This is a genomic window from Bacteroidales bacterium (genome assembly GCA_035299085.1).
Lineage (GTDB): Bacteria > Bacteroidota > Bacteroidia > Bacteroidales > UBA10428 > UBA5072.
Map to the genome: position 1 here is coordinate 1 of DATGXG010000050.1, position 52,413 is coordinate 52,413.

51 protein-coding genes and 1 tRNA gene are annotated in these 52,413 nt (G+C 41.8%); 28 read left to right on the forward strand and 24 right to left on the reverse strand.

The window, feature by feature from the left end:
* The 11 genes from VK179_16990 to VK179_17040 all read right to left on the reverse strand — a co-directional run.
* Nucleotides 1-358 (reverse strand): hypothetical protein (locus VK179_16990; protein ID HLO60451.1); only part of this gene is annotated, 358 nt, incomplete at its 3' end.
* Between the two features lie 202 nt (nt 359-560).
* The gene (locus tag VK179_16995; GenBank protein HLO60452.1) at nt 561-2,015 is read right to left on the reverse strand and encodes a subtype B tannase; all 1,455 of its coding nucleotides are present in this window, start codon (nt 2,013-2,015) and stop codon (nt 561-563) included.
* Nucleotides 2,016-2,034: 19 nt separating this feature from the next.
* The gene (locus VK179_17000; GenBank protein ID HLO60453.1) at nt 2,035-2,796 is read right to left on the reverse strand and encodes a LytTR family DNA-binding domain-containing protein; all 762 of its coding nucleotides are present in this window, start codon (nt 2,794-2,796) and stop codon (nt 2,035-2,037) included.
* Entirely contained in the window at nt 2,777-3,853 is a 1,077-nt protein-coding gene (locus VK179_17005; protein HLO60454.1) for a histidine kinase, read from the reverse strand. The genes VK179_17000 and VK179_17005 overlap by 20 nt, the downstream gene beginning before the upstream one ends.
* A 124-nt stretch (nt 3,854-3,977) precedes the next feature.
* Nucleotides 3,978-5,009 (reverse strand): alpha/beta hydrolase, encoded by a 1,032-nt coding sequence (locus tag VK179_17010; GenBank protein HLO60455.1) that lies wholly within the window; start codon nt 5,007-5,009, stop codon nt 3,978-3,980.
* Between the two features lie 8 nt (nt 5,010-5,017).
* Nucleotides 5,018-5,908, reverse strand: a complete 891-nt coding sequence (locus VK179_17015; GenBank protein ID HLO60456.1) for a hypothetical protein — start codon at nt 5,906-5,908, stop codon at nt 5,018-5,020.
* 145 nt (nt 5,909-6,053) lie between these two features.
* Nucleotides 6,054-7,082 carry a helix-turn-helix transcriptional regulator gene (locus VK179_17020; protein ID HLO60457.1) on the reverse strand — a complete coding sequence of 343 codons (1,029 nt, stop codon included), beginning with the start codon at nt 7,080-7,082 and terminating at the stop codon, nt 6,054-6,056.
* Between the two features lie 152 nt (nt 7,083-7,234).
* A complete protein-coding gene (locus VK179_17025; protein HLO60458.1) occupies nt 7,235-7,591 on the reverse strand; it encodes an RNA-binding protein in 357 nt (118 codons plus the stop codon).
* 23 nt (nt 7,592-7,614) lie between these two features.
* The gene (locus VK179_17030) at nt 7,615-8,070 is read right to left on the reverse strand and encodes a cold shock domain-containing protein (GenBank protein HLO60459.1); all 456 of its coding nucleotides are present in this window, start codon (nt 8,068-8,070) and stop codon (nt 7,615-7,617) included.
* 318 nt (nt 8,071-8,388) lie between these two features.
* Nucleotides 8,389-10,047 (reverse strand): AMP-binding protein, encoded by a 1,659-nt coding sequence (locus VK179_17035; GenBank protein HLO60460.1) that lies wholly within the window; start codon nt 10,045-10,047, stop codon nt 8,389-8,391.
* Nucleotides 10,048-10,092: 45 nt separating this feature from the next.
* Nucleotides 10,093-10,647, reverse strand: coding sequence for an XRE family transcriptional regulator (locus VK179_17040; protein ID HLO60461.1), 555 nt, complete (start codon nt 10,645-10,647; stop codon nt 10,093-10,095).
* 73 nt (nt 10,648-10,720) lie between these two features.
* On the opposite strand from VK179_17040, the gene VK179_17045 reads away from it, so the two are divergent.
* From VK179_17045 to VK179_17055, 3 genes are all read left to right on the forward strand, one after another.
* Nucleotides 10,721-12,106: a Mur ligase family protein gene (locus VK179_17045; GenBank protein ID HLO60462.1), complete on the forward strand. Its 1,386-nt coding sequence runs from the start codon at nt 10,721-10,723 to the stop codon at nt 12,104-12,106.
* 109 nt (nt 12,107-12,215) lie between these two features.
* Nucleotides 12,216-12,887: an isoprenylcysteine carboxylmethyltransferase family protein gene (locus tag VK179_17050; protein HLO60463.1), complete on the forward strand. Its 672-nt coding sequence runs from the start codon at nt 12,216-12,218 to the stop codon at nt 12,885-12,887.
* Between the two features lie 81 nt (nt 12,888-12,968).
* Nucleotides 12,969-13,057, forward strand: a tRNA-Ser gene (locus VK179_17055).
* A gap of 476 nt (nt 13,058-13,533) precedes the next feature.
* Here the strand turns inward: VK179_17055 and VK179_17060 are convergent.
* Together VK179_17060 and VK179_17065 are read right to left on the reverse strand one after the other, a co-directional pair.
* The gene (locus VK179_17060; GenBank protein ID HLO60464.1) at nt 13,534-14,352 is read right to left on the reverse strand and encodes a hypothetical protein; all 819 of its coding nucleotides are present in this window, start codon (nt 14,350-14,352) and stop codon (nt 13,534-13,536) included.
* A 206-nt stretch (nt 14,353-14,558) separates the two neighbouring features.
* Nucleotides 14,559-15,995 (reverse strand): T9SS type A sorting domain-containing protein, encoded by a 1,437-nt coding sequence (locus VK179_17065; GenBank protein ID HLO60465.1) that lies wholly within the window; start codon nt 15,993-15,995, stop codon nt 14,559-14,561.
* Nucleotides 15,996-16,986: 991 nt separating this feature from the next.
* Between VK179_17065 and VK179_17070 the strand changes: the two genes are divergently transcribed.
* Nucleotides 16,987-17,559: a hypothetical protein gene (locus VK179_17070; GenBank protein HLO60466.1), complete on the forward strand. Its 573-nt coding sequence runs from the start codon at nt 16,987-16,989 to the stop codon at nt 17,557-17,559.
* Here the strand turns inward: VK179_17070 and VK179_17075 are convergent.
* The gene (locus VK179_17075) at nt 17,529-19,364 is read right to left on the reverse strand and encodes an ATP-binding protein (protein HLO60467.1); all 1,836 of its coding nucleotides are present in this window, start codon (nt 19,362-19,364) and stop codon (nt 17,529-17,531) included. The two genes, VK179_17070 and VK179_17075, sit on opposite strands and share 31 nt — an antisense overlap.
* A 775-nt stretch (nt 19,365-20,139) precedes the next feature.
* Between VK179_17075 and VK179_17080 the strand changes: the two genes are divergently transcribed.
* The 4 genes from VK179_17080 to VK179_17095 all read left to right on the forward strand — a co-directional run bounded on the left by VK179_17080 (nt 20,140) and on the right by VK179_17095 (nt 21,741).
* Nucleotides 20,140-20,475 carry a hypothetical protein gene (locus VK179_17080; GenBank protein HLO60468.1) on the forward strand — a complete coding sequence of 112 codons (336 nt, stop codon included), beginning with the start codon at nt 20,140-20,142 and terminating at the stop codon, nt 20,473-20,475.
* Between the two features lie 262 nt (nt 20,476-20,737).
* A complete protein-coding gene (locus VK179_17085) occupies nt 20,738-20,983 on the forward strand; it encodes a helix-turn-helix domain-containing protein (protein ID HLO60469.1) in 246 nt (81 codons plus the stop codon).
* 31 nt (nt 20,984-21,014) lie between these two features.
* Nucleotides 21,015-21,446, forward strand: coding sequence for a hypothetical protein (locus VK179_17090; protein ID HLO60470.1), 432 nt, complete (start codon nt 21,015-21,017; stop codon nt 21,444-21,446).
* Nucleotides 21,447-21,537: 91 nt separating this feature from the next.
* The gene (locus VK179_17095; GenBank protein ID HLO60471.1) at nt 21,538-21,741 is read left to right on the forward strand and encodes a PLDc N-terminal domain-containing protein; all 204 of its coding nucleotides are present in this window, start codon (nt 21,538-21,540) and stop codon (nt 21,739-21,741) included.
* A 39-nt stretch (nt 21,742-21,780) separates the two neighbouring features.
* Here the strand turns inward: VK179_17095 and VK179_17100 are convergent, their stop codons facing one another.
* Complete coding sequence (locus tag VK179_17100) at nt 21,781-22,335, reverse strand: hypothetical protein (protein ID HLO60472.1); 555 nt, start codon at nt 22,333-22,335, stop codon at nt 21,781-21,783.
* A gap of 180 nt (nt 22,336-22,515) precedes the next feature.
* On the opposite strand from VK179_17100, the gene VK179_17105 reads away from it, so the two are divergent.
* On the forward strand, nt 22,516-23,742 hold the full coding sequence (locus VK179_17105; protein ID HLO60473.1) for a glycoside hydrolase family 172 protein: 1,227 nt from the start codon (nt 22,516-22,518) through the stop codon (nt 23,740-23,742).
* Between the two features lie 16 nt (nt 23,743-23,758).
* Here the strand turns inward: VK179_17105 and VK179_17110 are convergent, their stop codons facing one another.
* Together VK179_17110 and VK179_17115 are read right to left on the reverse strand one after the other, a co-directional pair.
* Nucleotides 23,759-25,525, reverse strand: coding sequence for a T9SS type A sorting domain-containing protein (locus VK179_17110; GenBank protein ID HLO60474.1), 1,767 nt, complete (start codon nt 25,523-25,525; stop codon nt 23,759-23,761).
* Between the two features lie 145 nt (nt 25,526-25,670).
* Nucleotides 25,671-26,381, reverse strand: a complete 711-nt coding sequence (locus tag VK179_17115; protein ID HLO60475.1) for a TMEM165/GDT1 family protein — start codon at nt 26,379-26,381, stop codon at nt 25,671-25,673.
* A 127-nt stretch (nt 26,382-26,508) separates the two neighbouring features.
* Between VK179_17115 and VK179_17120 the strand changes: the two genes are divergently transcribed.
* Together VK179_17120 and VK179_17125 are read left to right on the forward strand one after the other, a co-directional pair.
* On the forward strand, nt 26,509-27,429 hold the full coding sequence (locus tag VK179_17120) for a cation diffusion facilitator family transporter (protein HLO60476.1): 921 nt from the start codon (nt 26,509-26,511) through the stop codon (nt 27,427-27,429).
* A gap of 106 nt (nt 27,430-27,535) precedes the next feature.
* The gene (locus VK179_17125; protein HLO60477.1) at nt 27,536-28,864 is read left to right on the forward strand and encodes an OmpA family protein; all 1,329 of its coding nucleotides are present in this window, start codon (nt 27,536-27,538) and stop codon (nt 28,862-28,864) included.
* Nucleotides 28,865-29,001: 137 nt separating this feature from the next.
* Here the strand turns inward: VK179_17125 and VK179_17130 are convergent, their stop codons facing one another.
* Together VK179_17130 and VK179_17135 are read right to left on the reverse strand one after the other, a co-directional pair.
* The gene (locus tag VK179_17130; protein ID HLO60478.1) at nt 29,002-29,673 is read right to left on the reverse strand and encodes a DUF4142 domain-containing protein; all 672 of its coding nucleotides are present in this window, start codon (nt 29,671-29,673) and stop codon (nt 29,002-29,004) included.
* 264 nt (nt 29,674-29,937) lie between these two features.
* Nucleotides 29,938-30,438, reverse strand: coding sequence for a DUF4142 domain-containing protein (locus tag VK179_17135; protein ID HLO60479.1), 501 nt, complete (start codon nt 30,436-30,438; stop codon nt 29,938-29,940).
* 210 nt (nt 30,439-30,648) lie between these two features.
* On the opposite strand from VK179_17135, the gene VK179_17140 reads away from it, so the two are divergent.
* Nucleotides 30,649-31,251 (forward strand): class I SAM-dependent methyltransferase, encoded by a 603-nt coding sequence (locus VK179_17140; protein ID HLO60480.1) that lies wholly within the window; start codon nt 30,649-30,651, stop codon nt 31,249-31,251.
* A gap of 53 nt (nt 31,252-31,304) precedes the next feature.
* Nucleotides 31,305-31,898 carry a histidine phosphatase family protein gene (locus tag VK179_17145; protein HLO60481.1) on the forward strand — a complete coding sequence of 198 codons (594 nt, stop codon included), beginning with the start codon at nt 31,305-31,307 and terminating at the stop codon, nt 31,896-31,898.
* A 387-nt stretch (nt 31,899-32,285) separates the two neighbouring features.
* On the opposite strand, the gene VK179_17150 is transcribed toward VK179_17145, so the two are convergent.
* Entirely contained in the window at nt 32,286-33,176 is an 891-nt protein-coding gene (locus VK179_17150; protein ID HLO60482.1) for a hypothetical protein, read from the reverse strand.
* A 176-nt stretch (nt 33,177-33,352) separates the two neighbouring features.
* On the opposite strand from VK179_17150, the gene VK179_17155 reads away from it, so the two are divergent.
* Nucleotides 33,353-33,739, forward strand: coding sequence for a DUF302 domain-containing protein (locus VK179_17155; GenBank protein ID HLO60483.1), 387 nt, complete (start codon nt 33,353-33,355; stop codon nt 33,737-33,739).
* 4 nt (nt 33,740-33,743) lie between these two features.
* On the forward strand, nt 33,744-35,012 hold the full coding sequence (locus VK179_17160; GenBank protein ID HLO60484.1) for a metallophosphoesterase: 1,269 nt from the start codon (nt 33,744-33,746) through the stop codon (nt 35,010-35,012).
* Here the strand turns inward: VK179_17160 and VK179_17165 are convergent.
* Nucleotides 35,009-36,199: a Xaa-Pro peptidase family protein gene (locus VK179_17165; protein ID HLO60485.1), complete on the reverse strand. Its 1,191-nt coding sequence runs from the start codon at nt 36,197-36,199 to the stop codon at nt 35,009-35,011. The two genes, VK179_17160 and VK179_17165, sit on opposite strands and share 4 nt — an antisense overlap.
* A 93-nt stretch (nt 36,200-36,292) precedes the next feature.
* Between VK179_17165 and VK179_17170 the strand changes: the two genes are divergently transcribed.
* Nucleotides 36,293-37,948 (forward strand): alkaline phosphatase family protein, encoded by a 1,656-nt coding sequence (locus VK179_17170; GenBank protein ID HLO60486.1) that lies wholly within the window; start codon nt 36,293-36,295, stop codon nt 37,946-37,948.
* A gap of 183 nt (nt 37,949-38,131) precedes the next feature.
* Here the strand turns inward: VK179_17170 and VK179_17175 are convergent, their stop codons facing one another.
* Together VK179_17175 and VK179_17180 are read right to left on the reverse strand one after the other, a co-directional pair.
* On the reverse strand, nt 38,132-40,591 hold the full coding sequence (locus VK179_17175; GenBank protein HLO60487.1) for a DUF5686 family protein: 2,460 nt from the start codon (nt 40,589-40,591) through the stop codon (nt 38,132-38,134).
* Nucleotides 40,592-40,654: 63 nt separating this feature from the next.
* Nucleotides 40,655-41,365, reverse strand: coding sequence for a DUF5020 family protein (locus VK179_17180; protein HLO60488.1), 711 nt, complete (start codon nt 41,363-41,365; stop codon nt 40,655-40,657).
* Between the two features lie 54 nt (nt 41,366-41,419).
* Here VK179_17180 and VK179_17185 point away from each other — a divergent pair, with 54 nt between their 5' ends.
* Both VK179_17185 and rsmI read left to right on the forward strand, forming a co-directional pair.
* Nucleotides 41,420-42,160, forward strand: coding sequence for a hypothetical protein (locus VK179_17185; GenBank protein ID HLO60489.1), 741 nt, complete (start codon nt 41,420-41,422; stop codon nt 42,158-42,160).
* Nucleotides 42,153-42,824: a 16S rRNA (cytidine(1402)-2'-O)-methyltransferase gene (gene rsmI, locus VK179_17190; GenBank protein HLO60490.1), complete on the forward strand. Its 672-nt coding sequence runs from the start codon at nt 42,153-42,155 to the stop codon at nt 42,822-42,824. Before VK179_17185 ends, rsmI begins: the two co-directional genes overlap by 8 nt.
* A gap of 21 nt (nt 42,825-42,845) precedes the next feature.
* Here the strand turns inward: rsmI and VK179_17195 are convergent, their stop codons facing one another.
* The gene (locus VK179_17195) at nt 42,846-44,249 is read right to left on the reverse strand and encodes an alginate export family protein (protein HLO60491.1); all 1,404 of its coding nucleotides are present in this window, start codon (nt 44,247-44,249) and stop codon (nt 42,846-42,848) included.
* A 54-nt stretch (nt 44,250-44,303) separates the two neighbouring features.
* Between VK179_17195 and VK179_17200 the strand changes: the two genes are divergently transcribed.
* The 10 genes from VK179_17200 (at nt 44,304) to fabF (ending at nt 52,211) form a co-directional block, all read left to right on the forward strand.
* On the forward strand, nt 44,304-44,750 hold the full coding sequence (locus VK179_17200) for a DUF1284 domain-containing protein (protein ID HLO60492.1): 447 nt from the start codon (nt 44,304-44,306) through the stop codon (nt 44,748-44,750).
* Between the two features lie 61 nt (nt 44,751-44,811).
* The gene (locus VK179_17205) at nt 44,812-45,504 is read left to right on the forward strand and encodes a class I SAM-dependent methyltransferase (GenBank protein HLO60493.1); all 693 of its coding nucleotides are present in this window, start codon (nt 44,812-44,814) and stop codon (nt 45,502-45,504) included.
* Nucleotide 45,505: 1 nt separating this feature from the next.
* Nucleotides 45,506-45,976: a CoA-binding protein gene (locus VK179_17210; GenBank protein HLO60494.1), complete on the forward strand. Its 471-nt coding sequence runs from the start codon at nt 45,506-45,508 to the stop codon at nt 45,974-45,976.
* Between the two features lie 5 nt (nt 45,977-45,981).
* Nucleotides 45,982-46,908 carry an ABC transporter ATP-binding protein gene (locus tag VK179_17215; protein HLO60495.1) on the forward strand — a complete coding sequence of 309 codons (927 nt, stop codon included), beginning with the start codon at nt 45,982-45,984 and terminating at the stop codon, nt 46,906-46,908.
* Nucleotides 46,905-48,071 (forward strand): ABC transporter permease, encoded by a 1,167-nt coding sequence (locus VK179_17220; GenBank protein HLO60496.1) that lies wholly within the window; start codon nt 46,905-46,907, stop codon nt 48,069-48,071. The genes VK179_17215 and VK179_17220 overlap by 4 nt, the downstream gene beginning before the upstream one ends.
* A gap of 101 nt (nt 48,072-48,172) precedes the next feature.
* The gene (locus tag VK179_17225) at nt 48,173-48,514 is read left to right on the forward strand and encodes a DUF3795 domain-containing protein (GenBank protein ID HLO60497.1); all 342 of its coding nucleotides are present in this window, start codon (nt 48,173-48,175) and stop codon (nt 48,512-48,514) included.
* Nucleotides 48,515-48,517: 3 nt separating this feature from the next.
* Complete coding sequence (locus VK179_17230) at nt 48,518-49,000, forward strand: hydrolase (GenBank protein HLO60498.1); 483 nt, start codon at nt 48,518-48,520, stop codon at nt 48,998-49,000.
* Between the two features lie 58 nt (nt 49,001-49,058).
* A complete protein-coding gene (locus VK179_17235) occupies nt 49,059-50,258 on the forward strand; it encodes a pyridoxal phosphate-dependent aminotransferase (GenBank protein ID HLO60499.1) in 1,200 nt (399 codons plus the stop codon).
* A gap of 110 nt (nt 50,259-50,368) precedes the next feature.
* A complete protein-coding gene (locus VK179_17240; GenBank protein HLO60500.1) occupies nt 50,369-50,929 on the forward strand; it encodes a TetR/AcrR family transcriptional regulator in 561 nt (186 codons plus the stop codon).
* 40 nt (nt 50,930-50,969) lie between these two features.
* Complete coding sequence (gene fabF / locus VK179_17245; protein ID HLO60501.1) at nt 50,970-52,211, forward strand: beta-ketoacyl-ACP synthase II; 1,242 nt, start codon at nt 50,970-50,972, stop codon at nt 52,209-52,211.
* Nucleotides 52,212-52,413: the final 202 nt, after the last annotated feature.

Sequence of the window (52,413 nt, forward strand, 5' to 3'; positions counted from 1 at the left end):
AAGAATCAAAAATAATGGTGAAGGCTTCGTTGCCACCTGAAATTTCGTCGCGCTTTTTGGAGGTTACCAGCATGTTGGATGCGTCTGAATCAAACAGCCTTGCCCCCACATAAATATACGTGTTGTCATAACCAATCATCACCTCGCTGATTTCTGTGGGTTGGTTACCGAATACAGGCGTATGCATTACCATGGGTAAAGGCTGTAAATTCTGCCAGCAGGCATCATCTACCACCCCGTCAAATTTAAACTCACCCTGTATCTTCTGAATGGTGAGAATCTCCTGGGGAAAAGCACAAGTCAATGAACCGATGCTTATCATTAACGATAAAATTATTCTGTAATGTAGTGGTCTCATTTTATGATAGTTTTAATTCAAATACTGTCATAAAATTACCCGTGAAACTGCATGAAAACTTTTATATCTATGCGAGACTGCTAAAATGGTGAGTGAAATGACGTTTTGGGGTAGTGATTTTATTTATTGATACGCAGATCATTAAGCCGTCCAAAAAATTTTTTACGGGGACACCGTTCTGCGAAACGGGGAAAGAACAGGCTTATTTGGTAAAGCCTGTAACTGCACCGATCCATGTGATCAATCCTTCGGGATCATCATCAGCGCAATGGCCCCCATCCCAGAATAGCAGGGCATTCACAACCTTGCCCATGTTTTCAAGACTTGTGGCAAGGTTTATCATAACAGTCTGTGAGGTATGGTTGTCACTTGTTCCGTTCCTGAGCCACCACATTCGGGCGCAATCCCTGTTGTTTTGCCTGATAAAGTACATGGCATTCATCATGTTCACAATGGTTTTCAGTTCGCTGTCAATCTCAGCATTCCTGTCCCCGGTTGATTGCCTGAGGCTAAAACTGGTAAAGTGCCTGGCGGCAGTGGTGGCATTGCCGAACAATTCGGGCTCGGGTTGCTTCATGCTGAAATCGTCAAAGGCCGGAAGGCCTTTCATCCTGCCTACATGACTTACATAGTCGGCAAATGTAAATGCAGCCCCCTGATCGTTCCATTTTATCCAAGTATTATTGGCCAGGTATGTTTTGCGGGCATCATCCGACAATCCTTTTAAATAGCTGTTCGCGGAGGGTACCAGGTAAAACCGGAGCAGATACTGGTCATAGTTGTCTGCGGAGAGGATTCCAAAGTTATTTCTACCCTTACTATTCAGAGATTGCTGATACTCCGCAAAGGATGCTTTCAACTCTTCGGAAAGCCTCTGGTCAACCAGCCCGGATCGAGTCGGTAAGGTCCCGAACATCCACTCATAAGCACCGTCGGCGTGTTCCAGGTCGGTAATAGGACTGTAGCAGGCACTCGCAAAAATATGATCAGGTTCATCGGCAGCGCCAATTTCTTTCAGATATGTTTCAAACAAAGGGTTGTTGCCTGAAGCGCCCAGAAGTGCAGATAATGCCCCGCCTGCACTGCAACCTGCCGAAACAATCCTGTCAGTGTTGCCGGGTAACACGCCTTTGTTGTGGCGGATGTACCGTACCGCTGCTTTCAGGTCGACTATTGCAGCAGGTGCCTTACCATAATAGGTGCCGTCCGCAGCCATGTTATCCCGCCCGCGGCATCCGGGAGATACTATTACATACCCTGCAGCCAGGGCCAGGTCGGGTCTGCTGCTGATATCAGCGGAATTTCGCATAGCCCGGCCAGGGCCATCTCCGGCGTTTTTAACTGACATATAACCTCCTACACCAATGTCAAAGAAAATCGGTGCATTTGCGGCATCAATGGCCTTACCGTCAATCTCAACGGGAACACTGACATTAAGGCTCTGATAATCTTTGTCGACCGGATTGGCCACATAGGGGATATGCCTGAATGCATGGTAAACCACTTTCTTTTCGCCACCGGATGTCCTCACCATTTTGGTTTCCACCACAAAATTATCCCGGGGAAAAGCCAGTGGATCGCTGGCCTGGCCTTGTGCAATACAAGCCCGGGTGGCGCACACGACTATGAGTGACAATGAAATCAACATTCTATTCATATTGCCAATCGTTTTAGATTTATAATTCCCCTGCAAACCATTTTTTAAAATCAGGGACACGGGCTTTGCTGATCAGTATTTTTTCCGGTACGGTTACCTTCAGGTTTACTGAAAGCCTGCTGTTAAACCAGAAATCAATATCTTTCACGGCATTCCGTGCAATAACATATTGCCTGTTGGCCCTGAAAAAATCATCGGGATTCAGCATACCGCACAGTTCATCGAGTGTATGTTCAAATGTGAATGTTTTGTCTTCATGGGTCTTTGCCTTTACCAAACCCGCTTCAATATAAAAGCAGGCCAGATCTGATGTATTAACAGGGATAAGTTTGTCTCCTTTTACCGGAACCAAAAAATGAGTTTTAAATGTCGAAGCCTTTTTGAAAGAAGCGATGATGTTCCGGATGTCGGCCTGGTATTTATTCGAACCCGAAAGACCCTGCAGTTTATTTAAAGCCTGCTGTACGGCAAGGATGTCGATGGGTTTTAACAAATAATCAATGCTGTTCACCTTAAAAGCCTTGAGGGCATATTCATCGTATGCTGTTGTAAAAATTACAGGGCATTGCACAGTGGTCCGGTCAAAAATCTCAAAGGCCGATCCGTCGGCAAGGTGAATATCAAGGAACAGCAGATCAGGCTGGGGATTGGTGTTGAACCATTCAACGGTTTCATGGATACTTTCAAGTGTGGCAACAACCTGTAACGTTCCCAGTTCATCCAGGATTGTCATCAAATTGCGCGCAGCCAGCATTTCATCCTCAACGATTACTGCCTTCATCTGTGGTTGGTTTAAGTAAGGGAACTTCAACACGGAACAGGTTATTTGATTTAGATATCCTGATATCAGCACCACACAGTAATTTGTATTGCCTGGACAAATTGGAAAGGCCTATTCCTGTGCCCGGTTCCATGGATAACTTTTCATGAATGGTGTTGGTGACAACTAAAGTCTCATTGTCTGAAGTGTTGATGGTTATTTCAAGCGTATGACGTTTGCTGATCTCATTATGCTTCACTGCGTTTTCAATCAAAGTCTGAATGGCAAGGGGAGGCAGCCTGTATTGGTTTAAACTTTCGCGGGTATTAAACACTATACTTAGATTGGTATTAAAACGCGTTTTGATCAGAAAAATATAGGATTTTGCGGCCTCCATTTCATCATAAAGGGACACCGTTTGATTTTCATTGCTTTTCAATGTATACCTCAACACTTGTGAAAGGTCGTTCAGGTATAACAGGGCTTTTTTGGGATCATCACTGATCAGGGTTTTAAGGGCGGTAAGGGAATTAAACAGAAAATGCGGACTAACCTGGTTTTTAAGCGATTCATACTGACTTTGCAGGTTCTCACGGATCAGTTTTTCATTTTCAAACCGGATGGCCTGTCTTTCATTGATGATCCTGATGATAAACACGCAGCTAAGCACTACAATGGCAATGAACAGATCGCGAAAAGTATATAACAGGTTGAACCGGGATGTATGGGTAGTAGAGAAGATCAAATGCTTTAATGCAAAGAAAACATCGCTCAGAATGGTAACCGCAACAGCGGTCGCCACTATGGACAGCAGGATGGTCCATATGTTAAGTCGCCTGTGACTGTTAATGGGCTTAATTACGAAATAATTAAGTACGAATAAGCAAAATGTAACCAGGAAAGTGACAAATACCTCCCCGATTACCTCTGTTGTAGTTACATTGCCGCGATGCCACGAAGTTGTTGAACCGTCGGGTGCGGCTATATCAAGGATGGTATTGAAATGTACCAGGATGCTTATCCCGAGAGAAATACCCGCAACGATCGCAGCGTATTGCTGTAGCTTATATTTTCTCATATAATCAAAGATAGTACATGATTATCAGAATAATCCCGAAAAGTAAATAAGCCTGCAAAAAGCAGGATTGAAATGACCAAAACAGGGACTCAAACAAAAAAGGCACCCGGAGGTGCCTTTTATACTATTCAGTCAGGAAGTTTTCAATTTCCTGTCGATATGTCCTGGGTTGGTCGAGCCATATAAAATGACCTGCTCGCGGAACCCTTACTAATCTTGAATTAGAAAAAATTGTAGTGTATTGGTTGGCAATACCGGGTGAAAGATAGTCGGCATCTCCCCGAAGAATTAAAACTGGGGTGGTATTCTGTTTGAGAATATATTTTACCGGTTCTATGTTCATGAGATCGAAAATTGTCATGGCAGATGCCCACCATCCCATTCCTTTCATTTTAAACTCAGAGCTTTTTGTAAAGGATTTATGATACACGCAGGTTTTTAAAATTTCTGCAGAAATAAAGTCATCAGCTAATTGATCCATTTCCTTGTCACCCGCAAATATATACGCTTTATGAACATCTGTCTGCATCAGTTCATCAAGTTTGTAATAGCGGTTGAGTCGTTCCTGGCCATATTGGTTTCCAATCCAATCATACCATCCGGATAGAAACCGGGGTACATTTGAGTATTCATCGTTCCAATCTCTCAAATCGATGGATCCCGGTGAAGTAAATATTGCTTTTAAAACATGCTGAGGGTATTTTGCCATGTAATGAGTGGCTAAAGTTGCCCCCCACGAATCGCCGATTAATATACAGGATTTGTTGCCAATGATAATCCTGATTTCTTCCAGATCCGATACATGTCGATCTACTGTATACTGGGTCGGGTCACTAAGTCTACCGGAGAGCCCGCTTCCTGACTGGTCGTAAATATAAACGTCGAAATTATTCCTGGTCAACTTTTCGTACCATTCAACAGGAGCTTCTTTGCCGAAGGAATTTACCTGGCACGCACCAGGTCCTCCATGTAGAAAAATTAAAGGTGTGGCATTAGCCGAATCATCTGCCGGTAAATGAACATAAGCGATATGGGAACCAGTCTTTAAATCCCAAAACTTAACCAGGGTTTTGTTATTTATGACGTGACCGGTGTCTCCCGGGTGGCACCGGGCAAATGCATTTAATAACAATAAAGACAAAAGAACTTTTTGCATAGATTAAATTATTGTTTGTTTATTAAAGTCCTTTTTAAGGAATCCAGAAGTGGTTTCCATTCAACTTGATAGATTTTTGTTGGTATGCCTTTTGAATAAAACAGATAATTTCCATCAGGTGAAACACAAGGTCTTCCTTCATATTCACCGGAATTTATTTCATTGCCAAGGCTCAGGGCTGTCGACCAGGATTCATTTATCCTAAAACTAATATAGATATCTCTCCAGTTTGTTTCTGAAACATACTTTCCGAAGAGCAAGTAACTCTCATCAGGTGCAATATAAAGTTCGGAGACTGAATATTTGTTTATAGATGTATCTAATGGAACCGGATCAGAATATTTACCATTTTTATATTGTGAATAAAACGCTTTCCATCCGCCAAGTCGATCTGAAAAAAAATACAAATTCCCATTCGAAGCGCATGATGCGCTCGCGTTAAAAGCTCCGTTATTTATTATTTTATCCAGTGGCTTTGGCTCACTCCAACCGGAATTACCTTTTTCCATTACACAGATGATTGTACTCTTTAAATCATCAGAAGACCTTGCAAAGAAAAAACGTGTACCGTCCGGATTAATATGGGGTGTTTCAATTCTGAACTTCCCGGCGAAAGGAGCTGTCTTTGCTTCGCTCCATTTTCCACTCACAAAACGGGAGTATTTAATTATTTCCATATTGCCACTATCCGTAACAAAATAGAACTCTTTCCCATCGGGCATAAATGTTATGTGAGTCGCAAAGATTTCTTCATTGTTTACCAATATTCTAAAGAGCCTGGGTTTTGAATCCGGATTTTTAATAGAATATGGGTGATTAACTTCCTGGGGATATACCTTATATATTGTTCCCGATATTAAGAACAAAACCACCGGAAAAAGTAAACGCTTTTTCATCATTCAAATGCTATTAAATTAGAAATTGAAATAGTTATCTGAGCCCAAAAATAGGAGGGTGCATAATGATAAACTATTGACTTTATAAAGTCGTAGTTGTTTAATGCTCAGATATGAATGATTTTATGAAAAAAAATAGAATTGAAGCTTAAAGGGTATGCTTATCCCGATACTCTCTCGGATTTATTTTCTCCTTCTTTTTAAAAGCTGAATTGAAGGATGAAATAGAGTTAAATCCACAGTCGTATGCGATGGCTGCAATTGTTAGTTTTGCGAACTCTGGTGAAGTGAGACGTTCCTTTACCTCCTCTATCCTGCATGAATTAATAAAATCGAAAAAATTCGTGTTAAAGTTTTCATTGATTACCTGGGAAAGAAGATGAGGTTTAGTCTCCAGTTGAGAAGCAAGCTTCGAAAGAGAAATTTCGTTATTCAGAAAAGGTTTTGAACTCTTCATTACAACTGTGAGTTTCTGGTATAAAGCTAATGAATCGGTCTTTGAGAGTATTGAATTCTTGTATCTTTCGAATGATTCATTGATCTGCTTTTTATTGAGCCACAAATAGATTAATATATATATAAATAAACCGAAAAGAAATGTTCCGGACAAATACGGAAGAATTCCTATCCACCATGTAATGCCATAGGATAACCAAATCAGGGCAACCGATCCGATAATGAATCGGTACCATCCTGTTTTGTAGGGCATAATTAGCGAGTGCTCTCCTTTCCTATGGAAATACCACGCTGTATAAATAAGATAGCCTAAAATCTGAAACATAATCAAATTATACCGTATGTCCCACTTTGGATCATTTGGCGGATAGGGCAAGAATACACAACATAGCACAAGTAGTCCTGGTATATAATGTAAATATTCAATACCGGAGAACATGAGTTTGGGATTCACACTTTTACGGATATAAAATAGCAGCTCCGGACCTACACATACAAAAGCTGCCAATCCTATGTGAATAACAATAAAATGCACAGGAACTATACTTGTAAGGATAGATTTAGCCATTCTTACTGTAAGAAACAAAACAAGGAAGGCCAGGTACTTATTCGCAGGATTCTTTTTTGAATATCCAAAATACAGATAAAAAAACAAGAAAAATCCATTGAGGACTCCGGTAATACCAATTATTATTAAAACAAGCATTAATAAATTAGTCATAGATGCATTTTCTTCAATTAAATTTGATTCTGATTTCTACTTCTTTGTAAATTTAAGTATCTCTCAATGCAATATGCTTACAGTTAGTTGTTTTTTCCCTAAACAAAAAAGGCACCGATCGGTGCCTTTTTTGTTAACTATGAAAGAATATCTTAATATCTTTTCTTCCTTGAATCATAATTCCTGTCGGAATTCCTGTCGTTATTTCTTGAATTATAATCGTTGCGTGGTCCGCGGTTAAATCCTCCGCTTCCTGCAGGACGGTCAGTTTTTGGCCGTGCTACATTTACGCTGATAACCTTTCCGTCGTATTCACACTGGTTTAATTCATCAATAGCCTTCTGACCCTGGGCGTTGTCGGCCATTTCCACAAAGCCAAATCCTCTTGACCGACCGGTCAGCTTATCAGTTATTACTTTTGCCGAAGATACCGTTCCGTACTCTTCAAACAATTCTTTTAAGTCGGCGTCGCTGACGGCGTAACTTAAGTTTGCAACATAAATGTTCATTCTATTAAATTAAGTGATTAAAATTATTTCTCTACTTTAACATTAACGGCATTGGGACCTTTAGGCCCTCTTACAACTTCGAAGGTAACCTTGTTCCTTTCCTTTATCGGCTCCAGAAGGGCCTTGATATGAACAAAAACATCCTGACCCGATGCCGAGTCCTTGATAAAACCAAAACCTTTCGATTCATTAAAGAAAGTAACCACTCCTTTGCGGACACTTTCATCAGGGCCTGATGTCATACTACGGGGCACTCCAATCTCAATATCTTCGGCTTTTATTACTTTTTTCTGTGAAAGATCGGGGGGAGTAGATGAGATTTTACCGTATTCATCCACATAGGCAATCATATCATCAAGATTGTTTCCGTCCCTGCTTTGCTGTTTCCTTTCGAGTCTTTTTGCTTCCTTTTCTTTTCTCTTCTTGTCTTTTTTAGCCTGAACTTCTTTTTTGTTAAAGGTCTCGTTGCTTCTGCCCATATTAAAAATTTAATGTATAAAGTTAGTTAATCAACCAATCATTAGGTTAGCTTAAATCCTAAAAAGGGCAGATTTTTTTGCAAAATTACAAATTTTATTCGGATAAATGGATAAAAAATATTTGAGTATTCACCCTACCCCTGCCCCTCCCCTAAAAGGGAGGGGATGAAGATTTGTGGAATTATTGTTTTTAAAGATAGATTGAATCAATCTTTGCTCCGCCAATTCCACAAATGCACTCCCCCCTCCCTTTTAGGGGAGGGGCAGGGGAGGGGTGATATAGGCGGGAGGTGGCCGGGCCGAAGAGGTTCAGCAATATCAGGAGATCTCGTCGTTATTCCTGATCTGCACCCTCCTGATCTTTCCGCTTATTGTTTTGGGTAGTTCGGTAACAAATTCTATAATACGAGGGTATTTGTAAGGAGCAGTTACCTGTTTCACATGTTCCTGCAATTCCTTAACCAGTTCCTCGCTTGGCTTATAATCCTTTGTCAGCACCACAGTGGCTTTCACAATCTGTCCCCTGTCAGGATCAGGAACGGCTGTTATGGCGCATTCCAGCACGGCAGGGTGCTCAATAAGGGCGCTTTCCACTTCAAAAGGACCAATCCGGTAGCCTGAACTCTTGATCACATCATCGGCCCGACCTACGAACCAGTAATAGCCGTCTTCATCACGCCACGCCATATCACCTGTGTAATAAATACCATCGTGCCAAACTTTTGCCGTCAGCGCGTCATCATGGTAATACCCGTCAAACATGCCTAAGGGCTTATTCACCGATGTGCGGATTATTATCTGACCTTCATCACCCACCTCACATGAGTTGCCTTCTTCATCAATGATATCAATAGCATATCCCGGCGAAGGTTTTCCCATTGATCCGGGTCTCGGTTCAAACCAGGGATAAGTAGCCAGCGCAACCGTACATTCAGTCTGTCCGTAGCCTTCCATCAGCTTGATACCGGTGGCATCATGAAACTGTTTATATACCTCCGGATTTAAAGGCTCACCGGCAACCACACAATATTTCAGAGCACTCAGGTCGTACTGTTTCAGGTCTTCTTTAATAAGAAAACGATATATTGTCGGCGGGGCGCAAAATGTGGTGACCCTGTATTTCACAATTATGTCCATCATGTTTTTGGGAACGAACTTATCATAATCATAAGTCATCACGGCGCTCCCGCATAGCCATTGCCCGTAGATCTTTCCCCAGGCCGATTTTGCCCAGCCCGTATCGGCAACGGTAAGATGCAGTCCGTTATCCATCACATTCTGCCAGTAACGGGCAGTCAGGATATGTCCGAGCGGATAGGTAAACGGTTGGTTTACCATTTTAGGCATACCTGTCGTTCCCGATGTGAAGTACAACAGCATGGGATCGGTGTTCTGCGTTCCATTGAAACCTTTGGGCCTTATAAAAACATCGCTTTGCTTTTCCATGGCCCTGTTGAAATCGATACATTCCGAATCGGAGCTCAGGACAGCCACCTTAAGCAATGTGGGAGATTGTTTGCGGGAACTGAGAACGCGTTCGACCACATCCTGTTCGCCAACACAGACAATCATTTTAATTCCTGCAGCATTGTTACGGTAAACCAGGTCTTTTTCGGTAAGCAAATGGGTTGCAGGAATGGTTACCGCACCTATTTTATGAAGTCCAAGGATACAAAACCAGAATTCAAACCTTCTTTTCAGGATGAGCATAACCTTGTCGCCTTTCTCAATTCCCGAAGACAGGAAAAAATTAGCCGCCTTGTTGCTGTATGCACTCATTTCGGCAAATGTGAAAACCCGCTCACTGCCTTTATCATCACACCATACCATGGCTGTTTTTCCAGGAGTCTGTGCGGCGATTTCATCCACCACGTCAAAGGCGAAATTGAAATTCAAAGGCACGTCCACCTTGTAGTTATCACAAAAATCCTCGTAGGAGCTGAAATCGGTTTTTTTTACAAAATAGTCAAGGATCATATTGAATGCTGTTATGGTAATACAATTGAAAACATCAGATTGCAATTACATGATCATGGCAAGAAATCGGACCGGCCTGTTATTGAGTGCCTTAATTGCATGCTTGTGTGAAGAATCGAAATAAATGCAATCTCCCTCATGGAGCTCAATGCTATGGTCTTCAAAATAGACGGCCATGTCACCTTCAAGTATGTATTCGAATTCCTGGCCGGGATGGGAATTAAAGGTTGGTGTTTCGTTGCCTGCCTCAGGCCTCACATTCACAAGGAATGGTTCCGCCTTTTTGTGGATAAAATTATGTGCCAGGCTTTCATAGGTATACTGGTTCATGCGGTCAACATGTGCTCCGTGTCCTTTTCGTACAACACAATATTGATGAAGGCGCGGATTCTCTCCTGTAAGTAGCGCTGTGAATTCAACGTTCAGTTTCTGCGAAATCTTGATGAGGAGAGCGACTGAAATATCGGTTTTCCCTGATTCCAGTTCCTGGTAGTCCTTCACCTTCATTCCCAGCCAGGATGCAAGGCTTTCCATTGAAATACCGTTGATGTCCCTGAGTGCCCTGATCCGTTCGGCTATTTGCATTATTTCTTCATTCATACGATGTGTATTTATTCATTACAAATGTAAGAAAAACCGGCAGGTGATAATGGGCGGAATGTTAATTTTGCATATGACACAAAAGGCCGACATGAATATTGAAAAGTACACGAATTATTTTTTTATCGGGATAGCCGGTACGGGTATGAGCGCTATTGCCCAATACCTGCGAGGAACAGGTTGCAGGGTGGCCGGTTCCGACAGGCTTTTCGGACCCGATAATAAAATGCTGATCCAGGAACAATTCGAAAAACAGGGAATCTCGTGTTTTCAGCAGGACGGTTCAGGAGTAACACCGGATATCCAGGTGGTAGTTGTCTCCACGGCCATTGAGGAAAGCAATATCGAATATGTAAAAGCAAAGGAACTCGGAATTCCCATAATGAAGCGGTCGGAATTGCTTGCTCTGATTTCTAAAAACCGACGGACTGTGGCTGTAGGTGGAACTTCGGGTAAATCAACCACCACGGCGATGATTTTTCATATTTTGCAGGTGAATGGCTTTTCGCCTTCGCTGATGACCGGTGCAGGATTATCTTCATTACAGAAACAGGGTCTTCCGGGAAATGCATGGGTGGGGGAGAGCGAATGGCTTGTTATTGAGGCTGATGAATCGGATGGTTCTATTGTTAATTATTACCCCGAGATCAGTGTCGTTCTTAATATAGACAGGGATCATAAGGAATTTGATGAACTGATGCAGCTTTTCTCAACTTTCAAAGAGCATACACATGGCCGGTTCATTGTAAACAATGATCACGCCCTGATCAATTCACTTTCGCAAAACCATGAATATGATTTTGGTACAGCTGGCAAGGCAGGGTACAAAGGAAAAGATTTTAAACAACAGGGATTCAGAATAGAATTCACTGTTAACGGAATTCCTTTTATCATACCGGTCCTGGGTCGTCACAATATGGAAAACGCCATGGCAGCGGTGGCTGTTGCAGGTGCAATAGGCGTTACAATTGAAGATTCATCCAAAGCGCTTGAAACATACACCGGAATTTACAGGAGGACCCAGCTGGTGGGGACGAAAAACGGCATTTCGGTAATTGATGATTTTGCCCATAATCCTTCTGAAGTTGCTGCAGCCATTAAGGCTTGCCAACAGATAGGAACCAGGGTTTTTGCCTGGTTTCAGCCGCATGGTTACGGACCGTTGCGTTTTATGCATAAGGAACTGGCTGAAAAGGTTACGCAAGTATTGCGGAGTGACGACCGGTTTTTTATGTCGGATGTATATTATGCAGGCGGAACCGTAAACAGGGATATCGGATCAGAAGTGGTGATTGAGGCGGTTCAGAAAAACGGGAAAAATGCCATACTGGTTAATAATCGTTCTGCATTACCGGCTCTTTTTAAAAGTGAAACAAAATCAGGAGATATTATTTTACTAATGGGTGCCAGGGATCCGTCGCTTTCGGAGTTTGCGTTACGTGTATTGGAAAATCTGTAGAGACGCACGGCCGTGCGTCTCTACATTACGGTGTAAAAAAATTAAGCCTTCTGGGTTAAATGAAAGCTGTTTCTTATTTATTTTGAGTTACATTCTCAAACTCTCATCAATGAAAACAAGTCTTTTTCTCAAACAGGCGCTCGGTACCCTTCTGTTTTTTGCGCTCATTTTCATCAGTGCCGGTAAGCTCCTTTACTGGCAGGGTCTTGTATACCTGGCTATAGGTATCGTAATGATTATTTTGAATTACACTGTATTCAGCCTGGATTCAGATTTACTTAAAGAACGGGCGAAAGCGGGCGAAGGTGCAAAGAGTTGGGACAAGCAGTTATTGTTGTTTTCCTTCCTGCTGACACTTGTCATGTATGTAACCGGAGGTTTGGACTCAGGCCGGTATGGCTGGTCGCCTGAATTTCACCCGGTGTTATACGGATTGGGCATAGTGCTGACTGCAGCGGGACAGCTTCTCTTTCTGATTGCCCAGAAACAAAACAAGTTCTTTTCAAGCACAGTAAGAATTCAGACAGACAGGGGACATACGGTATGTGATACAGGATTATATACTGTTGTACGGCACCCGGCCTACATGGGTTCTGTGATCCAGGCAGCAGGTTTCCCATTGCTGTTTGGCTCGTTGTGGAGTATCATTCCGGTAACTTTGCTGATTTTAGTGTTTGTTATAAGAACAAAAAAGGAAGATTCAACATTAGTGAATGAGCTTAACGGTTATAAGGAGTATACTGCCAAAACAAGATACAGACTGGTTCCGTTTATTTGGTAGATGAAAAATTGAAATCATTATTTTGGTATTGCCGGATATTTTATACTTTTGTCGAACCTTAAAAATAAGAATTTCAGTCAGGGAGAGGTGGGTGAGTGGCTGAAACCAACAGTTTGCTAAACTGTCGTACTGGGTAACTGGTACCGGGGGTTCGAATCCCCCCCTCTCCGCAAAAGTTCAAAAATCCCGTGGCGAAGCCCGGGATTTTAAATTTAAATGGGGAACCCAAGCTCGCTTGAGGTTCCCCATTTAAATTTAAAAGCCCGCCGGCGCGACAGCGACGGGACGGGATTTTTGAACTTTTGCAGGATCCCCCCATAAGGGATCACGCAGTAATCCCCCCTTCTTTCATAGATAGCATTTTAGATGCAGGCTGGAGCCTGCAGTAATAATCCGACACAGGCAGAGCCTGTGTCGAACTTTCGTAAACCCAAGCTCGCTTGAGGTTCCCCGTTTAAATTTAAAAGACCGCCCGGCGCGACAGCGACGGGACGGGATTTTTGAACTTTTGCAGGATCCCCCCATAAGGGATCACGCAGTAATCCCCCCAAACTACACCTACCCAACCCAAGCTCGCTTGAGGTTCCCCATTTAAATTTAAAAGCCCGCCGGCGCGATAGCGACGGACAGGGATTACAAAAACCATTTAAAAATTCTTTACTATCTGAATACGAGGGGTAGGTCCATTTAAACCATTCAGTCCATTTCTGCCTGAAGAATTATCACTTCTGCCACCTTTACCGCCAGAGCCACCAAAATTTAAAATTTCAATTTTATCCAAACAGTCGCGGGCATTTTCGAGTATATATACTGTAACTGATCCCCCGTTCCCCCCGTTTCCTCCATCGTCTGCGGATTCTCCATTTACTTTATCTTTTCCATTCTGACCGTCACCGCCATTTGCAATGATACGTATTTGTCCATTAGTTGGGTGCACATAGTATTCCAATTCATTATTCCTTGATGAACTATAAATTTTTACTTTTAATAACTCTCCCTTATAAATGGGATCATAAAACTTGCTTATATAAACATCCAAAATATCCCCATGCAATCCATTTATATAGTCATCGCTGGATGGTGTATAATCAGCTATGGTTAATCCGTAGTATGTCAGAGGTATACTAATCTGGCTGCATATACGGGGATCACTGGCTAACTGAGCAATAACTATTATTTGATGATTTGTTATAGTTGCCGGATTATCTGTAATATTTACCATTCCTTTGTTAAATGTACCGCCCAGAACATTAATATAATAATAAAGCCAGTATTGTTTTCCACCAAGGAAACCTCGAGTCAGTCTGGTTTTTCCTTTTTTATCGGTATATTTAATTCCGAGTGGAAATGAACCTCCAACCTGACGAGGATATGAACTATCATATAGAATTTCAATCTGTTGTGAATAAACCCCCGCAAAAAAGTGCAGTGCAATTAGTGTGATGAGAATTCTTACTATTTTCATATTGTTTGTTTCATTAGGATTGTTCTGTTAGACAAAAACCTTATAAAAAAAGCTATTGTTTCAGAAAATTATTGCCACGTTCGCGTGTATGATCAGTTGTGCCAACAAAGTGATGCTGTATCGCGATACACCAGGGCAGCCTAAAGTGATAGTGTTCGCAGCTTGATGCCAAGCAATTGATTATACACGCTGTGGCAACTGTTTTATTATTTTTTTATGAATTTTCGAATAATGATAGAGTTACCTCTAATTATTTGAATAATATGAAGGCCACTTTTAAAATAAGTTACGTCAATAATAGTCTCATCACGGTTTGTTAATGTAGAATACTCCAAACCTCCGATGATATTAAACACCTTTATTTCTGCTTCTGAGATATTTGGTTTTAATGCTAATGTTAAATAATCAGAGACCGGATTGGGAAATATTAATATTGAATTACCTATAATTTTTCCATCTGTTTTATTTATAACTAAAACATTGGAACTATCACAACATTGAACTGTATCAAGAGGCGTAATTTTGACTATTCCTAAACTACTTGTATCATTCCCATCAGATATTTTTTCCAGGATTGATAAAGAATCAGATGAGCACCAAAAATTATCTGGAATTTTTATATCATTTAAGGTAATAGATTTTAAATCGTATAATGTGTTATTACAGATTTTATTGCAGCGAAATATATCCTTTGAAGTTCCTAATATAATTCCTGAAGAATTATATTCCATTTTGTTTCTTATAATGATATTTTGATTTATACCACCGCTGTCAATTATTCCTATGCCATTATATCTGATTTGACAACTATCTATAGTAAATCCACCTTTCAAAACTATACCGGCAATTTTATTTGAATCAATCAAATTTCCTTTTGCTAAAGAAATATAACCATTACTGGGTTTGAAGATTATTCCGTATTGATTAGAACGAATGATACTGTTTTTTATAGTAGAATTCGGATATAACCCCTCAATACCAATTTGATTTAAATCAATCATGCAATTGTCAATATGAACATTATATCCCCCAATATTCATAGCAGAGATTCCAATCTTATTATTTGAAATATTACAATTACTTATGGTAGATGATTCAAGCTCAAATAATCCATATTCAGTATTATTTTTGAAATTACAACTATCAATCGCCATAGCTCTCCAACCAATATCATTAATGCCTATCACATTTGAATTAAAATTGCAGTTTTTTACCTTCAACAAACTCAATACTCCACCATTATTTCTAATGGCAGCAGCTGCATACTCAAAATTGCAATAATTAAAAGTGGAAAGAGTGTCATCCCCTCCATTGATACTAATTGTACTCCAAATACCCGCATGAGGTATAGGAGAATCACTCGTAAATGTTATTGGATTTAATGGAGTACCAATTGCAACAATAGATGAATAGTTTATCCGGAGTTCAGCACCATTTCTAAATCTAACTATAATTCCGGGTTTTAATGTTAAGATCACACCCCCGGTGACAATAACTGTATCAATAATAATATAGGGACTACCCTTAGTTGTCCATACAGTGTTGATTGAGATGTTTCCGGATATATTTGTCTGCCCCTTAATTTGTAAAAAGGCAACAAATAGAAAAAAAATTGGTAACAAGAACTTTAATTTTGTTTCCATTTGCATCTTTTTTTATAAAATAGTTGCCAACGTCCGCCGGTATAAGCTGTTGCCGTTTCAGGGCACTTACTGGTCGGGTTACCCACTGATGAAGCCAAGTGAGTAAACATTGGCACCCGCACAACCCGGCAATTGCGTATGACCGGTTGTTGGCAGCTGCCTTTATAATAATCCATCAATCTGTTCGTATAGCTTTATTTTAGAACTAGATCTATCAGCATTTGGAAAAACAATCTTGCCTTCTTTGTCAATCAAAAACTTCCGGGTGCGCACAGCGACCGTCAGTCCCATTCATTACCTCTATCTTTATTGCCCTATCTCCCGCACGGAATTGACTGGCAGTTTCTTATATGGTTTTCGAAAGGTATAAAATATTTTTCTAATATGCCATCCTACAAGAGCTTAATTTGTTCGAGATTAGCAAAGTCGGGAGCGCTCAAAATAATAGTTGATCGCTGATAAATGAGTCGACGTAATGCAACACTATTTGCTGACTCCTGATGTTCTTAATTTTAAAAGACCGCCCGGCGCGACAGCGACGGGACTGGATTTTTGAACTTTTGCAGGGATCTCCCCGAAAGGGATCACGCAGTAGTCCCCCATCAACAACACTTACCCAAACCCAAGCTCGCTTGAGGTTCCCCATTTAAATTTAAAAGACCGCCCGGCGCGATAGCGACGGGACGGGATTTTTGAACTTTTGCAGGATCCCCCCATAAGGGATCACGCCAGTAATCCCCACTTCCATAGTAAACCACTTGCAAAGCAGGCTGGAGCCTTCAAGAATAGTCAGACTCAGGCAGAGCCTGAGCCTAACGGAGGACGAACAGGGATTTTAGAACTTTTGCAGGGATCCCTCAAAAAGCATCAGGCGAACGCAGGTTGCCATAAAATTTTGCTCAAAATGAAAAAATGGGTAGCCAGATAAATAAGAAATAATTTGTAAATTTTGAATTGAAAGACGAAATAAGCCACATACATTACTAAGTCAATGATAATTCCCCATGATCTTAAAGTAACTAACGAGATCCTTCTAAGGGGGGCATTGATGTTTGCTTTGATAGATATGGTTTTTGTTGCTGTTCTCTATAAGTTTATTAAACGAGCCTGTCTGATTAGGATGAAATGGAACCTGGTTATCATCATGGTCCTGTTTTTTACTGTTCTGATGGGATCCATTATGAGCTTTATCTTTTGGGATTCTGTTTATAGTTACGTTTATCCGGACCAGGCCCGTTGGATAATACCTTTTTGCTATGGCTTGCTATTTTCAGCAGCCGGATTATTATTCTGGAGGATCTCTATCCGTGCAGTAAAATATTCAGTTGTTATTTTCTGCCTGTTTGGAGGGCTTTGGGGCATACTGACTCACATATTGGCTATTAGGCGTGGTATCCTTGAAAAACCGCCGATGCTCACAGGTTCAAGCCCTTTCGCAGCTCTTACAATTGCGGCTTTTGAATTTATCTTTTATTGGTGCGTCTGTCTGACAATTTCCGGATTATTAACTTCCAAAAGGACAGAAAAATCTGATCACGCCGATATTGCAGGAAGCGAAAAATAGAATGTGGCTCCCTCATTGACCTTTCCTTCAGCCCACACTCTGCCCCCCATCCGTTGAATAATTCTTTTTACAATGGCAAGTCCAACCCCTGTTCCGGCGAACTCCTCTTCGGTATGCAATCGTTGAAATACATTGAACAACCGGTCAGCATATTGCTGGTCAAATCCAATCCCATTGTCTTTAATATGGTAAACAACTTCTGAACCCAGGTGGGAACTGCTTATTTCTATACGCGGTTGTTCTGATTTAGATGAATATTTCACAGCGTTTTCAACCAGGTTATATATTACATGGGTAATCATAGACGGATCACCTTTGCATTTCTGAATGTCCTTTAATTCAAAAGTAAGATTCTTTATTTCATCCTTCCCATAAAGGCCATTAATTACGGATTCAGTGATTGTACGCATATCAAGGACATTACTCACAATCTCTTTTCTTCCTATCCGGGAAAGGGAAAGCAGATCGTTTATAAGATTATCCATTTGAATTGTGCTTTCAATCACATTCTTCAATATACTCTTTCCTTGTTCATCAACCGATTCAGAGTATTTATTCAGAAAAATGCTGGAGTAACCGTTTATTGCACGCAACGGAGCCCTAAGATCATGTGAAACCGAATAGCAAAAACCCTCGAGATCGGTTGTCTTTTCTTCGAGATCTTTCGTTCGCCGGATCACCCTTGATTCCAGTTCTGAATTCAGCAGTTTAACCTCATTTTCAGCTTTTTTTCTTATGGTGATGTCGGAAATGAATCCTTCCAACGCTACTACCTCATTCTCATCCCATACAGCCCGGCCTTTTTCCCATACCCATTTTTCTTCCCCCGAAGCGGTTATGATTCTGTATTCAATTGTATAAGGAGTTTTATTTTTAATTGATGCCCTGATGCTGTCCCAAACCATGGCCTGATCATCTGCATGGATTATTGAATTAAAAGTTCTGCTTCTGTTTTGAATGAATTCTTGTGAATTGAAACCTGTCAAATCGGCAACACCATCACTTATATATTCCATTGTATACCCGGTATCCTTCAGGCATCTGTATACAACACCGTTTAAATTGTTGATCAATGTTTCAAGCTTTCGGTTGCTTTCATACAATCTTTCTTCAGCCTTTCTGCGTTCTGAATCCTCAAGTTCAACGTCACTTTTCAGCTTTTTATTTACCATAAGGATTATCGAATAGGTCAGCAGGAGAAACAAAACCTGGTAAGAAATGATGACGATGCTTTCGATCTGACCCGACTCAAAAAAATTATTGGTTTCAATGTCTTTCATCAGAAACGCAATGATTCTGAAGACATTCACAATACAATATACAGCAAATATGATTCCGACCCCGAATGTAATTCTCCGTAATTCTTTGCTTGTGCGGCAAAGTAATATCCAGCTGCATTGGAAGCAGAGAATCAGCATAGCCATAGCAATATTTATGGTTCTTATCTCCAGATCGGGCTTAATCATTGAAGCCCAATATGAAATGCAGATAAATACAGCTATCAGTGCATAGTTCAGAACATGATTGCGTTTAATGCCAACAAATTTTTCAAGGCTTATCAGTCCCAGAAATATACCTGTAATCAGAAATGTATTGGAGAGAACTATTGAAATCCAGTCAGGTACTGTTCCCCGCAAAATAATTAATGCCATCGAAATAGTCTGCAGGGTAAAATTCGTTATCCAGAAGATACCTCCCTTGAACCTCCTTCCATTCTGAACATATAACGCGATCATTACCATTGTACTTACCAGGTCGCATGTCAAAAACCCGAAAAGTATCGTCCGCATATCCAACTGCCACATACAAGAGAAATTTTACACTATTACGTATAACCCGAGTTTTAGATTCACTGTATGTGATATGAATTGCCATGGTAATATCGTATTCCGTTAGAGTCGTCAAACTCAGGATGAGATTTTTTACTATCTTTCAAAACAGGTTAAACATACCCAATTTGAATTGAACGAAAGTATTTTAAACGGAATCTTCATCTTCAGCATTCTGCAGGCATTGCTTTTTGCGCTTCTGTTTTTAACAAGGAAAAGTAAATCCCTGCCTGACGTATTAATCGGAATATGGCTGTTCCTGCTGGCAATTCACACTATTCTCATATTTTGCATTCACAATAGTTTAATAAACAGGATTTTATCGTATTTGCCCATAATTATAACCTTGCTTTACGGACCACTGAAAACTTCTAGTCTGGCTCCTGCCATTGCTTCCAATCGGAGCAGCTATCCAGGCATTTGGACTTATGAGGGAAAAATTCATCAGTAAATGGCAAGGAATATGTATTGTTACGGGACTTCTGCTTTTAAATAATCCTGATATTGAATTGATAAGCTCAGTTGGCGCAGTATTGATTTGTGCGGGCTATATACCGTGGGGTATAAGAATTCTCAAGGGGCGAATGAGATGTTCATCTTTGACATGCCCGATATACGATATAAAGAAATACGAAAGCCTTAAATGCGCTAAACCATGCCAAATTCCGTAATTTGGATACAAGAAACGGTAATTTGACTATTTACTGTTCCCTATATATTCATTTCCTTTGTAATGAGAATTTTACCCATCATGAAAAATATTGCATACCGGGTTGAATCCATTAGTGAATTGCATTCTATTGCCGGATTTGAAAAGCCAAAGCATCCATTGGTTTCCGTGATTGATTATTCAAAGGTTCATGTTGCGAATCCTCCCGATTCAGGTAGTTTTGTCTGTGCTTTTTATACGGTAAACTTTAAGAAAAATTGCCATCTTACCTATGGCAGACAACCTTTTGATCACCAGGAAGGAACATTACTTTGCACCGCCCCGGAACAGGTAATTACGTTTGACCGGAAAAGAGATGCCGGCAGTTCAGAAGGCTGGGGATTGTTTTTTCAAAGCGTTGCACCTGTCAGAAACTGAAAAACAAACCCTGCTTTCCATCTTAAAGCAAATGGAGAATGAATATAATACTAACATTGATCATTACTCTAATGAACTGATCGTTTCCCATATCGTGCTACTTCTGAATTATTGCAGGCGTTATTACGGCAGGCAGTTTATTACTCGAACCAATCAGAACAAAGACCTGATAGCGATATTTGAAAATTTCCTTACGGATTATTTCAAATCTGATAAATTGAAAACTTTGGGAATTCCATCAGTAAAACAGTGTGCAGAGACTATGAATCTGTCACCAAATTATTTTGGTGATCTGCTTAAAAGCGAAACCGGCAAAAATGCAATGGAGCATATTCATTATTTTGTGTTGGAACAGGCTAAAAACATGTTGCTGGGTACCGAAAAGCGAATTAATGAAATAGCCTGTGACCTGGGTTTTGAATATCCTCAGAATTTCTGCAAGCTTTTCAAAAAGAAAGTGGGAGTTTCGCCAACTGAATTCAGAAACGAAAAAGTTTTACTTGCATAATCCTATCTGTTACCAATACAATAATATGAATATGAGATTTTTCATCACCGGAATCATTACATCAGTGGTTAACCTTACCCTTCATGCGGGCTTCTACTTTTTCTTTTTAAAAAGTTTTTTTGCGTCTCATCCTGCAGGGTCTGAGGAATATATGAAACTGCTTAACCGGCCGTCAGACGACCTCGTTATTTGGGCATTGCTCATTTCAGCCCTGGCATTTGGCTTTTTAATTACAACTGTAATGAAATGGTCAGGTGCAAGAAATTTCATCTCTGGTTTGAAATATGGGCTTATTTTGGGAGTGTTGTTCTGGACGGCAATCAACTTCGGACTTTATTCATCACAGCATATTTTCACCTTGCCCGGTGTATTGGCTGATTTGCTATTTAGTGCAAGTTGCATGACAATTTCCGCTGCCGTAGCAGCCTGGATTCTCGGAATCGTTGACTATAAACAGTTATAAGAAATAATTTGAATAAAAATTCAACCGAGGGTTACTTTTTGACCTTTCAAGGTATTAAACAGTACCTAAAACAAGATCTAAAAAACCTACTATGAATATATTATTTATGATTGGTCCCATTGAAATATTGCTGCTTGCTTTTGTAATCATTTTACCATTAGCCGCACTAATTGATATTTTAATAAGCGAATTTGAAGGGGGTAATAAATTAATCTGGGTTGTGGTAGTCCTTTTTGCAAATATTATTGGCGCTATTCTTTATTTCCTAATTGGACAGAAGCAGAAAATGCGTTGAACTTTTAAATGAGCGCTTCGCCCCAAGGCTTCTCCATACTTAAATAATGCTCACTACAAAAAGGTTTGCGAAAATCAGAACAATCAGGACAATAATTGAAAGCGCAATTTGAATTCTGTTATGTTTCAGGAAAAATAGCAGAATGGCAACAGGTAAGTTAATGAAATAAAGCAATATCCTCGGACTTAGCTCGAAATGACCCGTCAACGGATACAATAAAAGTTCATACGACCACAGGATGATTAAAAGAACATAAAATTTTCTTGATATAGTAATAAAATGATTTTTAAAATCATTGTTTCCATCAGGAGTTAAAATTTCGATTGCAAAATAAAGTATAAGCAAACGAATAATAATATAAAATAATGATGAGGTTGAATTTAGATAATCGAGATTGTTTTTAAAACCTTTAAATGCCCAGAGCCAGATAAATAGCAAATAAAAAAATAGTGATACCGACCATGATAAATACAATACAGAAAATTTCTTACGGTCAAAATACTTAATTAATTTGCCCCATCCGGTCATTGCCACAGTGACAATAAATCCGACAAGAATTGTAATAAAAATCAGGGAGTACTCAGCTAATGACATAATTTTTATTTAAAGTTATTATTATTCGGGATCAATTACCAGGTGTTTTATGAATCATACATACGGCTAACCTATGGTGCTTTGAATCCCGCAGTGCGTTAATCAAAAACAACAAACTACTAACACGCGGTTATATCACGTGAGGAAAAATTTTAATTTAGTACTTAAAATTTTCCGGACATGAAACTGCAACTGATTTTCATTCTTCTCACTGCACTCTTAATATCCTGTAATAACAGCAATAAAGGACCCGGAAGCGCCACTTCTGATGAATTATTCGTTTTTAACGATAAGTCGCAACCGCGCTGGGTAAGTTTTGAGAATATCACCGGGGAAAAAGGGGCCGGAGGAAAGGAAAATTTTGGTGCCAAGGGTCATGCATGCGACAGCATAGCCGCCGGTGCAACAAAAGTGCTCCTCAATATGAAAGGGCCCGGCATTATCAACCGGATGTGGATCACCATCAGCGATCGTTCCCCGCAAATGTTGAGAAGCCTTGTATTGAAAATTTACTGGGATAACCAGGAAAAACCGGCTGTTTCAGTTCCGTTTGGCGATTTCTTCGGAATCGGACTCGGCAAAACGGCCGCCTATGAAAATGCCTTGTTTGCCAACCCCGAAAGCCGGTCGTTCAACTCCTTTGTTCAAATGCCTTTCAAAGAAGCTGCAAAGGTAGAATTGGTCAATGAATCATCAGCTGACCTTACGATGGTATTCTATGACATTAATCTGCAGATGCTACCGGAATGGAATCCGCAATACATGTATTTTCATTGCTACTGGCACAGGGATACACTGACTCAATTAACCAAAGATTTTGAAATTCTACCCGAAGTAAAAGGCAAAGGAAGGTTCATTGGAAGCAACATCAGCATACTCGCTAATCCCGTTTACAAAGATTCCTGGTGGGGTGAAGGTGAAGTTAAAATGTATCTCGACGGCGATTCCGATTTTCCAACCCTTGTAGGAACCGGAACCGAGGATTATATAGGCACGGCGTGGGGTCAGGGACAGTATTTTTCAACCTTCATGGGCTGTCCGGTTGCCGATGAAGCAAACAAACAATGGACGTTTTACAGGTACCATATTCCTGATCCAATATATTTCAAAACTGATTGTAAGGTTACCATTCAGCAGATAGGGGGACAGGATAAGAAAATGGTAACTGAATTACAGGAAGCAGGGAAAGAACTGATCCCTGTCACCATTCATGCCGCACCCACACTGGTTCGCATTTTTTCAAAGGATAGTGTGGTGAATCTTAAACATAGCAACCTGATTGAGGGCTGGACGAACTTTTACAGGCGTGATGACCTTTCGGCTGCGGCATATTTCTACCTTGACAGTCCTTCTGATCATTTACCGGATTTACAGCCGGTTTCAATACGTACATATAAACTGAAATAACTACCGTAATGTGCTGTTATTTCACAATTACTTTATAGCACACTGAACCTGTGTCGTTGCTTATCCGGATAAAATACATTCCGGCAGGCTTATTTTCAAGTGAAATTTGTATTGTATTCTTGTTTGCGATCGTCTCAATTAAATTCCTGCCGGTAATATCTTTGACAGTTATTCTGCTTCGTTCAGGGATGCCTGAAATGTTTAAAACACCCTGAGAAGGAATGGGGAAAATGCGGATGGATTTAAAATCGGCAGTGTTCGCATTCACAATAAACACTTGTATTGTATAATAAGATTTATTATAACCGTCAACAGAAGTAACCACTATAAAATCTCCTGGTTCAACAATGCCGGTCTTTTCAAGATAATTAGAATTAAAAACCCTGATTGAGGCTCCTTGAGAAGGTATTAGATTAGATATAAATTCAGTAACCGGAATGCTGTCATTCTGCATCAGATTACAGGTTATATTGTAAGAGACCTGGTCAACGGTATAAATATCTGAAGTTACGAATGCATCATAATTAATATATTGTCCGGTTACCTTAATATAGTAATCTTTTACCAGGCCGCTTTCCGATTTAACTCTGAGCAGGTCTCCGTTTTTTACAAAAATCTTTTCAATTCCATCAACAAATACTATTTCCCACATTGCAGCCGGAGCCCCTTCCAGGTATTTAAATAAGGTATCTATATGTGCGGCATAGCTGTTTGCAGTAAGCGCATCGCCCCGGATAGTGTCCATGCCCGGAACGTTTTCGGTTACTTCGTATAATGGTCCCTGGCCGGCAAAGGAAAGAACGGGATCAACTAATCTTTTCGGAATAACAATGTTTGCATCCGCTGTAGCATCAGAAACCGTTATTCTGAAAGGAATTACTTCTGCATTGTCTCCGCATGCAAATAAAGTTAATACATCTCCGGTTTGAGCAGAAAGGTATGCGGAATCGTTGTAAGAAGCCGAATAGTCATAATGCCAGGCAATTCCAGGTTTCCTTGTGAACTCTTTCATAACAGGATCATCTCGTCTTATTCCCCAGGGAATAACAAGCGTAGTGTCAGTCCAGTTAATCGCTATTGTATTTGATAACAACGTTTCCGGTCCAAGATGTGCGTTCACATGATTCCCAAGTGTCCAGAATTGGTTTCTACAGACGGATGTATCATGAACCTGCAAAGGAATTACAATCCATTCTGATTCGAATGCATTGGTTCCCCTGCCTTTTTCAAAGTCAATATTCCCCTGTATTATACTGAATTTGCGAACCAGTATGGAATTCCTGGTTGCACCTGGAACACCGGCTGCATCTTTGACGCCGGGGGCCTGCTGTCCTGCGGGACCCGTGAAAATTCCCCCGACCTGGTCGGTTACTATCGAGTCCCTGATGAGCAAAGGTTCAGTATCAACAGACCAAAATGTATTGTGATATCTCACGTACCAGCAATCTTCTTCGTCTGAATTACCTGAAGGCAGGCTGCTTCCTGTAAATACAATGGATTCGCCGGGGTCAAGCATGGTGTCGGGTAGCATGAACCAGTCATCCTGTCCTACAAAAAACCATCTATTCAGATCAGTGGTGTCGATTCTTTTATCGTATGGATGAATCACACCGAATTCAAATCGATTCAAATGCAAGGCACTATCACCCGAATTGGTAAGTTCGACATAGGCAGAGGAAGTAGTAAAGCTGGCTTCGGTGATGATAAGGCTTCTGATTGTGTCCTGCGCCTGAAGCCATCCTGAAAAGCCTAAAATTGAAATGAGCAATAGATTCGTCTTCATTGAATTTGGTGTAACAAACACACAAACAAAAGACTCAGAGCAAATACAACTTAAGTAAAATTAAGAATAATTTAAACATGGCAGGCAGAACCCTCAGAAATAATCCGACTCAGGCAGAGCTTGAGCCGAACAGTGTCGATCGAGGTTATAACCGGCTTAACTTTTTGGATTTTGAAATGAAATACATGAGAAACGGCATCAGCACTACCCCTGCAATCAGCAAAATGTGATGAAGCTGATCTCCCATCTTTAAAAGCTCGTCCAGGGTTTCATGTAGTCCAATAAAGCCAAAAATGGCAAAACAACTGGCGGCAAGCCATTTAATGAATCTGTCAGGCAATCTCTTATGAAGCACTCTTCCGGCAATTATGCCCACCGCATCGGCAATAATCATCCCGGTTGTCGTTCCCATCCAAACAGGTACTATTTGATAAATCCTGGCAACCAATCCGGTACCGCCGATTTTTATGGCCTGGTCAGCAGCCAGTGAAATCGTCATAAGCTGAGTTTTATCGCCCATCTCGGCTATGAAAAAGGCAATGGCAACGGTCCAGAAAGGACTCCTCCCTTTTTCTTTTTTGTCTTTATCCAGTTTATCTCCCCTGATAGTCCATAATGCAAAAAGAATAAAAGAGGCAGCGGCTGCAAGTTTGATCCACACCATCGGAATCACCTGTGTAATCATATTTCCGACAACAACAGCCATCAGATGGTTTACCAGTGTGGCTGCCAGAACTGCCCATAAAACGGTTTGCCACCTGTACCGGCATGCAAAAGCCATCGCAAGTAACTGGGTTTTATCGCCCATCTCTGCCAATACAACTGCAACCATTGCTATAAAATATGCCCCTGTCATAAAATGTGCTTATTTTGAGGTGGGTCAAAAATAATAAAAAAGACATTCAGTAAAGAATGATAGCCATTTTGCAAAAGATTGTTACTATGAATGAATTCAAGTACATTTAGACCGGATTAATATTTTGATGAAGACTTCAAAGAATAAAACGGCATCTGTAGTACACTATGCATGGCTTTCAATTGCAGCGGCGATACTGACGATTTCTTTGAAAGTTGCCGCTTATTTTCTGACCAATTCTGTCGGATTGCTGTCGGATGCCATGGAATCCCTGATCAATCTGGCCGGGGCAATCATGGCTCTCGCTATGCTCACAATTGCAATACGCCCGGCGGATGACGATCATAGTTTTGGCCACAGTAAAGCTGAGTATTTTTCAAGCGGGGTTGAAGGTATCCTGATTCTTGTTGCTGCCATTTTCATCGGGATTACATCTGTTGAACGATTCTTTAATCCTAAGCCTCTTGACCAGGTGGGCATTGGATTATTGGTATCAATAGCCGCTTCACTTATAAATTTATTTGTTGCCCTTACATTATTCAAAGCCGGCAAGCGGTTTAATTCGATAACCCTCGAGGCGGATGCCAAACACTTAATGACTGATGTTTGGACCTCAGGTGGTGTATTACTTGGCGTTGGTGCTGTTGTTTTAACCGGTTGGACAAGGCTTGATCCGGTTGTGGCATTTCTTGTTGCCTGCAATATCGTATGGTCCGGTGTGTCAATTATTCGCAAATCCGTTTCGGGACTGATGGATAAGGCATTAACCATTGAAGATCAGGATAAAATCAGGGCAATCCTGGATTCTTATAAAAAAGAGCATGTTGATTTTCATGCAATCCTCACCCGGCAGGCCGGAGCACGACAATTCGTTTCTTTTCATGTACTGGTACCGGGTTCATGGACGGTAATGCAGGGACATCAACTGCTTGAACGAATTGAAACGGACCTCCTGGAAGCGTTTCCGAATTTAGTTGTTACAACTCACCTTGAACCGCTGGAAGATCCGGCATCTTACAATGATATAAGCCTCGACAGAATTAAGTAATGTTCTGCACAATCATCTCTTCCCATGATGAAAATTTTTGATTAAATGCGTCTGAATGATTACATTTAAGCGCCCGAAGCTTATTACAAATCAATAATTTCTCATTATGAAAACTATTTTCTACCTGTTGATTATGCTTGTTTTACTAAGCATGCCCGTGCAAGCGCAAATCGATATCAAGGGAAAAATCAAAAACCAGACACTTAACCGAGCCAACCAGCGAACCGACCAGGCAATTGATAAAGGCCTTGATGAGGCTGAAAAAGGTGTGGTTAAAGCTGTGAAGAACGACAAAAGCAAATCGGATAATGATGAGGAGAAGGCTGAGAAAACCGAATCTACCGATGCCGAAGCCGTTGAAAGTAACGAAGAAAGCAGTGAACAGCCAGCCGAAGCTGCAAAGCCTGCTTCCCCTAAACTGGAAGCCTATTCGAAATATGATTTTGTGCCCGGTGAAAAAGTAATTTTCTTTGAAGATTTCAGCCAGGATGCTGTCGGAGATTTTCCTGCTTTATGGAATACAAACGGTTCAGCTGAGGTGGTTACTACAAACCTTTTTCCCGGCAAATGGATGAAATATGCCTGTGATGAAGCCATATGGACTGACCAGCTTCTTACACTGCCTGAAAATTACACGATCGAATTTGATATTATACCCACCAACGGTGAAGATAACGATAATATGAGGGGATATACTTTCCGCATGATACAGACCCAAAACCTGAATTCAATCGATGCCGGCTCAGTGCCGGGTAAAGCAGGCTTTATGTTTGATATTGCCTATTATGGAACTCCTTCGTACCGTGCTTACACCAATGATTACACCGGCTCGGGGGAACACCTGGATATCAGCGGACAGAAAGACGGAGACAACTACAAAGAACTTAAAGATCATAAATATCACATTGCCATATGGGTGCAAAAATCACGTCTCAGATTATACCAGGATGCCAATAAACTTTTTGATCTGCCCAAGGCATTTCCTTTTGCAAGCGCTAAAATGGACAGGATACGCTTTGATGAAGGCGCTGCAATGGTTAGCAATATCCGCATTGCTGTCGGCAACCCCGACATGCGCAGCAAGCTTCTTACAGAAGGAAAACTGGTAAGCTATGGGATTTATTTTGATGTGAATAAAGATGTAGTTAAGCCTGAATCCTATGGAACTCTCAAACAAATTGCTGCTGTTCTCGCAGAGAATCCTGACGTCAAAATAAAAATTGTCGGGCATACCGACAGTGATGGTGCCGACGCTGCCAACCTGGATCTTTCTAAACGCCGTGCGGCTTCAGTGAAGGATGAGCTTGTAAAATCTTTTGCCATCGACGGTTCAAGAATTGAAACAGACGGAAAGGGTGAAACCGTGCCCATTGCTACAAATGATACGCCGGCTAACAAGGCACTGAACAGGAGGGTTGAGTTTATTAAGGAATGAAAAATGAAAGAATGAAAAAATGAAAGAATGAAAAAATGAAAGAATGAAGGAATGAAGGAATGAAAAAAGGGGATTAAGGTTACACTTAATCCCCTTTTTATTTAATTCTTTATTCATTCATTTTTTTCATTTCTTCATTATTTAATCTGATCCTGGATTTTCTGTGCTTCGGCAAGGTGTTTCTTCAGAACGGGAAGTGTGCTGCTTGCCCACTGTTTTAATGTCGGATCTTCAAGATTGTCGGCTGCTTTTTCGAATTTGTCCACATCATCCTTATGATCTTTTACCATAAGATCGATATAAGCTTTGTCGAAATCTTTACCTGTCTTATCGGAAACATCCTCTATTTTATCCTGGTGTTCTTTCATAATGCTTGAAGAAACAGGAACACCAAGTTTTGAGGTAGCTGCCCTCAATTTAGTGTTGGCGTCACTGTGGTCTCTTTCCATCATTTTTCCGAAATCCTTGACAAGCTGGGAGGAAGCCTTCTGCTGTGCGAGTTTTCCAAGTTGAACTTCCATTAAGCCACCGCTTGCAGCTTCATTCAGAAATTCAAGGTCTTTGCCACGACGGTTTTCAACAACAGCGCCTGCACTGCCGGTTCCTGTGCCTGATTGTGATGCTCCGGCACCTGTACCTGTACTCTGGCTGGTAGTGGTATGTGACTTATCCTGTACTTTTGTTTTGTCCTGTGTGGCACTCTTTTCATCCTGAGTCTTTGTCTGTTTTGCGGGATCTGCATTTACCTGGCTGAAGCCTACTGCAGAAATCATAAGAAGACCCGATGCTAAAAACAATATTTTTTTCATATCCATGTGTTTTAGTTTATTTGAACAGGCAATAAGAAAAATACATGCCATTCCTTTTATATATTAATAATCAATTGTAAATCAAAACAATACATTGCAATGTTTAAAATACGTGTTGTGGAATGTGAAAGGTGAACCCCAGTTTAACTCCACATTTCCACACAAAAAAACCGGCTTACCTGTACCCGCATTAGACCAAGCCTCACGACTCATTTAACGATGCGGATATCCGGATAAGCCGGCTATAACAACATTACTGCTAATTTACTTGCTTTCCTTATTCTTCAGATTTTCAGCAAAGACAACATGCTCCTTTAAAATTGAAAGAGTTCCATCGATCCACTTTTTCAGATCATTGCTGTTCACTTCATTTCTGACCTTTTTCATACGGGTTATATCTTCATTATGGAGCTTCAGCATGTAGTCAATGTATTCCCTGTCAAAATTTACGGATGTGCTATCGCGAAAGCCGGCAAGATTGATCCTGTCCTCATCCAGCATTTTTGAAGGAGGAGACATTCCAAGCTTTACACTTACCCCCATCAGGGATACATTTGAATTCTGGTAATCTCTCTCAACCATCCGGCCGAAATCCCTGAGGCGCGGATTTACCGCCTTTTGTTGTGCAAGGATTCCCAAATCAATCTGCATCAGGTTCCGGCTTGCTGCTTTTTTAATGAAAACAGCATCTGTTGGCTCATTCTGTGCTATAACCGTGAGATATAAAAACAGCAAAGCACACATAAAAAACGAAAGATGCTTCATGATGCTTTTTCATTAAAGCATGAAAAAACTGTGCCAAGTAATGTCAATCAACAGACCCAGAGTAATATAGCATATTTGAAGATGAATATACGTTGTTGAATGAGCAATGAAGACCACATATTTCTACAACCATCCACACATAGGATAGAAGTTTAAAGGTTTAGAAGTTTAGGTGTTTAGGTGTTATCTTTGTTGTTCTAATTCTTATTAATGACTATGAATGAATTCGACAGTAAGGCCAGGACATGGGACATGGATCAGAAGCATGTTGACCGTGCTGAGGCTATCGCCGCTGCGATGTTGAAGCATGTTAAGCTGAGCCCCGATATGAAGGCACTTGAATACGGCGCCGGTACCGGCCTGTTAAGTTTTCTTCTGCGCGACGAATTTCAATCTATCCTGTTAATGGATAATTCGAAGGAAATGATAAGCGTTTGCAATGATAAAATTGACTTCTATAATGCGAAAAATATCATAGCGCTTTATTACGATCTTGAAAACCATGATTACCCGGGCAAGTTTGATGTTATTTTTAACCAGATGGTGCTTCATCATGTCAAAGATCCTTCCGCTTTGCTTCAGAAATTTCAAGGTATGCTCAATGATCACGGGCAGCTTGTAATCGCCGATCTTTATGAGGAGGATGGTTCGTTTCACGACGGAGATACAGACGTTCACAAGGGATTCAATCCGGATGAATTGTTGAAATCATTGCTTACAAAAGGCTTCAGCAAGGGCAACTTTACTGAATGTTTCAAAGTCAGCAAAAATGATAAGTTATACCCGGTTTTCCTGCTTGTTGTTAAAAAATAGGATGAATAATATCAATTATTTCCGGAATAATAATTGATATATTCACCGACCAGATGGGCGATCCTTCAAACATAACTCGCATATGCCTGATCAGGCACGGTGAAACGGACTGGAATGCGGCAGGACGACTGCAGGGCAGGGAAGACGTCGAACTGAACGACCTGGGAAGGGAGCAGGCTCTTGAAGTGGCCGATTATTTTAAAACCGGCAACTGGAATGAAATTGTGTCAAGTCCGCTTAAACGGGCCTTTGAAACGGCTGAAATTATCGCAACTCAGCTGGATCTGCCGCATATTATGGTTCGTGAGAACCTTGTTGAAAGAGATTATGGCCAGGCTTCCGGACTTTTACCAGAAGAGAGGAAAAGCCGTTTTCCTGATGGGATGATTCCGGAACAGGAAGAATTCGAGCATCTGAGGAAAAGAGCTTTTGAAGCGTTGAATGAAATTGCTGCCGAACTAAAAGGTCGTAACATCATTGTGGTAACCCATGGTGCTTTCGCCAATTCCATTCTTTACACCATTTCAGGGGGGGAGTTTGGCAGTTTTAAAACACGGCTTAAAAATGCCTGCCTTAATCTTATTGAATTTGACGGTGCAGAGTGGGAGGTTGTGTTTTATAATAAAACGGCAGAAGAACTGATTTAAAAGCTAAGCGTAGTTTGTTATGTATAACGTCAACTTAAGGCTTATTACTGTACAGTTAATTAATGGTTTAAACCACGGAGTGGTTTAATTTGAATAGCGCCGGCTGAAAGCCGGTGTAAGCGAATATCCAATACATACAATACTTCTAACCACGGAGTGGTTAAATGTAAACATAACGGTTGAATACCGTTGACTGATAGTTTCACTTGTTCAAATTCAACCGCTAACGCGGTTGTGAAAACAACAAACGCCATAACACCGGCTTTCAGCCGGCGCTATTCACATTAATCCGCTAACGCGGATTTTAGCTTAAGTTGAAGGCTATGGTCACAGACTTCGCCTGGCATAGCAATAAAAAACCCCGGCGTGAAGGCCGGGGCTGTTCAATCAATTCCACCTGTGTTTTCTTTGCCTGAACTGAAAGTTGTAATTATACTGGTTGCCGTCTTTTTTAATTATCACTTCATGGCTGCATCCGTCACCGGCATAATCAATTGTGAAGTTGCCTCTTACACTGTTCTGAACATCAATGGTACCGCCAACTATACCATACCGGTAAGGAGTTTCTGAACACGGAACCATTACCAGCGGATTGGTGATTGTTCTTGTATAGTTTTCACCAAGTACATTTTTACCACTTGCCGAACCTGTAACAAAAATGGTATCGTTAAGCGGGTTCATATGTAGAGCCCATTCCCACATATGGCTTGCATTCCTGGTTATGAAAGTGTCGTTGCTGAATGTGACCTTTCCGTTTTCAAGTTCAATGCTGATCTGAAGCCTGAGTTTATTGTTCCAGCCTTCATTTGTAATGGTGCGTGTACCTTCAATCTTTGCGCCGTTGTAATAGAAATTGTTGAAAGTCATCACATGCTGTGCCTGCGGTATAAACCATCGGTTTGTTATGGTGAGGATAACCTGGCCCGAGCGGGTGATGGTATCCCCGTTGAAAACTGTTGAACAACCATCGCCGAAATCAATTGTGATCACTTTCGGAAATGTTGTGCTGTCAGGATGATCTACAGTTACCGTATAGCAAACTTCTGAAAATGTTGATTTCAGTGCTGATTCGTTATAACCATTATCATCAAGGGTTTTAACCTCTGTCATAGCCAGATTGTCAAGTTCGTCATACACGGCATCCACATAAGCTTCATCTTTTGCCAGTGCAATATCAGTTTTTGAAATGTTTCCATCCTGATCCTTTGTGCAGGACCATCCGGCGAATACCAGTAACGAGATGAAAAATAAACCGGAAAAATGCTTTCTCATTTTCATGGGTTGTTTTTTTAATTAGTAATAAATTTATACGAAGATTAATTTTGTGTTGTTTGAGAGGTTAGATTGTAAATTTGTTTAAAGGTTTAAAACAAAAGATTATTTTTTTTGCTATTAACTTATACAAAGACGGTTAGTGAGGTTTGAAAAAGAATGTAACCAATCAGTCATATTATATGGAATATTTTTTCAGTAAAATTTTAAGTGCCGGTTTTGAGGATTCCATTTCAAGAGTAGTGGAATGCTTAAAAACAGAAGGTTTTGGAATTGTCAGCGAAATTGACATGCAGGCGAAAATTAAAGAAAAGCTCAATAAGGATATCCGGAAATACCGCATCCTGGGCGCCTGCAATCCTTCCTTCGCCTATATGGCTCTTCAGAGTGAGGAAAAAATCGGTGTGATGCTTCCCTGCAATGTAGTTGTAATCGACAGGGAAAATGGCACAACTGAAGTTGCTGCTGTTGACCCGATGGCTTCCATGATGGCCATACAGAACCCTGACCTGGCCAACATAGCCTTCCAGGTTACCGAAAAATTGAAAAGCGTTGTGAACAAGCTCTGACAAGATGCTGGCGAAAATTGCTGTTGTTATTGTTCTGCTGATTCCTCTTATTGAGTATTATTGCTATAAGGCAATTCAATTGGTTGTTGAAAATGTTAGCCGAAAAAACAGGTTAATCATCCTGGTTTCATATGCCCTGGTTTCTTTTGGAATCATCTGGGCCCTGTTTTCATTCCGTATGTGGGCAACCACCTCCTGGCCGTCGCATTTCGTAAGGATTATTACCGGTTCACTGATTTCTCTGTTCTTCGGCAAGTTCGTGATCTTTTCCATTATGCTTGCCGGTGATATCCTTCTTTTTATAAGGATGATTCTTGAATGGATTTATGCTTTACCCGGCCATCTCAGGAAAGGTGAGTCACTGGGAATTAAAAAAATGACCAGATCCCGGTTTATTGCCTATACGGCACTTGCGGCAGGGGGATTGCTTGTGGCCGGTCTTGACTATGGAATGACAAATAAATACAGGTACAGGGTAAGAAGAATACAGGTTCCGATCAATGATCTCCCGGAGGAACTAAACGGATTGCGTATTCTTCAGCTTTCCGATATTCATACGGGCAGCTTTGATAATATTGAAGCTGTTGATCACGGGATTGACATGGCTCTTAATGAAAAACCAGATCTGATACTTTTTACAGGTGACCTTGTAAATTACAGATCGGATGAAGCCGGGCCATACCGTCAAGTGTTCAGGCGTCTGAAAGCACCGCTGGGCGTTTATTCTGTCCTGGGCAATCATGATTACAGCGACTACCTTACCTGGCCTGATGAACAGTCGAAACAGGAGGATTTTGAAAAGCTGAAGCAATATGAAGAATCAATGGGATGGACACTGCTCACCAATCAGCATGTGATTTTAAACTGGAAAGGACAGGATTTTGCATTGATCGGTTCGGAAAACTGGAGTACCCATGCCCGTTTTAAAAAATACGGCGATTTAAAAAAGGCTACAGAGGGACTGGAAAAATATAAATTGCCTCTTAAAATTCTTATGAGCCATGACCCGTCGCACTGGGATGCGCAGATAAGGCCATATTACAGCGATATCAACCTTACACTGAGCGGCCATACCCATGGAATGCAAATGGGAATTGAAATTCCGGGATTTAAATGGAGCCCTGTCAAATATCTGTATAAACAATGGGCAGGACTGTATCATGAAGGTGATCAGTACCTTTACGTAAACAGGGGCTTCGGATTTATCGGATATGACGGGAGGTTAGGCATTCTGCCTGAAATTACGGTAATTGAAGTGGTGAAAGGGGTTTAAACCACAATCATTCCCCTGTTTAGCCCGGTAATGCAACGGCCACCGGCGGGCGTTACAATAAATGTATTTTCGATACCCACCATTCCGCGGCCTTCAATCCCTTTTTTAGGTTCCAGGGCAAGGACCATGTTTTCTTCCAGAGGCGAATCAAACCCTTTGGCAATTACAGGAACCTCGTCAATTACAAGACCTATCCCGTGTCCAAGGAATTTCACCTGCCTGTAGCCGAAACCCATAAAGTTTCTGAGAAATTCAGGAGAAAGGCTTTTCATTGTGTCTTCATAAAGCACGGACGGTATGGTGCCCGGCCTGAGCTGCTCTGCAAGCCGGTCCTGCAGGTCAACACATGCCATATGCTGAGTCAGCAGGTTGTTGTCTGGTTTTTGCCCAAAAATATACACAACCGTTTTGTCGGTATGGTAGCCGTCAATGCCGAAGCCTATATCAATAAAGACAAGATCGCCCGTTGCCAGTTTCCTTGTCCTGCTTCCGAGAAGGGGAACGGCTGGACTCATCCCGTAATTGCCTCCCGGCCCGTTGAAGCTTGTCGGAAACAGGCTGCTCTCGCCAAATGCAATGTGTCCGATAGCTATTTCAGTATCGAGCATCCCAAAACGGGCTATGCCGTGATGTCCCTGTTTCAGCATTTCTTCATACAACTTTCCGGCCAGGTCAACTTCTGTCATCCCTTCTTTAAGCAACAGCGGAACTTTTTCTTCCAGGACAACCCTGTGCGCTTCTCCTGAACGAATCATGATTTCGAGTTCATATTCACTTTTTAAGGAACGGATACCAGCAATAACCGGGTCGAGGGGCATGACATCGGTAAACGGGAAATATTTCTGAAATCTTTTAAGAAAGGCAAGGGGCAGAAATTCCGTTTCTACATGCATTATACCGGGTATGGTGGCATACGCAGCCGCTGCATCACGAAAACTATCCATTGGCCTGATCACGGGAAACAAGGATTCATTCTGCGCCCTTTCAAAACTGCGCCTTACCCAGAATACGGGATCTCCTTCAGGTGTGATCAGCAACATTCCATCCTGCATAGTTCCGGTGAAATAGAACAGGTTAATCTTGCTGAAAATGGCAGCCATTTTCCAGCCTTCATTGTGAACATTCATCAGTTGCCTGAAACGATTGATTCTTGAAGTTAGCTCAGACAGGGGAGTTTTAACAAACATGGTGACTTTTTTAGGAATTCATTTTATTAAAACAAAACAACAATACTATATCTTTGCCCGTTCACTTTTTGTATTTCATTTCAAAGATAACATATGCACAAGATTAATATATTTCTGCTTTCCTGTATTTCCGGTTTCCTTTTGTTTTCTGCTCCTGTCCGTTCCCAGAATTTCAAAATTCCTTCAGAAAAGCCAAAGCTTATTGTAGGCATTGTAGTTAGCCAGATGCGGTATGATTATATACAAAGATTCTGGGATAAGTTGGATGACAATGGATTCAAATTACTTGCCGACAGGGGCACCTACTGCCGGAACACTCGTTTCAACTACCTTTTCTCGCAGGAAGGTGTCGGACATGCCAGCATATCCACAGGCACAACACCGGCCGATCACGGAATCGTAGGCAGGGAATGGTACTTATACCTGCAGGATAAAATTGAAGGAAGTACAGAGGACCAGCAATACAAAGCCGTCGGGGGTGATGTGGATAACGGGCATTACAGTCCCAAAAACCTCATGTGTACCACATTCGGCGATGAGCTCAGGTTATCCAACAATTTTACATCTAAAGTATTTTCAATTTCTCCGGATCCCGCTCCCGGAATATTCTCGGCAGGACACACCGCTAACGGCTCTTACTGGTTTGATCCGCGGACCGGAAACTGGATTACAAGCACCTATTATACCGATACCCTTCCGAAATGGGTAAATGATTTCAATGCAAAAAAGTTTCCCGACATATACCTTAAAGAAAACTGGGAGACTTTGCTGTCGATCGACAAATACACGGAAAGCCTTCCGGATAAAAACAAATATGAGACGGGACTGAAAGGTCAGACTACTTTCCCGTATATACTTGCCGACCTGTCTGAAGTTAAGAAAAACAGGCTCGATTACAGTCTGCTGAATAAAACACCTTTCGGATTTACCTATACGAGTGATTTTGCCGTTAACCTGATTGCCAACGAAAAACTGGGTGAGGATGATGTGCCTGATGTGCTGATGGTATGTTTTACCGCTCTTGAAAACATAGGCGATCTTTTCGGTCCGAATTCTGTGGAACTTGAAGATGCCTTTCTGAGGCTCGATAAGGAACTGGCGCATTTCCTGAGTTTTCTTGATGAGCAGGTGGGCAAACAGAATACGCTCGTATTCCTCACTTCCGATCATGGTGTGGCACAGGTGCCGTCGTACCTGAGCGACAGCAAAATTCCGGCGGGATATTTTAATAGCAATGGAGCCATCTCGTTGTTGATGAGTGCTCTCAACAATACGTATGGAAAGGGCGAGTGGATAAGGGCATACCATGCTCAGCAGATTTACCTGAATCACACACTTATTGAGGATTCCAAGCTGTCGCTTACCCAGATGCAGGATTATATCGCCCAGTTTATGCTGCAGTTTTCGGGGGTTGCCAACACGGTAACATCACGGACAATGCAGACAGCAAACTTTACAGACGGCGTATTCAGGAAAATTCAGAATAGCTATAACCAGAAGCGTTCGGGTGATGTGATTATCAATCTTAAAGCCGGCTGGGTAGAAAAAGGAGAGGCTTCCACAGGAGGGACATCATCCTATTCCTATGATTCAAGAATTCCGCTTATATGGTATGGCTGGAAACTCGGCCGTGGCAATATAACCCGCGAAGTGGATATCATTGATATAGCTCCAACGATATCAACATTCCTGAACATAACCTATCCGAACTCCTGTACCGGTACTCCGATTTATGAGCTGATGCAATAGCCGCCTTGCGAGCCGTCATTGCGAGGAGCCAGATATTACTTTGATTATATCAGGATATAGATGCGACGAAGCAATCTGCCCGAACAGGTAAAACATATCCAAACGTGATTGAATTAACACCGAACACCGAACACTGATTTTTGATTTAAGAAGTTTTCCCTAACAGATTAACAGACAAACAGACTAAAACGAAAACTGCATACTGGCCCTTATCCCGAACGGGCTTGTGTGCGGATGATCGAGGTAAGAGAATCGCCAGATGGCATCCACCCTGAAAAGTTTGAATATATTTTCAATACCCAAACCGGCTTCATAATAGGGCTTGTGAAGGGCAGACAAACCCTCGGGAAATGCCATTACTTTCCTGTTTTTATCCGACAGATTCCCGTAAAGAATATTACAGCTTGCCACTTCACGCCAGTGCAACCGCCGGATTAGCGGTATTCGGTTGAGGAAAAACCCGTTGAGATGTTGTTCTGCCCATATGCTGGCGTATTCATCACTTACGAACTCATAATAGTTCATCATATTGAACGAAAGCGGGTCATAGGCATAGGTTTCATTTCCTTCATGAAGCTTCAGAAGCGGATAGGGAAGAGTGCCGAACACTTTCCCGATTGTAACCCTGTACTTCAGGTAACCAAAAGGATTGGTTTCCATTTTGTCGGATATCTTCAACCTGATCTTGTAATATTCATACTGGCTTCCAAAAACGCCTTTAGGACCGTATGTCAGATCCAGGTCAAGTGTCGGATAGGATGATCCCAGGCTCTTTCTTTCAAATTTTCCCCATACGAATTTTTCCCTGTAAGCAAAATGTGTACTGAGTGTTATTTCGGCCGATGTCACGGAGGGCTGAGAAAGAGTATCAAACACATCTGAAATATGATTGAAGGGGATATACTTGGTTGAGTAAATAGACTGCCAGTTTACTTTCAGTGTGTTTGAAAAGCCCAGGGCCCACTCATGTTCATAAAAGGCATTGAACTGATCAACCATTGTGAGCTTGTAATTCGGGTTCCTGCGGAGAATGGAGGTGAGGTAATTGTCATCAAGGAATGCGTTTTCACTTTTACCCAGTTGCCGGATATCGTGAAAATATGAAACAGTGGCTGTCCTCCGGGGATTGGTATTAAACATGTACTGTGTATACAAACCGTATTTGAAGCGGTTATCGTCGAAACCATAAGCCACATGTCCGCCGAACATTACCTTTGTGCTGAATGCATTGCTTGTACGACCGCCAAGACGTAAACGGGGACCTTCAATGACATTGGAACTGAACGTAGTATAATAAGGCCCTATTTCAACAGGTCCCGCCACTATGTAATAGTTGGCAAGCATATTCACAACCGTGTTGATTGTTTTGAAGAAAGGCACTTTCTTTACGGAATCAACCATTGAATAGATTTTGCTGTCCTCCCCGGTCAGTTCTGTCTTGCGGTTTTCTTCCCAGAATTTATCATCCTTGTCGATTTTGTTTTCAAGCAGATATGTGTCCGTCGTCATCTTTTTCACAGGCTCCGGAACCGGTTCGTTGAGTTGAATGCTGTCGTATACAGCACTTTTCCTGCCAAAGAAACCATATGTTTTTTCAGCCAGGTTAAAATCAATTATAAGATCCTCGCTGGTGAGAAACCAGGTTGTGTCATTTATCTTGTCGTACTTGTAGGTGGCTACCATGTCTTTCAGCAGGTTCAGGTTGACATCTGCCGAAACACGGAGCTGCACCTGCTTGATGGCATAGCTTGTATCAGCCACCCAGAAAAAACCATGAAATGTCCGCTCCTGTTTCCTTTTCGGTTTAAAGGCAATCTTTCGGCACCATGTACCATCGATGAAAGCGCTGTCTTCGAGAAAGTATTTATAATACAGGCGACCGACTCCGGCAATGGGGCTTACAAATCCCGGATCAAAAAAGAATATGAAATCATCATAAATATTGAGTTGCTGGTACATTTTGCCGGTGTATTGCGACACTGTCTTATTTTCAATACCGCTTATCTTAAATCCTTCAATGACTTCACGGTTTACAGGAGGATTTTTTGAACGGTAAATTTTCGACACCGTTTCAGTAATCAGCAGTGGCAGGTAGTTCTTGTTGAAAACCTCAGAAGAATCCATGTAGTCAAAGACAAAGCTGAAATCCTTCAAAAGCCTTGAGTCTTTGAAGTTTTTATCAATATTATTCAGGTCAAGTCTGAGCTTGGTGTAAGCTTTAAACTGGTAATCGCTTAACCGGGCAGGATTATTCTGTTTTTTGTGTTCATTTATTTTCTTCAGAATTTTAAAAGCCGGATTTTCACCGGGTGTGACTACTACGGCATCCAGGGCAATGCTTTTAGGGACCAGCTTGATCTCGAGGTTTTGCGTTTTTCCTTTTTCAACATGCAGTTTCATAACCTCATAGCCAAGGCTCGACACCAGCAAGGTATCCGTTGCTTTGTTTGTATTGAGAAAAAAAGAACCGTCGGTCTCACTGATTGTGCCAACAAGGCTGTGCTGAAAGCCGATATTTACATAAGGAATGGGCTGACTGGTTTCAGCGTCTGTAATATTACCCTTAATGACAGTATTCTGAGCAAGGACAGTGATTCCTGACCAAAGAAGAGCCAGCAGGGTAACAGGTATTTTTTTGTTCATTCTGTAAACGGGTGAACGATCAGTTGCAAAGGTAAGTCAAAGGAGATAAACTAGGTTGCTAAATTAAAATTCCCATCGCACGGCCAGGGTAGGCGAGAACTGCCAGTCGTTAGGACCCACGGGAAAATTCCGGCTTATTTCCACTTCACCGCCCAACCCGATTTTTTGTGTAACAAGGTACCATATCTGTGGTTCAGACTGAAAAACAAGTTCTTTTTTATCGGGATCAAAAAATTTGTCCTGTGACCAAAAATCGGCATACCCGGTCAGCAGGATTTTTCCTTTAAAGACAGGCTGAAACCATACAAGGGTAAACTGGAAATCGGGTGACCGGGCTCCTCTCGCAAGCCGGCAAAGCCATTGGGTGGTCAGGACAAAGCTACCTAATTTGACCGGATGACTGAATCCCGTGAGAAAGACACTGTTGTAAGTGAAGGCGCCCAGCGTATCGGTGGACACGGGGAAAGCTCCAAAGCCGTCATTATACTCAATATGAAAAGTAAGCTCATCGAAAAATTTTTTATCTCTCAACCCGGGGATATAAAATTCTCTTGAGATTTCCCAATATGCGCCAGACATGCTTCGGGGATGGCCCGGTAAATTGTAATCGAAATCAACGAACCAGAATGTTGAACCCAGGGTGTCAGGTTTAAACATTTCAAGCGTTGAAGTTATAAATTTCCGGTCCTTACCGAAATCATAGTGCACCTGTAAATTCTGAGCACTCACTTTTAAGGCTAAAATTGCGGGGAACAGTAAAATTAACTTCTTCATTTCACGTTAAAAAAGAGGTCAAAAATACATTATTTTTACAGAAATATATTGGATATGAGTTACCGGCATACTTTGGAAGCTGCATTGGAAAGCCTTTATGAAGTGGAGGATCTTTTGAAAGGATTCTCCGACAACAATCAGGTACCACCTATCGAAATTGATCTTGCTTTGCAGAAATTGCGGAATCTGTATGAATTGTTGCTGCTGATCAGGGGAATTGATACGTTGCCGCAGCATACCAAACAACCTGTTACATCACCTGATAGAGCCGACGCACCTGTTAAGGAAGATAAAACACCTGAACCGCCAGAACAAAAAAAAATACAGGTCACTGAACCTGAAGCAAAACCTCCGGAGGTTATTACAGAGAAAATTAAGGAAACGGTTGTGGAGATTAAGGAAGCATATATTGAGAAAAAGGAGGAAACGGTAAAAAAATCGAGGGCTGAAAAAAATATGCAGACTCTTGCCGATCAGTTCCGCGACAGAACAACGCTGCTTGAGAGCCTGCATCAAACGTATGGCCGCGAATCGGAACACACGGCTCATATCAAACCGGTATCCGACCTGATGGCCGCCATAGCGCTGAACGACAGGTTTACATTCGTTCGTGAACTGTTCAATAATGATAAGACTGCTTTTGAAAATGCCATCGCCGTTCTGAATAATTCGGCCAATTTCAATGAAGCCTACAATTTTATGAGTCAGCAATTCAATTGGGATATGGACAGTGAGCCAGTGCAGATGCTACTTGATATAATCCGTCGCAAATTCATAAAGGGCAGGCATGAGTAAATTATTTGTAGTTCCCACACCTGTAGGAAACCTTGAAGACATTACACTGCGGGCAATACGGGTTCTGAAGGAAGTAAGCCTGGTGCTTGCGGAAGATACAAGAACAACACGTAAACTGTTCACTCATTATGGAATTAATACCCGCCTTGAATCCTATCATATTTTCAATGAACATCAGAAAACCGCAGAACTGGCTGATCGAATAGCTGGCGGAGAATTGACCGCGCTTGTAAGCGACGCAGGAACGCCGTCTATTTCCGACCCCGGATTTATGCTGGTTCGTGAATGCCTGAAAAATAACATACCCGTTGAATGTTTACCCGGAGCAACGGCATTGATCCCGGCTCTTGTCAATTCAGGTTTTCCAAGCGATAAATTCTGTTTCGAGGGATTTCTGCCCCATAAAAAAGGTAGGCAAACAAGGCTTAAACAGATGGCTGAAGAGGAACGGACTATCATTGTGTATGAATCACCGCATCGCATCTTACGTACATTGCAGGAACTAAAGAATGTAATGGGCGAAACAAGGCTGTGTTCAGTATCCCGTGAAATCTCAAAAGTGCATGAAGAAAATGTAAGGGGCACTTTTGATGAGCTGATTGCCCATTTCTCAAAGAGTGAACCGAGAGGGGAGTTCGTGGTGGTGATTAGTGCGTGTGAATAGTGATTAGTGACTGTACCGGCCTTACAACCTGTAATTCACCCTTAACGAAAAAGCGGTTATATTCCTGCCGTTGCCGGTATTACGGATGTAGTTGCCGGCGGTGAAACAGCCTCCGTAAAGCAGGATGGCTATGTGTTTATTCGGCACATAAAGCAGATCGAATGCTGCGCCGTTCAGAATGTGGCGGCCGAGCTCAATTCCTTCCTCATTTTTTATTCTTGTCATTTTCCGCATGTCCGACGGATACATGCCGTCATTTCCCGATAACCGGTTTACATTCAGATATCTCAATATTAGGGTAAGGCAGGGCGAGAACATGAATTCAGCTTCAGGTGAAACAAGCACAATGTTTGCCGGTCCCACCGGTGTCAGGTCATAAACCGGAGGTTTTGCAGATACCGGCCTGAAAGTATTCAGTTCATTATCATTAGCTTTTTTGTCGCCTGAAAAAGCTGATGCTCTTAATGTAAATTTCGGTTGAAAAATGGCTTCATTAAAACGGTATGAAACCTGGGGTGAAACATGCCAGGCTTTTACGTTGCTTTTGCCATGCTTCCCATTCTGAAGGGTTATTTCTATTTCATAATTAAGATTGCCTTTTATCCGCGCAATGCGTGTTCCCAGGTAATTCCTGGTATCATCAGCAGTATCGGATGCAAATATGGCGTTGTGAAATCCGGCATTGAAGTAATATAATTCGGCCTGATGGTTTTGAATGGCTGACGATGAAAAATACGCGCCGTAAATATGTTCCTGTTTCCGTCGTGAATTATCGAAGACGCCCGGTTTATACAGTACAGGCTGAACAGCCATCAGATCCAGTTTGTACTTACCTGCATTCAGGGCTGCCTGTACTCCGTCGAAATTTTGCCTGATTGTCGGGCCGTCACGAAGTGCCAGGATCCTTTCCGCGCCATAACTCAATTCCTGCCTTCCGGCCCTTAGTCTGAAACCCAACTTTCCTTTGAATTCTAAATCCGCAAAACCCTGCATCACACCCAGATCATCCCTGTCAGCCTTATGCAGTTCAGGATTACGACCATTGGCATGACAACTGTTGAGTTGGATAAAAAATCGAAGCCAGCTGTTAACCATGATATCAGTGTGTAGCAGCAGGCGGTGCTGCATGTAAATGTCCTCATCATCCGAACCGGTTGGCACATCTCCGAAATTGACATGACTGAAATACCTGAACTGCTCCCGGTCTTCACCACCGAAGGATATTGAAGGGTATGCCGAAGATGAGGGATGGATATCTTTGATGAGCCTGTGCACCTTCCAATCGGCCGAATCATTTGAAAGTTCTTTATTGTTATCATTGGCCCTCATGGCAGGAAGGAAATGACTGATCTGTGAAAAAAGCAAAGAATAATGCAGTATAAGCAGAAAAAAAATCAGTAAAATCTTTCGGCCTGATGCAAGCATGCACTTATATTATTAAATTAGCAAAAGGTCACGAATATAATTAATTTTTAAAGAGTGCTTCGACTAAAGCCCCATCATCTGATTGACATAATCAGGAACATCGGTCATCAGCGACCGCTTGTGCCGCATGATTACGGACATGCGCAACATTCCATTACGCGCAGTATACTTGAAGATCCCAACCAGGATATTCATTTTGTTCTTGAAGCGGATGATCTGTGTTCCCCCTGTGTACACCTGAAAAACGGTACATGTGATGATCTGCTGCCACAATTCTCTCATCCTGTATTGAAGCATAATTACAATAATGAACTGGATCATATTCTCGTAAGGTTTTTTGAAATAGCCGAAGGTTGTATACTTCCGCTTGCGGAATTTATCCAGCTTGTTGAGGAAAACCTCGAAGGTCTTATTCCCCTGTGCACCCACCCCGGCGAAAGCTATGAATACCGTCGTGAAGGGTTGATGAAGGGGATAAAAATTCTCAGGACTAAATTGTAGTTTTCGGAATTCTGGATTGTTATAAGGAAATCGCTAATTTTAGACCCGCTAATAATTTTATATGACTGAAATAAAACCTATTACAATGCCGGGAACGCATCAGCGGTTCCTTGAATATTTTAAAAAGCAGGCGGAACCCGTCAGTTGTAAGGCTCTTGATATGGGAGCCGGTCACGGTGCCTTCAGTCAGCGTTTGTTCAACATGGGTTATGATGTTCATGCCTGTGATCTTTTTCCTGAAATTTTTGAATTCGATAAGATAGCGTGTACGAAAGTTGATATCACAAAACCTTTTCCCTATCCGGATAATACGTTCGACCTGATCATTGCCATTGAAGTGAGCGAGCATATTGCCGATCATGAAATGTTTTTCAGTGAATCAGGCAGGGTACTGAAACCCGGAGGCCGGCTGTATATTACCACTCCAAACATACTCACACTGAAATCAAGGATACGATTCCTTTTTTCAGGATTTTTCCTTGCTTTTAAACCGCTACAACTTGATAATTATGACGGGCTTCAGCATATTTCATCTTTGACATTGGATCAATACAATTACATTGCAGTGAAATATCACTTTGATACTGCTGATCTGTCAATCGACAGGGAACAAAGCACCTCAAAATGGTGGTTGTTTTTCCTGTTTCCTCTTATATGGCTGTATCCTAAAGTGAAAAAAATCAATCCAAAACACAATACCCGTAAATTATTACTCGGGAGACTACTGTTCCTGAAATTCAAAAACCACAAATAATATGAATACAAGACAAATTATTGACATTTTCCTGAATGAGAAAAAAATGGCTCTTGCCGGTGTTTCTCACAATCCCAGGAAGTTTGGTTTCCTGCTGTTTAAAACCGCAAAGGAAAGGGGCTTTGATGTTATTCCTGTAAATCCCAAGGGCGGAAATCTTGAAAACATTGATGTGGTGAAAGCCGTGGCCGACCTCGACAGCAGCGTTCAGAACCTGCTTATCGCAACCCATAAAAGGGATACCAAAAAAGTCCTTGAAGAAGCGATTGCAAAAGGAATTAAAAATATATGGATACAGAACGGATGCGAGTCGCCTGAAGCCCTTAAACTCGCAGCAGAAAAAAACATAGACATCGTTTCCAAAGCCTGTTTTCTCATGTACGCTGCGCCAAAAGGCATGCACAAATTCCACCAGACAATTGCCAAATGGACAGGTAAGTATATGAAGGAAATGGTTGTGTCAGTAAACTGACAACAATGAAACCAATGGTGGAAGTTGACCGGGTTGTGAAAAAATTCGGCGACTTCACTGCCGTAAATGACCTCAGTTTTACGGTTGAAGAAAATGAAATTTTCGGCCTGCTTGGCCCCAACGGTGCAGGTAAAACAACAACAATAAATATGATTTGCGGTTTGCTTTCTCCTTCAGTGGGAAGCATCCGTTTTCCCAAAAATGGCAACAAGTTCCAAAAGTACGGTATAGGGTTTTGTTCCCAGGAGAATATACTTTATCCCAGGTTAACCTGTTTTGAACAGCTCGTTTTTACAGGGAATATGTTCGGTATCCCGGTGAAACAGGCACGCCGCAATGCTTTGAAACTACTGGCTGATCTGGGATTGTCCGATAAAACAAATGCCATGGCCTACGGACTTTCAGGTGGTATGAAACGCAGGCTTAACATTTGCCTGGCCCTGATCCACGACCCGGAATTGCTCATACTTGATGAACCTGAAGCAGGCCTCGATCCGCAAAGCAGGATACTGGTCAGGGATTATATCAGGAACATGGGAAATCAGAAAACCGTTATCCTTACCACGCATAATATGGATGAAGCCGACAGGCTTGCGGACCGAATTGCCATCATGGATTACGGCAAACTGCTGAAACTGGATACGCCTTCGAAACTGAAAGCAACAGTGGGTAGCGGAAACTTACTTGAATTATTTCTGAAGGGATCTCCAGAAGCCATTCTTGCATTTAAAAATAAACCTGAAATTGTTCCAAGGCTTGTAAACCCTGAATCTTCAGAAATTCTCCTAAGGCATGAAGATTTTACAGAGGTTTTTACCCTGGTGAATGCGCTTACAGCGGATTGCGGAATAACCATCAGTGAATTCAGGCTTCGTGAGAATACTCTCGAAGATGTTTTTATTCAATTAACCGGCAGAACCCTTCGGCAATGAAACTATTCAGTGTTATTACAAAGAGCTTTAGAGAGCAGGTAAGAAGTTACTGGGTGCTGCTTTTGTCGCTCATCATGGGGCCGTTCTTTATATTTGTCTATTACCTCATTGTGGAATCATCAAAGCCCGGTTATGATGTGCTTGTCCTGAATAATGACAAGGGGTACGTTACAGGTAATTTAAGCGAAAACATGGGCCGCTCGGCCATTGCCTACATTTCTGAAAGCATTGCCGATTCTTCATTTATTCCTGTCCGTTTAAAGGAAATAACAGACAGGGAAACAGGCATTTCAAGTATAAAAAATAAAGAATCGGATGCCCTCATTATTTTTCCCCCGGAATTTTCTTCGCGTATCCGTGAAAGGATAAACAATGATTCAACAGGGGGCATACCCGTTGAAATTGTCGGTGACGTTACATCCGCCGGTTATTTGCTTTCGGCAATATGGGTGAATGAAACCATAAACAACTACCTGAACGAGGCGACAGGTAATAAAAACCTGCTGGATGTACACGAAACCGCACTGGGATCGTCAGCAGGAATGGATGATTTTGATATGATCGTTCCCGGCCTGCTTATCATATCTCTTATTATGCTGATGTTTACAGCCAGCATTGCCTTTGTATCTGAAGTGGAAAACAAAACCATTTTAAGGCTCAGGCTTTCAGATATAAACGCATGGGAATTCCTCGGAGGAATAGGATTTGTACAAACCGTTGTAGGAATTCTTTCGATGATTCTCACCCTGTTAACTGCTGTTTCACTTGGTTTTGATTACCGGGGTTCTTTATGGATCATGCTGCTTATTGCAGGACTGACGAGCATATCCATTATTTCATTCAGTCTTATTATCGCCGCTGTAACCAAATCGACCAATGAAGTGCTTATTGTGGGCAATTTTCCCATGTTTTTGTTTATGTTTTTTACAGGTGCCGCTTTTCCGATGAAAGCACAACCCCTCTTTACTTTTGCCGGGTACCCGGTATCGGTTCAAAGCCTCATGTCACCTGTGCATGCCATTTCCGCCCTGAATAAAACACTGGTTATGGATATGGATGTCATAAGCATTGTGCCTGAGATCGTTTCACTTGTTCTACTCAGCATTATTTATTTTCTTATTGGTGCTTATATTTTTAACAGGCGTCATCTAAAACTTGCCTGAAAGTTCAAATTTCTTCCATAATATTTGGAAGTAATTCTGAATTGCTTATATTATAAACAAAATTTTTGATTATTATCTAATCATTTAAACGTTACCCTATCATGAATAAAAAATTTATAGCCTGTTGCGGGCTGAATTGTGAGGTTTGCGATGCTTACATCGCCACAGTGAATAATGACGATGAACTCCGTAAAAAGACTGCCGAAAGCTGGCAGAAAATGTTCAATGTGCCTTCCATTCCTTACGAAACGATTAATTGCACAGGATGCCGTGAAAAAGGCGCCAAAATTGCGCACTGCAGTGAATGCCAGGTAAGGAATTGTGTCATCAGTAAAGGATTTGAAACGTGTGCCGATTGCGACGAACTGGGAACCTGTAAAATCGTGGCCCAAATCCATCAGTATTCACAGGAAGCTCTTGAGAACCTTAAGAAACTCAATTAAGCCATGGCTGCACAAAAACCAGAAACCGAATGTTGTCCGCGTTATGTGCCTGAGAATTGGGATGACAAAACGCTTGAATGGCAACAAAAACAGTTTGTAAAAGCCAGTGTCAGAACGTTTATGTTTATGCCGCTGAATTTTGGGAGTGTTATGCGCAGGCTGAATAAGAAACTGCAGGAATCAAATATAAATGTGCCTGACTGGCTGTGTCTTTCAGATCATACATCGAAGTGGAACATGGATTTGTACCTGGCTGTGGATAAACCGGTAACAGGATTGCAGAATACAACACTCAGCGGCAAGTTTTATACCAGGGTTTATGAAGGACCGTTTAAGGATACAGCAAAATGGTGTGATGATTATAAGAAGATTGCCGGAGAAAAAGGTATGGAAATTAAAAAATGGTACATGTGGTATACCACTTGTCCCGCCTGTGCCAAAAAATATGGAAAGAACTATGTTGCCATAATGGGCCAGGTAAATTGATTAAAAAGTATTCCCCGAAAATTGTTAGGTGAAACCCTCAATCTTTGCTGCAGTCGTCATGAGACGACTGCAGTTTAAGGATAAAAATCCTTACTTTAGTGCCTCAATTTACAGCACTATGAACCCGGTTCTTTCCCAGATGACTCCCTTTATTGTGATGGAGGTGCTGGAGAAGGCAAAAGCAATGGAACAACAGGGAATTTCCGTTATTCACCTCGAAGTGGGTGAACCTGATTTTTCAATGCCGTCATGCATTTCTTCGGCTTCTCATAAGGCTATTGATAACGGTCATACCCATTACACCCATTCGCTCGGTGACCTGTCATTGCGTAAAGCGTTGACTGTTTTCTATCACCGCGAATATAATGTTGACGTCGATCCGGAGTGCATCGTGATTACATCCGGTTCATCGCCTGCAATACTGATGATGCTTATGACTCTTTGCGATGCCGGTGAAGAAGTACTGATTTCGAACCCGGGTTATCCCTGTTACAGGAATTTCATCCTGTCGTGTCATGCCGTACCCGTTGATGTGCCTGTAAGTGCATCAAATGATTTCCAGTTTGAGATAAGTCAAGTGATGAAAGCCAGAACAACCAGAACCAAAGCCATTATGGTTAATTCTCCTATGAATCCTTGCGGAGTGCTGGTTAAGGATGATGTATACAGGCAGCTTGTGGATACAGGCATACCGGTAATATCCGATGAAATTTACCATGGACTGGTATATTCCGGCAAAACAAGGTCGGTTCTTGAATTTTCACCAGAAGCAATTGTTGTCAGCGGATTTTCAAAACGGTTTGCCATGACGGGTCTCAGGCTGGGTTATATTATTGCTCCCCGTAAATATATTCGTTCCCTGCAAATCCTTCAGCAAAATCTGTTTATATGTGCACCTTCGCTGGCCCAGCAGGCTGCTGTTTCCGCACTTGAAAATTCAGACAGTGATGTAGCTGCTATGAGAAGAACATATGATGAACGCCGCGTTTATATGTTAAAACGACTACGGAATATGGGATTTGAAATAGAAGCCGAACCCCAGGGTGCTTTCTATATTTTTGCGAACGCATGCAGATTCACATGCGATTCATACAAATTTGCTTTTGATGTCCTTCAAAATGCACACGTGGGCATAACGCCGGGAACCGATTTTGGCACCCGTGGCGAGGGCTATGTGAGGTTCTCCTATGCCAATTCCCTTGATCATATCAGGGAGGGAATGGATCGCCTGGAACGGTATTTAGTGATTAGTGATTAGTGATTCGTGACTGGTGACTGGTGACTGGGAAGTAAGACTAATCACCAGTTACTAGTCACTTTTTTTGGAAACTTACTTATTAGTAAGTATATTTGCATCAAAATTCAGCTATGTCGGTAACCCGTGAACGAATACTTGAGTTGGGTGAAAGCCTGATCCGGACAAAGGGTTATAATGCATTCAGTTACCAGGATATCTCATCGGAGCTAGGCATAAAGAACGCTGCCGTTCATTATTATTTCCCCACAAAAGAGAACCTGGGCACCAGTATTGTCAAAACCAACATCCTGCGATTTGAAGAGATGGTTGAGAATTTGCAAAGCCGTGATTTTGATGAATGGCACCAGATGGAAACATTTCTTAAGATTTATAAAAAGAGCCACCGTGAACAAAAGAAGTGTATCATTGGTGCGCTGAGTCCCGACTACGCCACGCTGAGCGAGTCAACGCAAAGGGAGCTGAAGAAGATGATTAACCTTGTGCTGAAATGGCTTACCGAACTATTGGAACGGGGAAAGACAAAAAAAACTTTTATCTTTCATGATGATGCGGCCACAAAGGCTGCACGGATTTTATCAAGCCTGGTAGCGAGTTTGCAGCTGAATGATTTAATTGAAAGAATGGACTACAAGATTTTTTGCCAGTCCATCCTTGATGATCTTAAAAGTTGAGATATCCTTGAACTATTTACATACCCGTCAATTTCAAATTATGAAAAGAGCAGTAATCACAGGTCTGGGTGCCGTTACACCTGTCGGCAATACGGTGAATGAATTCTGGAAAAACCTGGCTGGCGGTAAAAGCGGTGCCGCAATGATAACCCGTTTTGACACCACCCTGCACAAAACCAAATTTGCCTGCGAGGTAAAAAACTTTGACCCTGTTGAATATATGGAAAAGCAGGAAGCCAGGAAACTCGATTTATTTGCACAATATGCGATAGCTGCATCGGAACAATGCATCCGGGATTCGGGTATTGATCTGAAGTCAGTCAACCTAAACCGGGCGGGAGTAATTATTGCCACGGGGATAGGGGGATTGCAGACAATGGAGGACGAATTTGCTTCTTTTATACAGAGCGGGAGGAATCCAAGGTTCAATCCCTTCTTTATTACCAAAATGATTTCGAATATTGCTTCGGGGCAGATATCCATCCGCTATGGCCTGCATGGAATCAGTTATGCACTCACTTCGGCCTGCGCCTCATCCAATCATGCCATAGCGAATGCACTTGACCTGATACGTCTGGGTCGGGTCGATTTTATGCTTGCCGGGGGATCGGAAGCCACAATCACCGAATCCTCCATCGGCGGCTTTAATTCGATGAAAGCCCTGTCAACCTTAAATGATTTTCCTGAAAAAGCATCAAGGCCGTTTGACAAAAAAAGGGACGGATTTGTGGCCGGTGAAGGGTCAGCAGTACTGCTGATCGAAGAACTGGAACATGCACTGGCCAGGGGAGCACATATTTATTGTGAACTCGCCGGATATGGTGCTGCTTCCGATGCGTTCCATGTTGCAGCCACACATCCTGAAGGACTGGGGGCGGTGCTTGCCATGGAAGGAGCCATTGCTGACGCGGGAATAACACTTCATGATGTTTCATATATTAACGCCCATGGCACATCAACTCCTGTAGGTGATGTAAGTGAGTGCAAAGCCATTGAAAAAGTATTTAATGGCGCTTTAAAAAACCTGCATGTAAGCGCCACCAAATCGATGACCGGTCATTTGCTGGGTGCGGCCGGTGCTTTAGAGGCTGTTGCCTGTATAAAGGCAATTGAAAACAACACGGTTCCTCCCACAATAAACCTGGATGAACCGGATGAGGCCATCAATCCTGAACTCAATCTGACGCCCAACAAAGCTGTAAGTAAACCGGTAAATGTGGTGCTGAACAATACTTTCGGTTTCGGCGGGCATACATCCACAACGGTATTCAAAAGGTATTAATGCTGAAACACTGACAGGTCTCCAACGCTGTCAGGTTTTACACCGGAACTAACCTGTCAGCGTCCGATAGGACCTGACAGCGTTATTTAATTGAATTAATCCACTAAAGAAAAATTATAAAACGCTGACAGGTCTGCGACGCTGTCAGGTTTTACACCGGAACTAACCTGTCAGCGTCCGATAGGACCTGACAGCGTTATTT

What these genes read in the sequence shown, in the direction of transcription:
- VK179_17240 (HLO60500.1), top strand. Translation starts at nt 50,369, where the DNA reads ATGTCGGTAACCCGTGAACGAATACTTGAGTTGGGTGAAAGCCTGATC.
- VK179_17210 (HLO60494.1), top strand. Translation starts at nt 45,506, where the DNA reads ATGAATACAAGACAAATTATTGACATTTTCCTGAATGAGAAAAAAATG.
- rsmI (HLO60490.1), top strand. Translation starts at nt 42,153, where the DNA reads ATGAGTAAATTATTTGTAGTTCCCACACCTGTAGGAAACCTTGAAGAC.
- VK179_17020 (HLO60457.1), bottom strand. Translation starts at nt 7,082, where the DNA reads ATGACTAATTTATTAATGCTTGTTTTAATAATAATTGGTATTACCGGA.
- VK179_17225 (HLO60497.1), top strand. Translation starts at nt 48,173, where the DNA reads ATGAATAAAAAATTTATAGCCTGTTGCGGGCTGAATTGTGAGGTTTGC.
- VK179_17005 (HLO60454.1), bottom strand. Translation starts at nt 3,853, where the DNA reads ATGAGAAAATATAAGCTACAGCAATACGCTGCGATCGTTGCGGGTATT.
- VK179_17220 (HLO60496.1), top strand. Translation starts at nt 46,905, where the DNA reads ATGAAACTATTCAGTGTTATTACAAAGAGCTTTAGAGAGCAGGTAAGA.
- VK179_17000 (HLO60453.1), bottom strand. Translation starts at nt 2,796, where the DNA reads ATGAAGGCAGTAATCGTTGAGGATGAAATGCTGGCTGCGCGCAATTTG.
- VK179_17025 (HLO60458.1), bottom strand. Translation starts at nt 7,591, where the DNA reads ATGAACATTTATGTTGCAAACTTAAGTTACGCCGTCAGCGACGCCGAC.
- VK179_17155 (HLO60483.1), top strand. Translation starts at nt 33,353, where the DNA reads ATGGAATATTTTTTCAGTAAAATTTTAAGTGCCGGTTTTGAGGATTCC.
- VK179_17030 (HLO60459.1), bottom strand. Translation starts at nt 8,070, where the DNA reads ATGGGCAGAAGCAACGAGACCTTTAACAAAAAAGAAGTTCAGGCTAAA.
- VK179_17050 (HLO60463.1), top strand. Translation starts at nt 12,216, where the DNA reads ATGAAAACAAGTCTTTTTCTCAAACAGGCGCTCGGTACCCTTCTGTTT.
- VK179_17060 (HLO60464.1), bottom strand. Translation starts at nt 14,352, where the DNA reads ATGAAAATAGTAAGAATTCTCATCACACTAATTGCACTGCACTTTTTT.
- VK179_17120 (HLO60476.1), top strand. Translation starts at nt 26,509, where the DNA reads ATGAAGACTTCAAAGAATAAAACGGCATCTGTAGTACACTATGCATGG.
- VK179_17010 (HLO60455.1), bottom strand. Translation starts at nt 5,009, where the DNA reads ATGCAAAAAGTTCTTTTGTCTTTATTGTTATTAAATGCATTTGCCCGG.
- VK179_17035 (HLO60460.1), bottom strand. Translation starts at nt 10,047, where the DNA reads ATGATCCTTGACTATTTTGTAAAAAAAACCGATTTCAGCTCCTACGAG.
- VK179_17165 (HLO60485.1), bottom strand. Translation starts at nt 36,199, where the DNA reads ATGTTTGTTAAAACTCCCCTGTCTGAGCTAACTTCAAGAATCAATCGT.
- VK179_17100 (HLO60472.1), bottom strand. Translation starts at nt 22,335, where the DNA reads ATGTCATTAGCTGAGTACTCCCTGATTTTTATTACAATTCTTGTCGGA.
- VK179_17195 (HLO60491.1), bottom strand. Translation starts at nt 44,249, where the DNA reads ATGCTTGCATCAGGCCGAAAGATTTTACTGATTTTTTTTCTGCTTATA.
- VK179_17075 (HLO60467.1), bottom strand. Translation starts at nt 19,364, where the DNA reads ATGTGGCAGTTGGATATGCGGACGATACTTTTCGGGTTTTTGACATGC.
- VK179_17235 (HLO60499.1), top strand. Translation starts at nt 49,059, where the DNA reads ATGAGACGACTGCAGTTTAAGGATAAAAATCCTTACTTTAGTGCCTCA.
- VK179_16995 (HLO60452.1), bottom strand. Translation starts at nt 2,015, where the DNA reads ATGAATAGAATGTTGATTTCATTGTCACTCATAGTCGTGTGCGCCACC.
- VK179_17045 (HLO60462.1), top strand. Translation starts at nt 10,721, where the DNA reads ATGACACAAAAGGCCGACATGAATATTGAAAAGTACACGAATTATTTT.
- VK179_17175 (HLO60487.1), bottom strand. Translation starts at nt 40,591, where the DNA reads ATGAACAAAAAAATACCTGTTACCCTGCTGGCTCTTCTTTGGTCAGGA.
- VK179_17040 (HLO60461.1), bottom strand. Translation starts at nt 10,647, where the DNA reads ATGAATGAAGAAATAATGCAAATAGCCGAACGGATCAGGGCACTCAGG.
- VK179_17160 (HLO60484.1), top strand. Translation starts at nt 33,744, where the DNA reads ATGCTGGCGAAAATTGCTGTTGTTATTGTTCTGCTGATTCCTCTTATT.
- VK179_17135 (HLO60479.1), bottom strand. Translation starts at nt 30,438, where the DNA reads ATGAAGCATCTTTCGTTTTTTATGTGTGCTTTGCTGTTTTTATATCTC.
- VK179_17215 (HLO60495.1), top strand. Translation starts at nt 45,982, where the DNA reads ATGAAACCAATGGTGGAAGTTGACCGGGTTGTGAAAAAATTCGGCGAC.
- VK179_17095 (HLO60471.1), top strand. Translation starts at nt 21,538, where the DNA reads ATGAATATATTATTTATGATTGGTCCCATTGAAATATTGCTGCTTGCT.
- VK179_17070 (HLO60466.1), top strand. Translation starts at nt 16,987, where the DNA reads ATGATAATTCCCCATGATCTTAAAGTAACTAACGAGATCCTTCTAAGG.
- VK179_17065 (HLO60465.1), bottom strand. Translation starts at nt 15,995, where the DNA reads ATGGAAACAAAATTAAAGTTCTTGTTACCAATTTTTTTTCTATTTGTT.
- VK179_17125 (HLO60477.1), top strand. Translation starts at nt 27,536, where the DNA reads ATGAAAACTATTTTCTACCTGTTGATTATGCTTGTTTTACTAAGCATG.
- VK179_17090 (HLO60470.1), top strand. Translation starts at nt 21,015, where the DNA reads ATGAGATTTTTCATCACCGGAATCATTACATCAGTGGTTAACCTTACC.
- VK179_17130 (HLO60478.1), bottom strand. Translation starts at nt 29,673, where the DNA reads ATGAAAAAAATATTGTTTTTAGCATCGGGTCTTCTTATGATTTCTGCA.
- VK179_17145 (HLO60481.1), top strand. Translation starts at nt 31,305, where the DNA reads ATGGGCGATCCTTCAAACATAACTCGCATATGCCTGATCAGGCACGGT.
- VK179_17110 (HLO60474.1), bottom strand. Translation starts at nt 25,525, where the DNA reads ATGAAGACGAATCTATTGCTCATTTCAATTTTAGGCTTTTCAGGATGG.
- fabF (HLO60501.1), top strand. Translation starts at nt 50,970, where the DNA reads ATGAAAAGAGCAGTAATCACAGGTCTGGGTGCCGTTACACCTGTCGGC.
- VK179_17205 (HLO60493.1), top strand. Translation starts at nt 44,812, where the DNA reads ATGACTGAAATAAAACCTATTACAATGCCGGGAACGCATCAGCGGTTC.
- VK179_17080 (HLO60468.1), top strand. Translation starts at nt 20,140, where the DNA reads ATGAAAAATATTGCATACCGGGTTGAATCCATTAGTGAATTGCATTCT.
- VK179_17015 (HLO60456.1), bottom strand. Translation starts at nt 5,908, where the DNA reads ATGATGAAAAAGCGTTTACTTTTTCCGGTGGTTTTGTTCTTAATATCG.
- VK179_17170 (HLO60486.1), top strand. Translation starts at nt 36,293, where the DNA reads ATGCACAAGATTAATATATTTCTGCTTTCCTGTATTTCCGGTTTCCTT.
- VK179_17230 (HLO60498.1), top strand. Translation starts at nt 48,518, where the DNA reads ATGGCTGCACAAAAACCAGAAACCGAATGTTGTCCGCGTTATGTGCCT.
- VK179_17180 (HLO60488.1), bottom strand. Translation starts at nt 41,365, where the DNA reads ATGAAGAAGTTAATTTTACTGTTCCCCGCAATTTTAGCCTTAAAAGTG.
- VK179_17150 (HLO60482.1), bottom strand. Translation starts at nt 33,176, where the DNA reads ATGAAAATGAGAAAGCATTTTTCCGGTTTATTTTTCATCTCGTTACTG.
- VK179_17140 (HLO60480.1), top strand. Translation starts at nt 30,649, where the DNA reads ATGACTATGAATGAATTCGACAGTAAGGCCAGGACATGGGACATGGAT.
- VK179_17185 (HLO60489.1), top strand. Translation starts at nt 41,420, where the DNA reads ATGAGTTACCGGCATACTTTGGAAGCTGCATTGGAAAGCCTTTATGAA.
- VK179_17085 (HLO60469.1), top strand. Translation starts at nt 20,738, where the DNA reads ATGAATCTGTCACCAAATTATTTTGGTGATCTGCTTAAAAGCGAAACC.
- VK179_17105 (HLO60473.1), top strand. Translation starts at nt 22,516, where the DNA reads ATGAAACTGCAACTGATTTTCATTCTTCTCACTGCACTCTTAATATCC.
- VK179_17115 (HLO60475.1), bottom strand. Translation starts at nt 26,381, where the DNA reads ATGACAGGGGCATATTTTATAGCAATGGTTGCAGTTGTATTGGCAGAG.